Here is a 57,671-nt window from a genome sequence, read left to right on the forward strand (position 1 = left end):
TGCATTGCCTGTGCGCTTCCATAACATCGCCAATCCGGGTGTCAGTGAGGACGAACTCAGGCGCGCATACCTCAATGAGGAAAGTGCAACTTCCTTGCGCGCCAGTATTCAGGCGCGGGCGGAGGAGGGGGTGCTGCGCTACCGCGCGTTCCTCGAAGCGCGAGACCGCATAAACCTTCTCGAGCGCTATGCCCCGCATGCGCTCGCCATGACCGTCTCGCCACGTCCGGGCAGGCTCGGTGTCCGGCCTCTTCCGGCACCTGCCGACGTGCTGCCATATCATGGCGTTCCTGTCTGGAATCCGCAACGGCAGATCCTGGAGATCGAGTATCTTTGGGACCTTACCCGCGGCAACGGGCGCTATGAGTGTATCTACCTTGATGGGGATTGTGAGAATAAGCCCTTCCTCTATGTTCGGAGCTGAGCAGTGAACGCCTCAACTCTCGCCTTCGACTTCGGAGGAACAAAGATCGATGTTTGCCGTATGGGGAAGGATGGCTCCATCCTTGTCCGCGATAAGGTGGCGACGGCAAGTCTTGAACCGGGTTCACCATCCTTCCTCCATCGCGCATTCAATCTCATGGCTGAGTACGTCACCGATGGCGACGACAAGATCGGGTTGAGCTGGAACGCGCCGGTCCATGAGGCAAGGCTCACGCAAAGTTCTCTGCTCGGAGGGCCGATCTCGGTAGATCTCGGCGGGATGCTGGTCGAACGCTTCAAACGCTCGGTTCAGGTCGAGAGCGACGTCCACGCGATGGCGCTGGGTGAGTATCGGTTCGGTGCAGGCCGATCCGGGCTGCCATTCCTGCTCATCAACATGGGCTCAGGCGCGGGGCTCGCCTATCATAACGGAACGCTCATGCGCGGCTACAGTGGCGGTGCGGGGCTTGTTTGCAGCGAGCTCTTCGATGTTCCCGAAATCGGCGAGAAGGTGATCGTCGATCGTCTTCTTTCAGGTCGAGGAGTGGCCCATGTGTACCATCGGCTGACCGGTGCAACCCTTACGGCCGCCGAGGTGACAGAAAGAGTAATGGACGATCCCGCGGCTGTGAGAACGTTTGAGATCATTTCAACGTATCTGGGGCGCTACCTCGTCACGATGTGCCGTATCTTCAATCCGAAGACGATCGTCTTCGCCGGATCTGTCGCGCGGGCCTCACAGCACTTCCTTCCTGACGCAATCCGCTATGCGAATGATGTCCTCGAACCAGCCTGCCTTCCTGCGAGTATTGTGGCCTCAACGCTCGAGGCCCCGGCCTGCCGGGGATTGGTCTAGAGAATCCTTCGGTGAGGTGGACCCGGTTCACCGTCAAACAACGCGGTAACGCAAAGTAGAGAGTTAATTCCCCGCACGTGGAAGTGGCTCTAACCGCGCAGCCGTTTCGGCAGTCACTTTCGTCCTTAGCCCTTCCAGGAGTGTATCGCTATGGCTCAGGCAACCAGCCCCTATGTTTTTCCGTTTCGATTGTTCCGAAATCTCGACAAGACCGTGCCTCTCGCTGAACTTTCGGCAGACAGGACGGTTGATCGGACGTTCTTCGAGCCAATGCTCGACGTGCTTGCTCCAGCCTTGTCGGTTCCTGCAGGCGATACACTTGAGGATCGCCTTCTGTCCTTCTTCGCCCAGCCGTCAGTAGTGTTCGGCGATCCCGAGTGGATTCTCTCCCTGGCCGATCAATGGAAAGCCGACTTCCGGTCTTTCATCGAGCGGGGCCAACCCCTGCTCTTCACGATCCTGGGCTTCCCCTTCAAGGCTCCGGTGCCTCTGAAAACCCCGCGCATGCTCCCTGATTTCGGGGAAGTCGTCATGCTGAAGAGGCTTAACGAGATTGGGCGCGCCATCGCTGCCGTCTATGCGCCCGGCGTAAAGATCCATGTCTTTGCCGAAGGTGCCTTCGCTCGCCTGAACGACATTCCGCAATCCGATGCGGATCAGTACTTCCAGGCCCTCGAGAAGCTGGCACACGATTTTGGCTTCTCGGAGTACGTCGTGCTGCACGACCTTCAGAAGGCCGTTGAGGATTTGGATGGATTTGAGAAGGTTTGGTCCGAGGTCAGCGCTGAAATTCGTCAGCGTCGTGATCGTGGGGATGAGAAAACCGTGATCGCCTTGCGGGATGCACTTCCGGTGACGTTCCATCTCATGCGCAATGAGGGCGTCGACGATGACACCCTGCGCCGCGCCTACCTGAACGATGGAAGCGCGGAAACCGTTCGCGCTGACATTCAGCGCCGTGCGGAGGAAAGCGTGCTCGGCTATCGTGGCTTCCTCGAAGCCCGGGATCGGGTCAGCATGCTCGAGCGCTATGCCCCGCGCGGTGTGGCGCTGACTGTTTCCCCGCGCCCTGGCCGCATTGGGGTTCGCCCGCTTCCGGCTCCCTCGGACGTGCTGCCGTATCACGGCGTTCCTGTGTGGTCGCCTGAGAGCAAGGCGCTGCGTATCGAGTACTACTGGGATCTCATTCATGAAGCAGGCAGCTTCGAGCCGATCAAGCTGCAAGGCGACGCCGATCCGGCTCCGTTCCTGTATATCGAGCAGTGAACGCAGAGCCGACCCGAAGCCTATTCGCGGATCAGGCCGGACATCCCCAAGGGTGTCCGGCCGCTCGCCTGTCCGATCCCCCAAACACAAGTGGCTTACCCGTCGCAGATCCAACCTACGGGGAGCAATCTTTGCTGGATCCTAAGATTCCGGTTGAAAGCTACGATGATTTGTAGCAAATTCGTCAGACGGTGGCGACACCGTTTTCCTCCCTGACTGGACGGGCGCTGAGATCAGTCGCGGTGTCCGTCCCTTTTTGGATGAGGTGGCATGTATCAGCATTTGACGACGCTTCCTCTGCCTGAACGGACGCCCGTCCCCGTGTGCGATCTGGTGATTGCCGGCGCCAGCGGCGATTTGGCCATGCGCAAGCTCTTCCCGGCTCTCGTCCAGCGCATCTCCGAAGGGGTGATTCCCGAGGCGAGCCGCATCGTAGGCATCGTGCGCTCCGGGGAGACGGAGGACGGCCTGAAGGACGGCGCCGCCACGCGCCTCAAGGAGCAAGGCCTGAAGAGCCCCGACATCGACAGTTTCCTGCAGCGCCTCAGCTACGTGCGCGCCGATGTCTCGGATTCAGCCACCATGGGGGACCTGAACGCTCGCCTCGATGATCCAGGTCGCGTGCGCGCCTTCTATCTGGCCACTCCACCTGACTTGTTCATTCCGGCAGCCCGGGCACTCAAAGGCGCCGGGTTGCTCGAGCATGACAGCCGGTTAATCCTTGAGAAGCCATTGGGCCGTAATTTGTCTTCCGCCCGTGCAATCAATGATGCCGTCGCTGAAGTCTTGCCCGAGGGCCGGACCTATCGGATCGACCACTACCTGGGCAAGGAAACCGTCCAGAACCTCTTGGTCCTGCGCTTCGCCAACAGCCTGTTCGAGCGCTCCTGGTCGCAACGCGACATCGACCATGTCCAGATCACCGTGGCCGAGACGGTCGGACTAGAGAAACGGGCCGACTACTATGACCGCGTGGGGGCGTTGCGAGACATGGTGCAGAACCATGTTCTTCAGCTCCTGTGTCTCTTCGCCATGGAGCCGCCCAACACGCTCGACGCCGATGCCGTTCGAGACGAGAAGGTGAGGGTCCTGCGGGCGCTCCGGCCTATCGAAGGCCGCGACGTGCTCCGTTACACCGTGCGCGGGCAATACATGGCGGGCTCGATCGCGGGCCGGCCGGTGCCCGGCTATGCCGATGAACTCGGACGAGACAGCGGCACCGAAACCTTCACGGCCCTGCGCTGCGAGATCGACACCTGGCGCTGGGGTGGGGTCCCCATCTACCTGCGCACAGGCAAGCGCATGGGGGCGCGCTGCTCCGAGATCGCGGTCACGTTCAAGAGCGTGCCGCACTCGATCTTCCGCGACAATCCCGAACCCAACCGGCTCGTCATCCGCGTTCAACCGGACGACGGTGTGCAACTGCAATTCATGATGAAGGTCCCAGGCAGCGGGCGCCTCAAGCTGGTGCCCCGCACGCTCGACCTGCGTTACGACACCGCCTTTGGCGGGCGCACGCCCGATGCATACGAGCGTCTTCTGACCGACGTTATCCGGGGGGACCAAACCCTGTTCATGCGCCGCGACGAGGTCGAGGCAGCTTGGGGCTTCGTGGATCCCATCATCGAGGGATGGAACGAGTTCTACGCGACACCGCACCGCTATGCAGCCGGATCGTTCGGACCGTCGCAGGCGGTGGGCATGATCGAGCGCGATGGGCGTAGTTGGGCCGAGCCGGAGGTACAAGGGTGATCGAGGCGGCGGTCGATTTCATCCGCGCGCCTGGCCTGCGGCGGGTTTCGCAGCTTCTGGCGGACGACGTGACTCGCATCCTGCGGCAGGCGATCGGCGGTCGAGGTCGGGCGTTCCTCGCCGTTCCCGGTGGAACAACACCGCGGGAGTTCCTGACATTGCTGGGACAGCGCAATCTGCCGTGGGAGAGCATTGCCGTGATCCCAACGGACGAGCGGGACGTTCCACCGGACGATCCCCGCTCCAACGAGCACATGATACGGCAGTGCCTGCCCTTGACTTCGGGAAGCCTGGTGCCGCTCCGTGCGGTCGGCGCGTCCCTCGAAGCGAGCGCCACGGCCTTGTCGACGCAAATTAGTGCCATGGGCCCCCTCGACGTCCTGGTCATCGGCATGGGAGCGGATGCCCACATTGCCTCGCTCTTTCCAGGCGACCGGAGACTCGACCGAGCCGGGCGAGCAACGTCTCCGGTGGTGCTCGCTTCCCGTCCAGCCGATTTGGAGCCGAGATTGTCCCTCGGGCCAGCTCCCCTAATGGCGGCGCGATGGAAGGCGCTGTTGATCTCTGGTCAGGACAAGCTGGCGGCACTGAATCGGGCGTTCGTGTCGAATGATCCGGTTACCGCACCAGTCCGCCTCCTGTTCGAGGACGGTATTCCACCCCGCGTCTATTATACTGAATGAAGGTTGCCATGAGGTCGTTTGCGCCCACCGTACAAGTCCTTGAGGACGTCGCTGCCCGCATCACCCTTCGCTCGCGCGAACTCCGGCGCGAGTACCTCGCGCGGATCGAAGAGGTTCGCCGCAGCCATCCACCCCGGCGCAAACTCTCCTGCGGAAATCTTGCTCATGCGGCGGCAGCCTGCTCGGCTCACGAGAAGATGCCGGTTGCCACGGGCAGTGCGCCGAACCTAGGCATCGTCACCGCCTATAACGACATGCTCTCGGCGCATCAGCCCTTCGCTGCCTATCCAGACCTGATTAAGGAGGCGGCGAGCGGGCTCGGTGCCACTGCCCAGGTGGCCGGCGGCGTGCCTGCCATGTGCGACGGCGTCACCCAAGGCCAGCCGGGCATGGAACTGTCCCTCTTCTCTCGCGACGTGATTGCGATGTCAGCGGCGATCTCGCTCTCGCACAACGTGTTCGATGCCGCGCTCATGCTCGGCGTCTGCGACAAAATCGTGCCGGGCCTCGTCATGGGAGCGCTCTCCTTCGGTCATCTGCCGACGATTTTCGTGCCGGCGGGCCCCATGCCGACGGGGCTCTCGAACGACGAGAAGACGCGCGTGCGCCAGGCCTATGCCACCGGTGAAGTCGGGCGCGATGCGCTGCTCGCCTCGGAGATGAAGAGCTATCACGCGCCCGGGACCTGTACGTTCTACGGCACGGCCAACTCGAACCAGATGATGATGGAGATCATGGGCTTGCACGTGCCCGGATCGGCCTTCGTCCCACCCGGAACGCCACTGCGCGAGGCGCTCACCCGCGAAGCCGTGCGCCTGTCCGTGGAGGCGGCTCGGGCGCCCGAGGGCGTGCGCGGCATCGGTGAGCGTCTGGGTCCGAAAGCGTTCGTAAACGCCATTGTGGGCCTGCACGCCACCGGCGGTTCCACGAACCACCTGCTTCATCTCGTGGCTATGGCGCGCGCAGCCGGGCTCGTGATCACCTGGGAGGACTTCTCCGATCTCGCGACGGTTGTGCCACTCCTCACCCGGATCTACCCCAATGGTCCGGCGGACGTGAACCAGTTCCACGCGGCCGGCGGCATCGCCTTCGTGATCCGCGAATTGCTGCGCGGCGGGCTTCTGTTCCGCGATATCGAGACCGTGGCCGGCAATGACCTTGCGGTCTATGCCCGCGAGCCTTGGCTCGACGATGGTCGGCTCGCCTATAGGGATGTGACGGATGAGTCGCCCGAGCCGTCGATCCTGCGACCTATCGACGAGCCGTTTCAGGTCACAGGGGGGCTGGCTCTCATCTCTGGCAATCTCGGTCGGGCAGTGGTCAAGACCTCCGCAGTGCAGCCGGAGCGGCGGTCGCTGACGGCGCCTGCGCGCGTCTTCGAGAGCCAGGAGGAGTTCCTCGACGCGTTCAAAGCCAACCAGTTCGACAATGATACCGTCGTGGTGGTGCGCCAGCAGGGCCCGAAGGCAAATGGTATGCCGGAACTCCATGGGCTCATGCCTGCCTTGAGCGTGCTGGAAAGCCGCGGCATCCGAGTGGCGCTGCTGACGGACGGCCGTCTATCGGGTGCATCAGGCAAGATCCTGAGCGCGCTCCACGTGACGCCGGAGGCGCAGAGCGGTGGCGTGATCGGCCTGATCCGCAATGGAGACGTGATCACCATCGACGCCTCGGCAGGCCGCCTCGAGGTGGCGGCGGATACAGAGACATTGGCCACGCGCCTGCCGGTGCGCTCAAACGCGGCGGGCGGGCTGTCGCTGGGGCGCGATCTGTTCTCGACGTTCCGCGTAACGGTCGGCCCGGCCGACCTCGGCGCCGCCAGCCTGTGGTCGGACGCCGCTTGAGCCCGCACCATCAACCCCAACGCTTGCCGAACGAGAGACCCACGATGTCGAAGGCCGGTCCGCTTGCAACAATCCTGAGCCAGGCGCCTGTAATTCCGGTGATCCAGATCGAGGACGTCGCCAATGCCGTGCCGCTCGCCAGAGCCCTTTTGGCCGGTGGCGTGCGGGTGCTGGAGGTGACGCTCCGAACCGAGGCTGCCTTTGAAGCCATCCGCCGCATCCAGGCCGAGGTGCCGGAAGCCATCGTGGGCGCGGGAACCGTGCTGACTCCGGACCAACTGGATGCGGTTGCGAATCTCGAGGCCGCCTTTGCGGTCAGCCCGGGAGCCACACCGGCTCTCCTCGACGCAGCAGCGGGCTCACCCGTGCCGCTGCTGCCGGGGACAACCACCGCCAGCGACGTCATGGCGGTCCTGGAGCGCGGCTACACCCACATGAAGCTGTTTCCAGCGGAGGCCGTGGGTGGTGCGGCCCTGTTGAGCTCCCTGGCTGCGCCGCTGCCGACCGCCCGCTTTTGTCCGACCGGTGGGATCGATCAAGAAAAAGCCAAGCGCTATCTTGCCTTGCCGAATGTGGTCTGCGTGGGCGGATCGTGGCTGACGCCGCGTGACGCCATCCGTCAGAGTGACTGGAACCGGATCACCGAGTTGGCTAGGACGACACTGAGCCTCAGAGAGCAGAATCCACAGTGACACCATGCCTTGAAGCAGCTTCCCTGCGACAATCGCTCATGCGGTTCGTCACTCGACCTGCGGAATGTTGCCCGACCACAGTTCACAGAGGAGCATGATTGATGTTGAGCATCACCAAGATGGCCACCCAGGACGGGACATTTACGATCTACGTTGATGCCAAGGCCGTGGCGTGGGGGCTCACAACGTCCGCGGCTGATGATCTAATTGCGACATTGCTGCGCGCTCCGGATTTTGCTGATGTTATGCTTTGAGCACGCGTTCCATATCGTACCTCCTCATTCCCTTGAGCAGGTCAAAAGGCTTTGCCGCAGGGGCGTCGTGATGGAGGTGCACTGGGAGCATCGCGAGTATACCGCCGACAGTCACTTGGTCGCCCGTTACGAGAGCTATCAAGCCTTAGACTCTGAGAAGCCCATTCAACAGAATGGCTGGTCCAAGTTCGTTCACGATGGCCGTCTGATCGATCGCGGGCACTTCATCGTATCAGGGTCCAGCACCAATATGCTGGATGAGGCATAACGGTATGTTAGGTGGCGGAGCGCTTTTCCCGCACGCTCTTCTTGCCTCGCTCGAGCGACCGGATTTGCTCCGGCCCCCGCTCGAGGGCCACCAGCACAGCCAGGATGTCAATGATAGCCAGATGGGTCAGGCGGGAGGTCATCGATGCGTACATCGTCTCGTCGTCGTGAACGTCGGTGGACAAGGTTACACCGCAATGGCGCGTCAGAGGCGACCCGCCGGTTGTGATACCGATGACCTGAGCGCCCGCCGCACGTGCAATCTCGACCGACCTGATAAGGTCGAGCGTTCGCCCTCCCGCCGAAATGGCGACAACCACGTCCGAAGGACCCAGGAGCGCGGCCGACATGGCATGAACATGGGGATCCGAATATGCGACGGTCGGGATCCCGAGCCGAAAAAACTTATGCTGGGCGTCAAGCGCTACAATTCCCGAACTGCCCTGACCATAGAATTCGATGCGAGCCGCGCGGGTCAGGATGCCGACCGCGGATTTCAGGATGCCACTGTCGAGGCGATCGCGCAGGGCGATCAGGGCACTGACAGACCGGTCTACGACCTTCGCGGCGGCGACCCCGATCGGGTCATCGGCCCTGACGTCCTGATGAACAATAGGTATGCCTCCGCCCAGGCTGCGCGCCATCTGGATCTTGAAGTCTTTCCACCCAGAAAACCCAACCGACTTGCAAAACCGCGCCACCGTCGGCTCGCTAACCCCGGCAGCTGTGCTCAGAGCCTCGATCGAGAGCTCCAGCACGCTCTGCGGAGCGCTCAATACGTAGTCGGCGACGCGAGCTTCCGACCGGCTCAGGTTGTTGCGGGCAGCCTCGAGCTGAGCAAGAAGGCCAAGAGGGCTTTGATCCATTGTGGCATCCAGTTGACCGATGGCGGCTTACCAGAGGGCAGGGGCCATCAGTCAGATATATTCATCATCCTAGGAGCCAGCCAGTCAAAGTTACACTTACTGCAGGCACTTAGCGGGGTTGTACCCGACAATGATGAGCCGAGCCCCAGGATTGCGGTCACATGCTCAAGACAATTATCGTTGAGGACGCAATGGTGATACTGCGAACAGCCCTACCAGCAGTCCATCCAGCCAACCAATGGACCAAGCTTCGAGAGTAACACTGGCTCATTCAGGACAAATTTAGGGATATGGGAAACAAGCCTCGAGGATCTTCAGCCAGCGTCACAGCCACGGTGGCTATGACCGTCGCCCGCGGGTTCTATCGCTCCCCGGCTCGACCTGAGGAAGTAGCAGAATGATAACGAACTAGGGAGGGGAGTCCCATGACGGCACTGACCGCGTCACCGGCTTGGCAAGCGCTCAAGGCGCATTCCAGAAGTACTGGACGGCACCACCTGCGTGAGCTGTTTGCCCGGGAGCCGGAACGCTTCAGCCGTTTTTCGCTTCGCCTCGGCGATCTTCTGCTCGATTACTCCAAGCATCGGATCACAGCCGAGACAATGGAGCTCCTGCTCGAACTGGCCCGATCCGCGGATGTAGAGGGCTGGCGTGACCGGATGTTCACAGGTAGCAAAATCAATGCCACCGAGAAGCGCGCTGTTCTGCATGTGGCCCTGCGCAATCGCTCCGGCCGTCCGATCCTCGTCGACGGCTCCGATGTCATGCCAAGCATTGACGCTGTACTGGCGAAGATGCACCTCTTTTCGGAGCAGGTCAGAAACGGTGCCTGGCGCGGCTCCACAGGCGAGACAATCACAGATGTAGTCAACATCGGCATCGGGGGATCCGACCTTGGGCCGGTCATGGTCTGCGAAGCCCTGAAGCCGTATCAGCGGCCGGACCTGCGGCCGTACTTCGTCTCCAATGTGGATGGTGCACATCTCACTCACACTCTCGCGGGCCTTAATCCAGCCCGCACCCTCTTCATTGTCGCCTCTAAAACTTTCACGACCCAGGAGACGATGACCAACGCTGCGAGTGCGCGGGGCTGGCTGACCGAAGCCCTCGGTGAGGACGCGGTGGCCAAGCACTTCGTGGCGGTCTCGACCAATGCTCCCGAGGTGGCACGGTTTGGCATTGACCCGGCCAACATGTTCGAGTTCTGGGACTGGGTCGGTGGCCGCTATAGCTTGTGGTCTGCGGTCGGCCTGCCGATCGTGCTCGCCGTTGGGTTTGAACGCTTTCGTGAGCTGCTCGAAGGCGCCCACGAGATGGATGAGCATTTCCAGAGCGCTCCGCTCAACCAGAACATGCCTGTTATCATGGGTCTCCTTGGGGTCTGGTACCGCAACTTCCTGGGTGCCTCGACCCTGGCCCTGCTCCCGTACGATCAGCATTTGAGCCGGTTTGCTGCCTACTTCCAGCAGGGTGACATGGAGAGCAACGGCAAGTCCGTGCGCCGTGACGGCAACCGGGTAGATTATGCCACAGGCCCGGTAATCTGGGGCGAGCCGGGCACCAACGGACAACACGCGTTCTTTCAGCTTCTGCACCAAGGCACGGAGCTAATCCCGGCGGATTTTCTGGCCGCGGTCGAGAGCCAAACGCCGCTGAGCGACCACCATGACAAACTGCTAGCCAATTTTCTGGCGCAGACGGAGGCTCTCGCCTTCGGCAAGGCCAAGGATGAGGTGAGGGACGAACTCGCGAAGGAAGGGTTGTCGGAGGAAGCCCTTAGGACACTCATGCCCCACAAGGTTTTTGAAGGGAACCGGCCGACGACGTCGCTGCTGTATCGGAAGCTCACACCGCATCGGCTTGGCTCTTTGATTGCTCTCTATGAACACAAGATCTTCGTCCAGGGCATCATCTGGGAGATCAACAGTTACGACCAGTGGGGAGTCGAGCTCGGCAAGGAGCTGGCTTCACGAATCCTGCCGGAGCTTCAAACCGATGCGACGGTGCTAGATCACGACAGCTCGACAAACGGTCTGATCAAGTACGTGAAATGGCTGCGGCAAGGGCACTCCCTTTAGGCGAGGCGCATCGTAGCTAGCAATCTGAGCCACAGCTCAGCGAGGACTGGCCTTATGACGAACGAGCCCACAGACGAATGCGGACGCAGACAACATCGGCTCGGGCTGTCCTGTGGGGCATCGATGGCACTCTGCTATTGAGTGAATCTATAAACTTTCGCGTTCTGCGTCTTGCCCTGTATACAGAAGGCGTCGAGGCGTCCAATGAGTTTCATCAAGAGATCGTTGGCCAGTCGGCTACGGTCGTATACAAGAAATGCCGCCAGAGTTTCGGCATTTCCGTGAGTTTGAATGAATGGCGCCGGCTGAAATACAGCTATTGCACCGCCCATGCGGCGGAAATCGCGGCACGGCCCGGTGCACTGGGGCCGGTTTGTACCACATTTTTTGCGCCTGCATCCGTCTTGTCCCATTGACCTTTGTGCATGAGTTTTGCATCAGTGCACCGAGAGTTCTTACTGCAGGAGAGTTCAGATGATTGGTATTGGACAGAAGCTGCCCGCGTTCTCGGTGACCGGCGTGAAGCCGAAGTTCAACGTTCATGCTGAAAACGGCGAGAGTGCTTTCGAGACGATCACCGAAGCAAGCTTCCCCGGAAAGTGGAAAGTCATCTTCTTCTATCCGAAGGACTTCACGTTCGTATGCCCCACCGAGATCGCCGAGTTCGCTCGCCTGTCGAGCGAATTCGCTGATCGCGATGCCGTTGTCCTCGGCGGCTCCACCGACAACGAGTTCGTCAAGCTCGCCTGGCGTCGTGACCACAAGGACCTCGATCGGCTTGCCATTTGGCAGTTCGCCGACACCAACGGCTCGCTGGTCGACGGCCTGGGCGTGCGCTCGCCGGACGGAGTGGCTTATCGCTACACCTTCGTCGTGGATCCGGACAACACGATCCAGCACGTCTATGCGACCAATCTAAACGTGGGCCGCAATCCCAAGGACACCCTGCGCGTCCTCGACGCCTTGCAGACCGATGAGCTCTGCCCGTGCAACCGCGAGGTCGGCGGTGACACGCTGAAAGCCGCCTGAGGCACGCCATGTCCATCGAGAGCCTCAAGGAAAAACTGCCGGCATTCGCGAAAGACGTGCGTCTGAACCTGTCTTCGCTAGCGTCCGACGAGACGATGTCGGACCAGCGGAAGTACGGTCTCCTCATTGCCTGCGGGCTTGCGACCCGCAACCCGGTCGTCGCAAGTGCATTGGAAGTGGAGGCGAGAGCCCGCCTTTCGTCCGAGGCGCTCGATGCGGCGCGCGCCGCTGCATCGATCATGGCGATGAACAATGTCTATTATCGTTTCGTGCATCTGGCCTCGAACAAGGAATACGGTTCGATGCCGGCGCGGTTGCGGATGAATGTCATCGCCAATCCCGGCGTCGACAAGATCGATTTCGAGCTTTGGTCGCTTGCTGTCTCGGCCATTAATGGCTGCGGCCTGTGCATAGACAGCCACGAGAAGGTCTTGCGAGAAGCCGGCGTCGGTGCGGCCGAGGTCCACACAGCCGTTCGCTTCGCAGCCGTTATCCAGTCAGCTGCAGTTGCCCTGGAAGCTGCAGGGCTATCGCGTCTGGTCGCAGCGTAGTAGATCGCTTCATCGAGGAGGCCTCAGGACGGCTCACTCGAAAGCGTGCTATGTGATCCTTCTAGGACAGAGAGCGTGCACTCAGCGCGAGCCCTTCAGGAGGCCTATTACATTGCAAATAGGTCGAATGCAGCCAATATGAGCATTGGCCGATTTCAAGGTGGCAGCGCTTTTTTCCTCCCTGCGCTGTCGTGTCGGGCCGTTCCCTCTGGAAGGTTTTGACGATTTTTGCCGGACCTCAACTTTATGCCGGGCCTATGGCCCGGCTTTTTCGTGCATAGCCTAAGCAGGGCTGCTGACGGCCGAGTACGCCGAGCGACTGAAAACGTCGCCGTCTTCGGCTTCAAGTTACCCGCCGATGAAATGGCCAGGTGGCATCCCGCGTTCATGGTATCCAGAGCAGGGCGGGAGCTCCGGCCCTGCGATCAGAAGCTTAATGAGATTACGCGAGTGGTTGGTATTGCATCGCTCACGCGGAAGAGGAGCGACACCGACCGTGTGGCCATCACGCAGCGGCGATGAAACGATTGACTGAGCGTTTCAGCTCATGCTCGGCTTCAGCAAGTTTCTTGCGCCTGTCATCTAGCCAGGCATTTCCGGCAAGCAGAGAGTTAGCCTCGTCCTCTTGCAGAGCCGAAACTTGGCCCGGGTGGACGCTCCCGGTCGAAACACGGCTTCGTACGAAGGTATCTACGTCGAACGCGCGAAAGACAGTTTCGTCATCGAGTCTCGGCGGCCGCAACTTCAGTTCATCGGCAGCTTCGTCCAGCAAGGAGCCCGTGAGATCGGCCGGTTGAAGGTTTGTCATCGTTGCTATCCGAACGAGCCGAGCAACGATGTTGTGCGCCTCGCGGAAGGAAATATCGCGCCGCCTGACAATCTCATCAGCCAGGTCGGTAGCTGTCGACCAATTTGCGGCCGCCAACCGCTTCATGCGAGCTTCATCGACACGAAGCGTCTGGATCACAGCCGACATCAGTGCCAGAGATCCCGAGGCGGCGACGAATGCCCGATCCAGGAGAGGAAGCTCGCGCATCACGACATCGCCCGTGCCCTCTGCCCGGAAAGTGGCGAGCGCCGTGGAAAGCCAAGTCACGGCTTCTCCGGCCGCAAACTTCACCGCCTCAAGGGCTGTGGGGTTCTTCTTCTGGGGAAAAATGCTGCTCGTGCCGCATAATTCATCCGCGGTTTCGATGAAGCCGAACTCATAGCTGGACCAGAGGTGGAGATCGGTTGCCAGATCGTTGAGGGTCGACATCAGGAACGAGAGACTCGAAGCAACTTCGGCCGCATAATAGGCCTCGCGCGCCAGCCTGGAATTCTTGACCAAACCGTCGAACCCGAGAAGTTCGGTCGTCCGGCTGCGATCGATCGGCCAGGAGGTCCCCGATAGGCCTGCACCGCCGAGAGGATTGAGGTTCAAGCGTCCGTACGAGGCCGCCAATCTGTCGAAATCGTCCCCGAGCTTGTTGCAGAAACCGAGGAGATATTGCCCGAAGACTCCGGGATGAGCATGCTGGAGACAGGTATATCCCGGCATGATGGTTTCATGGTGCTTGCCAGCCAAGTCCAGCAGATTGGCCCGGAGCTTGCCAATACCGTCCATCACCAGGAGGAGCTCCGAACGCTTGTACAGACGCCGGGCCGTCGGGCCCTGATCCAATCTGCTCCGGCCGATGTGCATCCGTCCCCCGGTATGCTCGCCGACCCGCGAGATCAGGTAACGCTCGATCTGAAACAACAAACTACCATGCGTAGGATCCATCGGGATTCCCTCCGGACCGACAGTTTCGATCTCCTTTAAGGTCTCTAGGATGCTGCGGGTCTGAGCGCCTGTCAGGATCTCCCGCTCGCCTAGCATGACCGTATGAGCGAGGTCGACCCTGATGAAATACTGAAACTGGCGCTTTTCCCGCTCAAGATGAGGGGCCTCAAAGAAGGACAGCAGCTCCTTCGCGGGCAAGGAGTCGAGGCGTGCCTCTGGGCGGTCTCCCGCGGAAACGTGAAAGTTCTGCATATGGTGATCCGATTGCATGTGAGAGTGGCTCGACCAGATCACGACCAAGGCTCGATCGCGAGACGCTCAACCGCCTCCGGATTGAGGATCAAGCCAAGGCCTGGCCTGTCGGGAACCGTGATGAAGCCGTTCTTAGGTTCCGGGCGGTCAATGTAGAGTTCCGCCCAGAGTGGGTCCCGATGCGGGTCGGGGTAACATTCCACATAGGTGGGATTCGAGATCCCTGCCATCATGTGCATGCTGATGTGGGGCTCGCCGACCTGACCCATTCGGATGTCCGAGAAGGACGCGGCACCTGCGAGCTTCACCCAGCCCGTGATGCCGCCGCCGCGGTTGTAGGTCACGTTGATGACATCGACAGCTTCCGACTGGATCAGATGATAGGCATCGAAGACCGATACCTCGGATTGCCCGGCTCCGATCCGCATCCCTGTCTTCCACCTCACCTCTCGCAACGCTCTTACGAAGTTGCGCGGACGGGTCGGCTCCTCGAGCCATGCGATATCATGGGGTTCAATAAGCCTGGCGAACCGCACGGCTTCATCCGGCGTCCAGGCCATGTTGGAATCCGCGACGATCGCGAACCTGGGCCCTGCCTCATCCCGAGCGATCCGAACCCGCTCGGCGTCTTCCTCGATGGACAAGGCGCCGACCTTGAACTTGATCCCTGCGAGGCCCTGCTCCCGATAGCTGCGGATCTCGCGTCTGATGCCGTCCTCGTCGCGACTTGTCTCGTAGTAGCCCCCGATGCCGATCACCGGCACCTTTGCACTCACGCCACCGAGGAGACGCCAGACAGGCAGACCCGTGATCTGACCCTTGAGATCCCAAAGAGCGGCGTCAACGGTGGCGACCGCCATCATGAGCGATGCGCGGTCGATGTATGCCTTGTCATGATCAAGCATCCGCTGCCACAGCCACTCGCCGCGAAGGGGATCTGCGCCGACCAGAAGGTCTTTGAACGCACCCCGGACAAGAGATTTCAGATAAGAGCTGTATCCGGACTCATTGCCGACGCAGACAACGCTTCCCAAGCCTTGGTCCGTCGTGATGCGGCACAGCAAGGCGGTGCGCGCCGCAAGAGTGTAGGTCCCTCCGCTGAACGTGGAGGGCAGGTCGGCTTTGATCTGGCGTAACTCGACATTTGTGATTCTCACGTCCGAAACTCCTTCATCCCCGCAGAACCCACTCGTTAAACTTCTTGTCGGACAGCGCCTTGTTCTTGCCCCAGAAGGTGTCGTCGACCCGAGTGGTCTGCTTGAGGTTTTCAGGGAAGGTCGGCAGTTGGACTGCGATCTTCTGATCGATGAACTTGTACGCCTCCGGATTGGACGGGCCGTTGGGTAGCTTGGTCGTGAAGGCCGCCTGCCGATCCGGGCGGGCGCAGAACTTGATGAACTGGCGCGCAAGGTCGGCCTTGGGCGCCCTCTTTGGGATGCACCAGCCAGTGGCGCTATAAAAGCCGCCGTTCCATGTGACCGCGACCGGTGCACCAGCCTCCGCGGCGGATTGCGCTCTTGCGTTGAAGGTTGGGCAGATGTCGACCTCACCGTTTTGCAGGAGCTGGGCACTCTGCGCGGCCGAGTCCCACCAGACCTTCACTTGAGGCTTGATCTCGTCCAGTTTCTTGAACGCCCGGTCCCAGCCACCGGGTGCTTCAAGGACCTTGTAGATCTCCGCACCGCCCGGGACACCATCTGCCCGCAAGGCGATCTCGATCATGTCGCGGGCGAGCTTTCGCATGGCCCTGCGTCCGGCGAATTTGTTCACGTCCCAGAGATCGGCGAAAGAGGTCAGGGACTCCTTAAACCTGTCCGTGCGATAAGCCAGCACGAACGTCACTACACTGTCCGCAAAGTAGAATTCATTCTTCATGTCGGCTGGGATCGCCGTCATGTCCGGGCCCGTTAGGTCGAGCGGATCCACCAGTTTTGAGGCGACGAGCAGGTCGGCAACGTCCGAATTGATACCTCCGCTCACGTCCCAGTTGTAATTGTTCGTCTCAACCTGCGCCTTGAACTCGGCGGATGGATTCGATCGCCGCACCACCGGAATGATGGTGATGCCCGTCTCCTTCTTGAAGGGCTCGTAGTAAGCTTCGGTCCAGGCGGTCGTATACACGCCACCGGGGTCGGATACGGTCAACGTCTGTGCCGCTTCGCTGCGTTGCCAGATGGCCGGCATCATGATGCCGGCCGTGCCCACGGATAGCGACTTGAGCATCGTCCGGCGGGTGATGCGATCCTTGACGAACATTCTATTCCCTCTCTGGTTCTGGGGTGGAACTCAAACTGATCAGTAGCTCTTCTTCCTGCGCCCGATCGCTTCGCCGCAGATGATGACGACTGTCACGAGGGCCAGGATCAGTGTCGAAACGGCCGCAAGGGTCGGGCTGACGTTCATGAGGGCATCGGCCCACATCTGCCGCGGCAGGGTCGTGGACGTACCACCGCTGATGAACAGCGCGACAGTCAGCTCATCGAAGGATTTGACGAAGGAAAACAGGAAGGCTGTGATCATGCCTGTCCGGATGATCGGCAGAGTCACTCGCCTGAAGGTCGTGAGCCGGGTCGCTCCAAGGGTCCACGCCGCGTGGTCGAGGCGAATGTCGTAGTTCCTTAGCACCGCCATGATCGTCACGATGGCATAGGGGAGGGAAAAGATTGTGTGACCGAGGATCAAGCCGAATGAGGTTCCGACCAATCCGACCCTCGCGAAGGCATAGAAGAGCGCGAGGGCGACGATGATGTGCGGCATCACCATTGGCATGAGGATGAAGGCCATCACCAGGGACTTGGCGGGGATCTTCTGCCGGGACAGCGCGAATGCGGCTGGCGTTCCGATGATGACCGACAAGACCGCAGTGCATAGGCCGACCCATACGGACCGGATCATGGCCTGCTGCCAGAGTGGTGATGCGAAGAGAGCTTCATACCATCGCAGGGAAAACCCCCGTGGCGGCCACTCGAAGAACGAGCTCCCCGAGAAGGAAATCGGTACGAGGAAGAATGACGGGGCGGCCAGGAAGATGACGACGGCCATGACTGTCGCCCAGAGAACGACACGGGGCCGCTCGGGGGCCTGGACCTTGCCCCGTCCGGGGAGCCGGTCGTACAGCTCCCCTGCATAGGCGCCGATCCAACCGAGGGCCGCCGTGATGAGGTATCCGAACCTGGCGCCAGCGCGGTTCAGAGACCCGCCTCTCCTTGAATTCGTGGCCTTGATGTCCCCTGTCAGAGCCGTCATTCCCAGAACGAGATCGAAGACGTAGAAAACCGCGATCGACGCAACAAGCAGTAGGACGGCAACAGCACCGGCAAACCCCCAGTCAAGCATCTCGTCGATCTGCACCACGATGACCTGGGCCAGCATCGTCTCCCTCGGGCTCCCCAGCAAGGTCGGGGTTACGAAGAAGCCAAGCGAAGTGATGAAGACGAGAAGACCTGCTGCCGCAACGCCCGGAAGGGACAGCGGGAAGTATATCCTCCAGAAGATGTGGGATCCGCGGGCGCCCAATGTCGCGGCAGCCCGGTGCAGGTTCCTGTCGATGTTCTGCATCACGGCAAGCATCGTCAGAATGGCAAGTGGCATCATGGCATGAGACATGCCTACGATTACGCTCGCAAAATTGTAGATCAGCTCCAAGGGAGCATCCGTCAACCCGAGGGTTGTCAGGATCTGGTTGAGAAGGCCTTGTCGCCCGAGGATGACGATCCATGCGAAGCTGCGGACCAGCACGCTTGTCCAGAAGGGCATGAGGACCCATAGGACCAGGCTGCTCCGGGCCCGCCCGGTGGTCGTCGCAAGGAGGTAGGCAACAGGATAGCCCGCAATGAGACAGACGACGGCTGTCCATAGGGAGATGTTGAACGTACTACCCAGAACCCGAAAATAAAGGCCGCTCTCGAAGAGCCTAAGATAGTGTTCGGAGGATAGCTGCCCGGTGTCGTCTATGAGGCTGAGCCTGAGCAGTTGCGATACGGGAATGAGGAAGACCGTCACGAGAAGGACGAGAGCCGGGAGGACGCCCCAGCCGCGTACCCATTGGTGCAGGCGTTGGGTTAGGCCTGTCGCAGTTCCTTTCATAGCGACACCGCTGCCGCGTGTTGGATGACCACGGTGTGCTCCTGGGACCAGCCGAAGCGGACCGCATCTCCGGGCTGGGCCGCGCGGTGGGGGCTCCGGGTCAGGTGCATCGCCCCTATGGAAGTTCCGTCTGACAACCGACCATAGTACCGCGTGACCGGCCCGACCATGATGCTTTGCTCCAGGATGCCCGAAACCGCGTTGTCGCTGGTGTCGCCGTTGGCAAGCAGCCGGATATGCTCTGGACGTACCATCACGTCCACGGCTTGGCCCACCGTCAGCGAGCCCAGGGCATCGGCCTTGACGCTAGAGTCGCCTGGCCCTCTTAGGCAGACGTTCACTCCGACATCAGAGACCGTGGCCTTGAAGATGTTGGAGCCTCCCAGAAAGTCTGCCGCGAAGACGCTGATTGGGCGGAAATACAGGTCGGCGGGAGTGCCCAGTTGCTCGATGCGACCATTATTCATCAGGCATATGCGATCAGACATCGCCATCGCCTCTTCCTGGTCGTGGGTCACGTATAGGATCGTTGCGCCCAGCTCGGTATGAAGGCGCTTGATCTCAAGCTGCATGTGATCACGGAGCTTCTTGTCAAGAGCCCCGAGGGGTTCGTCCATGAGAATGATGGAGGGCTCGTAGACAGCGCAGCGGGCCAAGGCGATCCGCTGCTGTTGACCGCCGGACAGCTCACGTGGCAGGCGCTGGGCCACTTGAGGCAGGCGCACTATCTCGAGGATACGCTCAACCTTCTCGCGGATGCCGGCTTCGGACATGCGCCGCATGCGAAGGGGAAATGCTATGTTCTCGTACACCGTCAGATGCGGGAACAAGGCGTAGTTCTGGAACACCATCCCGATGTCGCGCTTGAAGACGGGTTCGAATGTGGCGTCCTTCCCGTCAATCCAGACCTCTCCGGCATCTGGGACGATGAGGCCGGCCAGCATCATGAGAAGGGTGGTCTTACCTGAGCCCGAAGGTCCGAGAAGAGTCAGGAATTCCCCTGCCGGCACCGTGAGTGAGGTATCGCGAAGCGCATGAACCTCACCATAGCTTTTTCTCAACCCAGTTAGTCTGACCTTCATGCGGTCTGGATGCCGTGGCGCCAATTTCATGTTCCCGTATTTTCGTTTCTTACGAAGCCTTTCGAAGGAAATTATTGAAGGTTGCCGTTATTTGTCCAATTGATTTAACTTTGATGGGTTGATTAAAATTACAAATGAGAGGCTGACATGGAGCTCAAGCAGCTCGAGGCGTTCGTATCCATTGCAACATTGCGAAACTTCAGTGCAGCGGCGAACAGGCTCAACATCACCCAGCCGGCGATCTCGCTCAGGCTGAATGCTCTTGAACAGGAGCTCGGCACGCCACTATTTGATCGGTCAGGAAGCAAGATCCAGTTGACGGGCCCAGGCCTTGAGCTGTTGCATTACGCGGAACAAATCATCGACATGTCCTATCGCCTGAAGGCGACGGCTCTTGGTGAAACCCGCTCTCACCAGAAGGTCCGCATCGGCACGACCGATACGATCGCCAACTCGTGGCTGTCGGAGCTGGTCGCAGAAATCATCAACGGGCTCCAGCACCTGACCTTCGAGATCATCACGGACACCACGCGCAATCTGAGGGAGCGGCTCCTCTCCGGTGAGATTGACGTGGCCTTCCTCATGGGGCCGGTTCACGAGAAAGGTATAAGGAACCTACCCTTGAAGACCTATGAGAGTGCTTGGGTTGCTGGTGAGAGGACCAAGCTTCCGAAAGGCATTCTCACCCTCGACCAAATCGCACCATTCCCGATCATCACATATGCGCGGGACTCTGCAACCTATACCACGATCGAGGAGCTTTTCCGGATGAGTGGCCTTTGGCCCGTGAGGCTCAATTCATGCAGTTCGACGGAGGTGATGATCCGTACCTTGGTAGCAAGTAATGCGATCGGAGTGATTAGCACGGCCTGTCTCGTGTCGGATCGAGGCCTGAGACGGCTCAGGTGCGAGGTGAAGCTTCCCGACTATGAATTCTGCGCCGCGTATCACTTGGACTCGGTAGGCCGGGTTGGAATGGCAGTTGCGGAACGTGCGCAGAAACTATGCCAGAGCTTCTGAGGTGGGGAACTCAGCTCTGGAATGATAGGGTTGACCCACCTTGAACCTTTGATAGGGCCCTTCTTTCAGACACGTCATCAGATTTCCGAAACAGCATCCTCTCACGATTTTGGGATAGACCGATTCTCGCACAGTTCAGCAAACCGGTCGGGGATCGCATCATCGGTTGGCTAGGCGTTTGGGATGAAGCGAAGGGTTCCTGCACGGCGGGTTGGCTTGCCAGTGTCGTTTGTATGATTGACACCATCCATGACAGACACCTCCGAGAAATCGAATGGGCTTATCCCTTCCAGACAAGCCACGTTCACAGCATACAGGTTCTGGTCAGACCGTCGTTGATGATGAGTGTAAATCCCGCAACGCGAACAGAAGAAGTGCTGGGCTGATCCGGTATGGAAGCGGTAGGTTGTCAGTGCATCCTCCCCTTCCAGGATCCTGACGCCACCCATCTCGGCCATGACCACTACGGCGCCTCGCATTCGGCAGTAAGAACAATTGCAGCGGCGGATCGAATTGAAGCCGTCGCTCAGCGTTGCTTCGAAACGCACCGCGCCGCAATGGCATTGGCCAGTATGAACATTCGGGTCGCCTGCCATGCGCCTTGTATCTCCTATTCCGATCACACTTGCGCTTGATCATGGTCAGCGGATCGAGCCAGCGCTAGACGCAACGCAAGAACAAGGGGAATGATCATGGCTGCCGTGAGGGCCGATGCCCATATCCCGTTGGCTGTACTCGTCCGATCGGCAATCAGCCCGTAGGCGATCGGCGCGACAGCGCCCATGATGACGACACCTGTGTAGAACAGGGCAAACGCCCGTCCTATGTCACCCTTTGGAGCCAAGTCGGGAACGGTTCCATAGAGCACCGACGACGTGCCATTCAGGACGATGCCAAGCAACGGCAGCAGGACAAGCGTCGCATCGAGAGGAAGAAGCAGTGTCGTGATCATCAACAGGGTGGTGGCCGCTTCGGTTACCACCACGCTCACCACAACGCCGAGGCGCTGTCCGAGCCAGCCGCAGACCGCCTTGCCCAATGCTCCGCCGATGAAGATCAGAGCCAGGGCGAGGCCGACCGTCGCCTCGGCTCCGCCCTTGTCATGGATGAGGAACGGCAGGAACAACAGATAGCCCATGCGGGGAGCTGAATCGAGAGCCCCGATCGTCAGGAGCAAGGTGAATCCCTTGCCACTCCCACCATGCTTCCTGGCTTTCGCATCGTAGAAGCCAGGAGCCTGAGCCTGCCGCGGGATCAGCAACAGCAGCGCCCCCGCCACCAATAGTCCGAGGAGTGCCACCAGTGCCACGACCGACCGCCATGCCAGGATCGGAAGCAGGAGAGCGACAAGAGCCGGAAGGATGGCCTTCCCCAGGTCTCCTGCGAAATTGTAGATCCCCAGCGGGCCTTTCGCCTTATCGCCATAGGCGTCGGTTACGAGCACGGACGCCCGCGGGTGCTGGATGCTGGACCCGATGCCTGCGAGGGCAAGTCCGATCCCTAAGACACTCAGCCCGCCCGGGACGGCGGCAACCAGATATCCGAGTGCCGCGACGAGAGTGGCAAGTGCCAAGGCCACGCGTGCGCTGGTCACCCCAAGCCATCTGTCGCCGGGCACCTGGAGGGCGCCCATCGTACCGAAGTACAGCACCCGCATGATCGCCATGCCTGCATAGGAGAGGCCGAACTCCCTCTGCCAGATGGGAAGCAGGGCGTAGATCAGGTCCGAATAGCCGTCATGGAGCGTATGGGCGAGGCAAGCACCGGCGAGATCGCGTCGCTGACGCATGGTACATGTTGTCCGTGCTTCCTGCCGGCCCAGGGCCGAATCCGTCTTGAGCATCCTGGCGCCGCGCTCCACTCGTAGCAGGCACTCATTCGATCGAGGGCCCGTCTCGGTTCGGAATAAAGGGGGCTCGGATCCTCCGTCAAACAAAGGATCCTCATTCCTTCATGAGCGAACACTCATGATCACTGCTCATGGTCATAAATGGCCTGCGCTTGCTGTGCCATCCGGACGATCCATTGCCGGAACGACGAGATGGCCGGGAGTTGCTCCCGTCCCTTCGGGCAGACGAAGTAGTATGCAAGGGGTGATGGGTAGCGCACGCTGAGAAGGCGGATGAGCCGCCCATCCTTAAGCTCCGTTTCGACGTGGGCACTCCGAACAAGGGCAACCCCATATCCAGCCAAGGCAGCCTCGATCGTCATGTTGGCGTCAGGGTAGAGTGTACCGCCCGGAGCAAGGGACATATTGACCCCGGCACGTTCGAACCAGGCTTGCCACTTCGGGATCAGGTCCGATCCTCCCCTGAACAGAAGCGGATAGCGCAGGAGGTCCGCGGGAATATCGGGCACTCCAAGTTTGGCCAGGAGGCTCGGGCTGGCAACCGGAAACAGGTATTCGCGTAGGAGCTGTTCGGTATAGAGTCCCCCGTACTGGCCAGTGCCATACCGGATGCCGACGTCCGCATCTTTTGGGCCGAAATCGATGAGGCGGTCCGTAGTCTCGTCGATGCAAAGCTGGAGTTCGGGGTGGCATACCTCGAAGTCCGGCAACCGCGGAAGAAGCCAGCGGGATGCGAAGGATTGGGTAAGACTAATTCGCAAGGGGGTTCGTTCGCGACGGAGACGCAAATCCGTCAGCGTGGCATCCAGGCTGACCAGGAACTGACGGATGATTGGCGCCAGCGCATCGCCTGCCGCAGTCAGCCTCAGGGCCTTTCCTCGCTCGAACAACCTCATGCCCCAGAACGCTTCGAGATACTGGATCTGATGGCTGACGGCACTTTGGGTGACATTCAGTTCGGCGGCCGCGGCCGTGAAGGTGTTATGGCGTGCCGCGGCCTCGAAGGCCCTTAGCGTAGGGGTAGGCGGCAGTTCCTTCATGGATCCCTCTGCTCCGTGGTCGCCGGGGATCATATGAGCCCCGGCTCATGATGCAATGGCGACATCCATCCTCAGAAGAGACTGAAGCCGCTGGCAGGTAAGATGACTGGCACCGGGTTCGAGAGGTCAAGGCGGACACGGCCCTGATGGGTGTCCGCAAGGACAGAGGTCCTTCTGCGTTCGCATCAGAGGGTCTCGTGAAGATCCTCCAGACTCGGTTCGCGGTGTCCGGCCACAAGCTTGGGTCGGGAAAGGTAAGACGACGGTCTCGAGCCATGCCCGTTTGACCGGCACCGGCGAACTTGGAATCCGGGAACTTCCGGAAATGGCACATCCGCGCGCATTGTCAACTTGACCGGATTTGCCCTGCTTTGAAGGATCCTGACCCAAGGTCCAGGACGTACTTTCAATAACTTAGGTTTCGTCGTTACGTCCTCAACCAGTCCTGATTTGCTCAAGTTGCTAGAGTGGACGCTCGCTGCTCACCGGCATCAAAGTGCCAAAGGGTGGTCGTCGTGGAGAGGGCCACAAGGAGAGGGAGCGTCCGCCATGCAGATTACCACAGTCGGCCTGGATCTCGTCAAACACATCTTCCAAGTGCATGCGGTTGATGAGACCTGTCAATTGGCTTCCAAGTTTGACCCTCGATCAGCGTCCACCGCCAGGTGCAGCTTGGAGCCCTTCTTGCGCTTGGCGCCATCATAGCTGGCCCGAGCGCCGCTCTCGGGCATGGAGCATAAGGTGGGCTGTCGAGCACGGCGGCCGAGCGCTCCTCGGTGCGTCCAGCCGCGAGGCGCAGCATGGCGCGAGGATCGTGCGCCTGCTCCTCAAAGCAGCCGGCGTTGAGCCAGCGTTGTGCCTGCTGATCAACGGCTACCTCTGGCATCCAGTGCCAAGTTCTCCCGTCTTGACGATGTAGTGTAGGCCATTGAACACCTCGTGCCGGGAGTGCTCCCGCTGGCCGGCATCTTTGGGCAGGAGTATCAGGTGCGGCACCGCCAGCGCCCATTCCTCATCAGAGACATCGGAGGGGCAGGTTTGAGAGCAGAGATCATCCCGCCCCAATTGCCGTGACCTTAAGCAGGGTTCATCCAGACAGTTAGACCTTTATTATAGAGTTAAGGGGCTTTGCTTTTTCGAGTCGGGCGGCCCATCCTCGAGGGAGGCGAGGCAAGTTTCGCACGGATTGGTTTGCTTGTCCGTTCCTTTGATGGCCCAACCTCCAGCCAAGGAAGGACCAGTGATGTAAACTCCTCAGCCCGACGGACAGAACTCGGCGCGGAGTGTGCCACAGCAGCCACCAGTGCCTCAATGATGGCCAAGGCGCTGGCATTGGAAACGGAGGAGAGTTGCCGCTCGGAGCAGGCGTAAAGGCTCGTATCAGCGATTGCTGCGAGAGGAGACTGATGACTATCAGTTACCGCCAGAATCGGAACGCGTCGCAACTTCGCGAGGCGCGCGAGCTCGATAGTATCCTTGATGTACCGAGGGAAGGCGATTGCGATGACAAGATCGGATGCATCGAAGTGAGACAGATGACGCGCCCCACCGAAAGCGCCTTCCGTGTTCGACACGCTGCGCACATCGTCTCTAAATTGCCCAAGACCATTCGCCAGCACGGATCCTAGGCTTGCGGCATTGTCAAACCCAAGCACGTAGATGCGCCTAGCCGAGAGAACGAGATCAACAGCCCGGGCACAGCTATCCGCATTCAAGGCCTCCAGAGTCCTTTGGACGTTACGAACATCTTCATTCAGAGAGGCCTGGAAGACCTCTAGGGTAGTCGATGTTTTTGAGATTTGCTGCTCAAGCCGGTTGACTGGTTCCAGTGCCGTTTCGAAGCCTTTGATCAGCTCATCCCTGAACTCGGCGTAGCCGCCGAAGCCGATGGCGCGGGCAAACCGGTTTGCTGTCGCAACTGAGACCCCCACTGCCTGAACAGCTGTGTGGATACTCATACGTGCCGCTTGTACGGGTTCGGCCAATACAAAGTCTGCGAATGTCCTGAGCGCTCCCGTCATATCAGGATAATGACGCCGAATTCGCTCCGACACCGGCAAGGTGGCCTGACTTTTAGCACTCATAAAGCGATCTTGCCCAAATTTTCACCGCTTGGTCAATTGTATCAATTGTAACATGTGCTAGCATCTGTTTGTAACAATTCTTTCCGACGCTTTGGCCTGAAGATTAGGAGGCTCGCCGTGAACCAGGATCGCCGGACCTTTTTGAAGATGATGGCGCTTTCCGGCGCTGTCCTACCCTACGCAAGCAGTCAAGCTTCGGCTCAGTCTGCTGCCAAGGTTCGGGTGCAAATCGGTTGGATTCCAAACGTCCAGTATGCGGGTGAATGGATCAGTCTCGAGCGCGACCTCTTCGCAAAGCATGGTGTCAGCGTCGAATGGTATCCAGGTGGGCCGAATGCACTCCCGGCCCCAGTGGTCCTGGCCGCTGGCAAGGCGGATCTCGGCTACAGCACGTGGTTCCCATTGCTTGACGCCGTCGCCAAGGGCAACGACCTCGTCATGATCGGGGCGGTCTTTCCCAAGAACCCACTCGGCATCATCTCGCTTGCCAAAAAGCCTATTCTCAAGCCTCGGGATCTGGCCGGTGCCAAAGTCCTTGCGCAAGGGCCGAACGAGAAGACGGCGATCGACGCAACCCTGTCGTTGGCGGGCCTCCCGGTCCAATGGACACAAGTGCCCGCTGGCTTCTCCCCGGAACCGCTCCTAGCCGGAGAAGGGGACGGATACACCGCCTTCGGCGTGAACCAGACGATCACTCTGGAGCAGATGGGGCTGAAGTGGGGGAAGGACTTCCATTTCGTCAGCTTTGACGACCTCGGGTTCCGCACCTATGGAGCGGTCCTGATGACGACACGCGCCTATCTCGACCGCAATCGGCCTGCCGTCGTCGGCTACTTACGTGGCATCATTCAGGGTTGGCAAGAAAACGAAAAGGATCCGGCTATAGCGGCCCATCTGGCCGCCGAGAAGTATGGAGCCGATTTCGGATTGGATTTGAAACAGCAGATCCGTCAGAATGAGTTGCAGATCCCCCTCACACGGTACGACGAGCAAGGTAAGCTCCGGCTGGCTCTTGATCGCGAGATCATGAGCGGGCCCATGTACGCCGCTGCACGTGCGACAGGGCGGACGAACCTGCCAGATGTCGACAAATTGGCTGACTTCACGATCGTCTCTGAAGCACATCAAAGCCTGTGAGGTTCACACAGTAATGACTATCTCGGCTGCAACTCACACAGGCGTACCGGACGCTGTCGATATTCTCGTCAAAGGATGTGATGCCGTTACAATGGACAAGGGCGGAGCTGTCCTAGCCAATGCGGCTATTGCCATTGCAGGCGGACGTATTGTCTGGATTGGGCCATCTGCTGAGGCAGGTATCCTGCCCAAAGCGGCTTCTGTTATCGACGGTTCCAGTCGGATTGCTCTTCCTGGCCTCATTGATGCCCATGTCCATACCGCCCAGCAACTCCTGCGCGGTAAACTTGCGGAGCTCAGCCGGTCGCGTCCGTTACGTAATCCGCCGTGGAAGAACTATTTTGTTCCGTTTGAGAGCCTCCTCGAACCCGAAGACGTTCATCTGAGCGGACTTGTCGCTTACACAAATATGATTTCGGTTGGTACCACCTGCTTCGCCGAGGCGGGCGGTCCGCATCCTGATGAGATGGCGCGGGCGGCCGTTGATGTTGGAATCCGGGGCTTTGTTGCCTTGTCAACAGTGGATCAAAACACAGGCTTTGCGGGACGTACCGTTCCTGGTTCGATGCTGATGACCACTGAGCAGGCCTATGATCGCAACGTCAGCTTGGTAAAGCGCTGGCGGAAGGAAGACCGGGTGAAGGCTTGGCTCTCTCTCCGACAAATCATCGTCTGCACGCCCGAGCTTATTACGGCCATGGCGAGCGCCGCCAAGGATCTCGACGTCAAGATCCATACGCATCTTGCAGAGGGCACCTATGAGGTGGATTACGCACTCGAGAACTTCGGGAAGCGCCCGACGGAATACCTCGATGATCTTGGTGTACTCAGCCGGCATCTCCACTGTGCCCACTCCGTACTCCTGTCGCCCGATGAAGTTGATCTTTACGCCAAGAACCGCGTCTCAGCCTGCCATTGCGCCTTCGGCAATTATGGAATTGGCATTCCCCGCCTGCAGGAGATGTGGCGTCGAGGAATTGATATCGGATTGGGGACAGATGGAGCAGCCTCGGCTGGAACGCTCGATATGTTTCAGGTCGCGCACGTGGCACGCGTCGGCCAGCAAGCCAGCATTGGTCATCAATTTCACACACGCATTCCTATGAGCGCGGAAGAGTTGCTTAAGGTTGCGACCCAGGGCGGCGCAAGGGCACTGGGCATTGAAGACGAGATCGGAAGTTTGGAGGTCGGTAAGCGTGCTGATCTCATCCTCGTTGATGTCACTGACGCTGATCAGATGGGCGCCAAGGACCCGCTCTTTATCGCCTCGACCGTGAGTGTTGGTCGCGACGTCAGGACCGTGATCGTTGACGGGAAACTTGTTATGAAGGATCGGGAAATCCTGACTGTGGACATGGAGGAGATTCAGCACCGTCTGGCTCGGCGGCGCCCCGAAATCATGGCCCGATTTGACGCACTGGTGGCCTGACTTCCATGCGGATCAGCACGTTGGCGCCCCACTCCTCGCGCAGTTCAGATACTGCGACCGCACCCTCGATCCGGGTATCAGAAGTTACCAAGCAGTTCCAGCTTGACGATGGTCGCGAGATCCAAGCGCTCAGGGATATGTCGCTTGAACTCGGGCAGAGCGAGTTTGTGGCGCTTCTTGGCCCAAGCGGATGCGGTAAGAGCACAATTCTAAGGCTTGTGGCGTCGCTCGAAAGTCCGACGAGTGGCGTGGTTGAGGTGAATGGCCGACCGCCCGCTGAACTCGCTCGACAGCATCGTCTCGGCGTCGCATTTCAGGACCATGCCCTTCTTCCCTGGCTGGATGTCGCAGCTAATGTGGCGCTTCCGTACAAGGTGGCGGGCTTACCTGTTGATGTAAAGCGGGTGTCGGAACTGATCCGCTTGGTTGGCCTCGCTGGTTTTGAGCGGGCACGTCCCAAGCAACTGTCCGGTGGAATGAGGCAGCGTGTGGCAATCGCGCGGGCGCTCATTTTGGCTCCGGATGTCCTCCTCCTGGATGAGCCATTCGGAGCCTTGGATGCGGTCACGCGACGGCAGATGAACATTGAACTGCAACGGATTTGGTCCGAGCAGCGGATCACGACGCTTCTGGTCACCCACGCCGTCGATGAGGCCCTTTTCTTGGCTGACCGCATCATCGTTCTAAGTGGCCGGCCGGGTCGTGTCATCCGCACGCTTGAGGTGCCGTTCGCCCGTCCTCGCCATGCCGACATTATGCGCAGTGAGGCGTTTCACCGGCTCTGTGACGAGCTGACAGACGCACTTGAAACACCTGTCGAGGAAACTTTATGAGCGTCGTCCTCTCAGAGCGCATTCGAACACTGTTGCTTGGCTCGCTTGGCGTTGGGATATTTCTTGGCCTCTGGGAAGTGGTTGGCCGGCTTAGGTTGCTTGGGCTGAGTTGGCCGCCGCTCACTGAGGTACTCGCGCTGTTAGGCACTCCAGCACGGTGGAGCCTATTTGCCCGCGCGCTCGCCGCGAGCCTCGAAGCTTTGACTGTTGGATACCTGATCGGACTGATCAGTGGCATCATTGCCGCTGCCCTGGCTCATCTCACCCCTTCACTGAAGCTAGGCTTGGATCGCACAAGTGCGGTCATTCATGCCATCCCGTCCATCGCACTCGCTCCTCTCTTCATCCTGTTCCTAGGTCGAAACGCTACCCCGGCAGCACTGGCTGCCCTGAGCGTCTTCTTCGTAAGCTATGTTGCGACCTCGTCCGGGTTAGGCTCCGTGCCGCGACCCTTGCAGGACCTCGTTCATGTACTTGGAGGCACGCGCCTAACTCAGTTTGTGAGGCTTGATCTTCCGGCGGCATTGCCAGTTCTCGCCAGTGGGATGCGGCTGGCTGCCCCCGCAGCGCTCATCGGAGTCATTGTTGGCGAGTGGTTTGGAGCACCTCGTGGCTTGGGTGTGCTTGTGATCAATGCAATGCAGAATTTCCAGATTCCCTTGCTCTGGAGCGCTGTTCTCCTGGCGGTCCTGGTGTCTCTGACCTTGTTTGGCCTGCTTGGTCTCTTACAGCACTATGTGGCGCGCCGCTTCCGATGAGTGAACTCCAGCCAATGGCAACCAAGGGTATCCGCGGCAAAGCTGTCGGGAAGCTTTTGACATCCCTGCAGAGCCTGTGGGGTGTTCTGGCAATTGTCCTCCTCTGGGAACTCTGGGTTAACCTCTCCCAGCTGAATACAATCGTGATGCCACGCCCGCTGGATGTAGTCTCGGACATCGCCTCGGCGCCTGGCGTCTACTTCGCAAGCACGGCGCAAACCCTGTTACTTGCAGTAGTAGGTTTAATCCTAGGTATGATCATTGGAACCGCCCTCGCAATACTGACGTGGCTATCCCGGATTCTGGCGGGGCTTTTAACACCATTGGGACTGATTTTTGCATCAGTCCCTGTAGTCGCCCTCATCCCGGTCCTTGCGCGCATCTTCGGCTATGATATCCGAACTGTGCTCGCGATTGTGGTGATCATCTCGTTCTTCCCCGCATTCGTGTTCACGACTGCAGGCCTGCGTGCACCGCCGCCAGGAAGTGATGATCTCTTTCGGGCTCTCGGAGCTCCTACCCTTCGACGTCTCTGGCTGCTGGCTATTCCAGCGGCTGTTCCGGAATGGGCGGTGGCGCTACGCCTTGCCGCAGCCAACAGCATCCTGGCTGCAATGGTTGCAGAGTTTCTGATGGGGACGAGTGGATTGGGACATCTTTTCCACGCTGCTCGAGCAGACCTCGACATGAGCCGTGCATTAGGCGCGAGTGCTATTGCAACCGTCATCTCGGTCATGTCCTTCCTCGCTGCTTCGAGATTTGAGAAGAAAGTACGCCAGCACTGGAGCTGAGCCTGACGATCAACACCTCCACTTTGGCACACCAAGGCCATTGGGGGGCGTCCACATGGGGTAATCGCGGGAGCGAGTCGCCCCGAACCAGTCACGCCCGGAAAGTTGCATAGCTCGTGGATCACATATGGGGGCAGGTCTAGACCAACGCTGAATTAACATCACACTCGGATCACCCGCATGGGGCAGGCCAGCTGAGGCCTTCATGCGCACGATCAAGCGCGATTATGCCCGTGTCGGCTCTTGCCCGGATGCCCGGTCCATGATGGCCGGGCTGGTTTGCTCATTACAACCAGCTTCACCTGAATCGGGCTCTCGGCTATCGTTCACCCCGCGAGTTCACCGCGGCCCGTCAAACGCTGGAAGCCATGTACGCTCTTTAAGGGGCAACAACAGTTCGACGGAACTGATGTGCACACTATCCTTACCAGCTTCGGCATACGGACGGCCGCGATATGCGGAATGCTCTCGGATATGTGCCTCGCTGCTACAGCGCGGGCAGTCATGGAGCATGGTTACGGTGTTTTGCTGCCGCACGACGCACATGCAACTTACGACATTCCGGCTGGCCTAGAGCGTCGGACTGAAAGACGGGTCCACAACACCCCAGCCCTCTCCGTTGGGCAGAGGTGGGATCCGGGCGGGTCCGACAAAGCGTCCGACGCTCTAGGATCAGAAGCGATTCCCGCAGCGATAGCGGCGCGAGCGGCAGAATGGTCGCTTGGCGACGAGATAAAGATATGTGCGGCGTCGCATGAAGTCCGTTTTGTAGCAGCGCGCTCCGACTCGCCGGCCATCTTTTGATGACTGTCTGAAAGCTAGACCGCCGTAGATGTCGAATTGACATTCAAACCGCAAGCCGCCCGTGTCATGTGGCACGGGCGGCTTGACGCCTAGCGCGTTTCTATCTTTCGAGCGGAGACTAGAAGCATCATCGGCCGTTCGAGTTCTTCAGCCAGTTCAGGCAACTGCTCGATCTGTTCGCGTGTCGGAGCAAATTCCTCGACCCGGCGCAGTTGGAATCCCGCATCGATCAGCGTATTGAGCGTCGTGCCGATGGTCCGGTGAAACTTCAACACGCCTTTGGCGAACCAGTCCGTGCGGCGCTCGCCCTCAAGTGAGTAGCCGTTGACCGGCCATGTCTTGCGGCCGTCTTTATCGATGATCCAATCCGGATGTGCCGCAGACATGAAGATCGGATGCTCAGCCGTAAAGACCAGATCTCCGCCGGGAACGAGCGTCTTATGAATCATACGCGTGAGGCGCCGGAAGTCTTTGACATAGTGGAACGTCAGAGCGCTGTAGACGACGTCGAAAGTGGCCTCAGGCAGTTCCAGCGTCTCGAGATCTGCGATCTGATATTCGATGGCGGGGTCCGAGGTATCGGCTTTAGCGCGGGCAATCATGTTCTGCGACAGATCGAGGCCAAGCACCGAGACCGCGCCTTGCGCGCGCATCCAGCGCGATGCCCAACCGAAGCCGCACCCTAAATCGGCCACGCGCTTGCCCGTGAGCGCAGGCAGCATCGCCCGGATTGCCGGCCATTCGGGCGCACCGTCAAGCCCGTGAACCTGTCGCGGCAACTGGCTGTAGCCAGCAAAGAAGTTGGGATTGTCGTAGATATTCTGTGCCATGTTTAGCTCCATAGGGAATGGAGGACGAGGCACGTTTCCAAGCCGAAAGACCTCGTCCACGAGGGGCGAGGCCAGGGTTGGCGATCCGCATGTTCAGCTTGCGTGGTCGACATCCCGGCACCCCGCCTTGGGGATGCCGGCCAACCGGGCGACAATATGGGTGTCCTTCTCGACCATGGCCGAGATCATGGTGGGATCTCAGGCAGTGTCAAGTCTGCGGCACAGCAGGAACTGTCGCAAACTCATCGGTAACTCAGTTCGATCGATGCCTCTGACAGGCGCCGGAGGTGTAGAATGCTCAAGGTCCGCCGTTTCGATCCCTCGGTGATCCTGCTCTACCTCGGCGCCGCTCTCGATTGGCTCAAGACCTAGTAGGCCGGAGTTTACGGCAAGCTTCCTGCGTCCTTGATCTGAAAAAAGAATCAGATATTCTCTTTTAGGGATCAAGTTCACGGAGCCGATATGTCAGTTTCAGCCACGTCAATTGCCAGTCTGGATGCTTGTGCCCAGGTCGAGTTGGTGCGCACAGGAGAAGTCTCGGCCTTGGAACTGACCGATGCCGCTATCGAACGTATCGAACGCCTAAACCCGCTTCTCAATGCGGTGGTATCGTTTGACTTCGACCAAGCCCGTCGCCGTGCCCGCGTGGTCTCCAAGGACGCATTGTTTGGTGGCGTGCCCACTCTGATCAAGGATGTCCTACCCTATCCAGGGCTTCCGCTCGGAATGGGTGGGAGATTCCTGCCGCAGTTTCCCATGCCGAGCGGCTCCCCCTATACGGACGCACTGGATGCGGCCGGTCTTGTCGTGCTGGGAAAAAGTGCAACCTCTGAATTCGCTCTCCTGGGCACAACCGAGCCCGTCGCCGGCAACCCCGTGCGCAATCCATGGAATTTGAGCCTCTCGTCAGGCGGGTCGTCTGGCGGCGCCGTTGCCGCGGTCGCATCTGGCATGGTGCCGATCGCGCATGCATCCGACGGGGGTGGCTCGATCCGTGGCCCATCCTCATTCTGCGGGCTCTTCGGCTTCAAACCAAGTCGCGGACGCACACAATCCAATGGGCTGCCCGAGAGTAGTCCGAGCGTGCAGTTCCTCAGCGAACATTGCGTCAGCCGGTCAGTGCGCGACAGTCTCGCTTGGCTTCAGGCAACGGAGCGACAAGACAACGATCAGCGCATGCCGTCACTTAATGAGCTTCGGGCCAATCGAAGGCCGTTCAGGATCGGCGCCTATCGCAACGATGGTTTCGGCAATGCCCCTGATCCTGATGCTGCGGCGGGCCTCGAGCTAGCCATGCGGGTGTGCGAAGCTTTGGGACATTCGGTCATCGAAATAAGTTCGCCCCCAATGGACACGAAGGCGGCCAGTGAAGCCTTCTTCACCCTTTCGGCAAACATGGTTGCAAGCGGGCTGGAATTCTTCCGCAACATGCTGGGCAGCGCCTATAACGAGGATAACCTCGAGCCCTACACACGGAGGTTGGCGGAGCAGGCTCGTGCCATGCCGCAGGAAGCTTGCATCAGGGCCCTCGAAACCCTTTCGTCCGCAGCGGCAGTCGCCAAAAGAACGATAGCGTGTTTTGATGTCCTGCTCTGCCCGACCGTCGGCTTTCCAGCATTCGAACTTGGCAGATATACGCCGGACAAAGACGTGGAAGAGCTCAACGCCTTTATTGCGAGAGTGGCAAGTTACACATTCCCGGCATCGCTCGCCGGATGGCCAGCGATGTCGATGCCGCTTTATTGGACGCCTGCCGGTTTGCCGCTGGGCAGCCACTTCAGCGCGGCTACTGGGAATGATGCCCTTCTGTTCTCCCTGGCCTTGCAACTGGAAGAAGCGCTGCCTTGGCAGTCCCGGTTCAATTCCCTTATGGATCGCTTGTATGCCGCAACGGCTTAAAGACGATGTCCGCCAGAACATCCTAAGGTCCGCCGCCCACGTTTTTGCCGAGAAGGGTTATGGGGCGGCCACGCTCGCCGAGGTGGCGCAAGGTGCGCATGTCACGACTAGCAATATCTACAAGTATTATCCTAACAAGGAGGGATTGCTAAACGCTCTTGTGACACCGGCCATTGCTTCCCGCCTACTGCGCCTTGTGCGCGCTCGCATCCGCGAACTGGAAATCCGCGAAAATTGGAGCTCGGGGCAAGCAGATCAGTCACAGCCTGCCCAAGAATTGCTCTCCTTCTGGATCGAGCATCGGCTGGCCGTCCTCATTCTTCTGCGCGGTGCCGATGGTACACGTTTTGACTACATCCGCGATCTCCTGATCCGTGAGATGGAGCGCCTTTCGTTGCGCTTCCTTGAACGGCAGAGCCATGGCGAGACGGCTTCTCCTGAGGTTCGCTTCGTGCTCGTTCGGCTCTTCACCAACACAATTGATATGATTGCCGATATCCTCGAAAACTTCGAGAACCGCGACGGGATCCAAGCGGCTTTCGCTGCCTTCTGGACTTACCAGCTCGCCGGGCTCCAGGCCGTGCTCGATCCTGAGAAACCCGGACGAACGCCTTCGAGTGCTGTGGACCGCCGCGGCTGGACAACCGACGACCGCACGGAATGAGCACACAAGACCGGAATGACCGCAAAAGATCGAAAGCTCTCTCTATGAGCATCCGTCTGGACGCCGGCCCTTCGCATTTCCTGACGCTTGGTCAACTTCAGCTTCATGCTATTCAGAGACGTTCCGGATCATCGATTTCACGAAAGCCTGTCTATGGGTGACGTCAAGGCTTGACTCCACCTGAAAAACTGGGCTGAAGCCCTTCGCTCAGCAAGCTCCAAGAGCAGCGTCACAGATATGGCAGACGTATCGAACAGCAGATCCAAGCATCATCCATGCGTCGATAAAGCGATTCGTCACGTTCGCAGCCGATCTGGAGGCTCTCCAGTTCCCGCTGGATTGCCGGTCACCCTGAACTTCCACCCCGATACCCCGCATCGGGGCCGGTTGATGATTGAGGCGCTCGCACAGGAGGGAATCTATCGCTCGCAGTTCGAAACCGGCACGAGCAACGGCGGCATCACAGCTCACCCTAGCGGCGACCGTTGGCGGTGGGAAAGCGAGATGTTCGGCACTGCCTATGATAACGTGGCCCCAGACCTGCGCCCAAAATACGGAGCTCTGAACTATCTCAGAAGCGTGACAGGCGGTTCGCCGCGTTTTGGCTCTTCACACCTGCGGCTGCGCCCCCACGTTCTGGCTCGCACCACGTTCTGCTATCCTGATAGCTACCTAGATCCGGTTGATTTCGGTGTATCCGACCGCATGAGCCTCATTGCCCTGGCAGAAAAGGGGCGAGCTGCGATGGACGTGCTGGACAGCTACATCGAAGCCCACGTGCATGGCCCGTTGATACTGGCCGAGGACGTGGAGGCCATAGTCCTGGATTCGTGCTACCGCAACACACCCATAGAAGCGGTGGCAGCGACACTGCCCTTTGCTCTCGAATGGCATCCCGGATTTCGGATGCCCGTCAGTCAGATTGAGGACTGCGCGGCGTATCGTGGGCTGGAGGTTGCCGAGCTAGCTGCCTCCATTGCAGTGGATGGTTCAGTGACACCCCGCGAGATCGGCTTGGCCCTACGATTTAAAAGGGCTGCTCCGCAGTCTCTCAAGCAGGTCTGGCATTGCGTTGCGAGGTTCGGTGGCCCCATCGCCGAGTTTCATGCAGACAGGATCTGAGGCAATTTCCAACCGCGAACAGAACGATCCTAAGTCGGCCTGTGTCTGTGACCTGATCGGCCAAGAGGAGAAGGGCACAGCGCTCTCGTTTATGCGGAGATCTAAATCCCGGCCAGTCTCGGAACGACAAAAACATCCTCGACGATATTTCATGCTTGCCAGATGAACCAGGGTTCGGCGCGGCTTAGGTTATGGCGCCGCACGTGCCGGGCTGGCGCAGGATACGTGGGCCGGCAACTTTGCCGTTGACAGTCACCTGATCCGTGCAAGAATAGAATACACTGTATTCTTTTAGAAGACAACTTCAGTGAGCGTTCGTCCGCTGTCCTCAGTCCTGAAGGCCTTCGCAGCCCTGGACATCATTGCCTCCTCCACCGAGCCGCTGCGGTTGGCCGATGTCTCTCGCATGCTTGGAGAGGCGCGCGCGACGACCCTCCAACGGCTCGTGACCCTCGTAGAAGCAGGATGGGTCGAGCAGTCAGATGACGGGCGATATCGGTTGACCCTGAAGGTTGTCCATCACGCGACAATCGCGATGGAGCAGGCAGGCATCGGCACCCGCCTGCTTGGTATCCTGCAGGAGACAGTGGCCGAAAGTGGCGAGACTGCTTCCCTGGCCGTTCTTGAAGGAACTGAGTCGGTCATCATCAACCGAGTTGAGTCCCGTGGCCTCCTACGTGCCGATCTGCGGATTGGAAGCCGCCTCCCGCTGTCTGGCTCGGCGACGGGACGCGTCCTTGTTGCTCACGCCTCACCTGACACCATCAGCCGCCTCGAGCGCGCTGGTATTGAACTCGGAGATCCAGCCATGCTTTCCGAGGTGCGCGAGCGTGGCTTTGCGGTTTCCGGACCGCTCGGGCCACGAACAGTAACCGCCGTTGCAGCGCCAGTGTTCGGTGTACGTGGAGAATGCATCGCCGCCCTTTCCATCTCTGGGCCGACAAACGGATTCGACATGGATCTGAGTTCCAGAATTGTCACGCAAGCCGCTTCCAAAGCCACTGCCCGCATCCGTGGAGCCAACGAGTGAACGTAGCCTTGAACCTTGATTTGCGGGAGAACCATCTTCTCCGCAAGCTGATGCGCCCCGCATCAGAACTCATGACACCCGATCGATTGGCGGCCATTCAGCCATCACGCATCAGTGCCTCTCGGGCTTTAATGAACCAAGCTATCCGAGAGCGCTGGAAGATCGAGTGCAGACGCTTCGAGATCGACGAGCGTGCCCGCGGAACCGCGCTGTATATAATCGATACCGGAAACTATCTTTTCTCATTTCCAGTCTACTCGTTCGAACCGTCACCTGAAGGGCGCACCGGTCGGATCATCGGACGGGCTTGGGACATGATGGGGGCACTAATCGAAGGCGAGATCACATCTGAGGATCTCGAGACGACCCGCCGAGAACTCCCGAAACTCTACGAGGGCCGCGCGACACCCGGTACCCTAACCTGGTGCCGCTCAAACCGGAGTGCACGGTTCTTTGATTTCGCGCTGGATGCATTGGCCTCAGGGCGCCAGCCGGATGTCGCCCCGTTGGGCAAGACCTGCTACCTCATGCGAAACACAGGTCTTGATGGCAACGGGACCTTCGGAACGCGCACATTCCTGACGCTTGAGGCTGACCACCCACTCCGGTGGTCACTGTCCGCGCAGATGTTATCTGCTTACATGATGCGGGTCTTTGCGGAGGACCTTCTGAATCATCTGGCGCGCCTTCGTTCCCCCGAGGCTGTTTCAATGGCTCCGGAGCTTGCCCGTTACCTCGGTGTCGGCAATGGCTCCGCCCTTGGTCTCATGCTCTTTGTCAACAATCATCCCCGGCTGATAGATCGATGGATCTTCATCAGGGAGGAGGCTCTCGCACACGCGAAAATGCTCGTGCCGCAACCCGACGGCAAGGAGGTTGACGACCTGATCGCCCTACTTCGGAAGGCAATTCGGTTCCGCCGAGAGGATCGCGTCGTCTACGAAGCATTTACCAAGAGCGACATCGTTGCAGATAATCTGGAGATCGCGTTGCGTGAGGCGGAAGATTTGCGCTCGCGCTATGCAAGGCGCGAGGCGGTCGCCGCCCTGCCGTTTGCTGAGCTTTGTGAGACGCTGCAGGGACGGATCCATGATGAGGCCCTTGAAACGCTTCACTCCCTGCTCATCGAACTCGTCCCGGTAGTCGCCGATAGACTGGTTCAAACCTTGATCGTGGATGAAGAGCCGACACTTCGTCCCGAAATGACCGTCCGGCGCCTGCGCGACATCGTCCAGAATGATTACGCTTGGGCCTTCAACCTGGATTTGGTGTCGGAACGTTCTCAGCGGTACGTCTGGTATAAATCACAGACAGCCGAGGAGCCGCGACGGGGGCCAAGGGAGGAAGTCGGCGACGTTGTCAACCTCGGGCTCGACTTGCCACGCCTGATCGTGCGGCTGGACGCTGATCTCAGTACGGCAGACCCTGCGATGAGCGTCGCGCGGTTCCTCCTTGCAAATCCATCACACCGCGCAATTGTGACCAGGGCCCAAGCGCTGGCAGGCCTCCCGTACCACTCCGTCCACTCCGATATTATGAGTGAGGACTTTGTGCCCGCACATATCACGCGGCTCCTTAACGTCGGAATCCATGGAATCGATAAGGCACGCGACTTCCTAAATCGGAACCTACGCGGAGTTCTCTTCCACGGCGCTCCGACCGCACACGATCTCGCTAACGGTGACGGGGACACGCAATGGTTTTACCCTGCGGAGCCAGCAATATGAGCAGCGAATTCGGATCCGATCACAATCTTCGTGTGAGCCTCAGGGAGTGCCGCATGGTCTTGGAACGGCTCATGCATGTTGCGAAGCTTGACCCTGGCCAAGTTGGGTCGACGCGAGACAGCGCTCTTTACTCGGCAATGCTGGGCCTCGGAGGCTTCGCCAGCCTCCGTAAGAACATTCAACTGCTCCGAGCCTCGGAACAGTGGCAGGTAACGCTGGACCACGATGTTCAGCCCATGCGGCTCGACTGTGCAGGGCAACATGCGTGGGTTATCGCGCCGCTTCTATCTGACCTGTTGGTGGATGATGTCCGCTGTGGCGGGCCTGGTGAGATAAGCATATCGGGCATGGTTGCACCGGGCGAGGTTCGCGTCGTTGAGCCCTTTCTGCAGAAGCAGGGTTTCACCGCGGAGATCTCGTGGGACCGCGTTCGTGAAGTAGCCCGAGTTTCCGTACGACCGATGCCAATAGGGTTCTCTCGAGATCCCCTCGACCCGGTTCGTCGGGAAGGACTGATGGTGCCGACGACGACTTGGTGGGACCTCTTCCGGCTATCGAGCGAGGCACTAGCGCCCGATTCGTTTGAATCGCGAAGGCACGCCGGTGCCATCATCGTGGAGGCTGATGGCCGGGTCATTGGCCGTCAGGACGAAGATGACACAGACCTCTCTCTGCTCGCCAAGCAGCTGAGAGGGTCAGCCCAAGATGCTTCACTCGACCACTAGGTGGATATACGAAAATGCTCATTGACGGCCTGCAGTGCGGACATTTCACCCGCGACGTATTCATTGATCTAAAGAGGGGCGGGTTCACCTGCGTGACCCCAACGCTTGGCTTCTGGGAAGGTACGATCGAGTCTCTGGACGCGATTACCCAGTGGCGTGAGCTCGAGCGCTCCTCGTCTGACCTCATGCTGATCGCGAAAAATGTCGCGGATATTCAGAGAGCCCACGAGACCGGACGGGTTGCTGTACTCCTCGGGTTTCAGAACACCAACCTCTTTGAGGACCGGATCGCCTTTGTGGAGTTGTTCGCCGACCTCGGCGTTCGGGTGGTCCAGCTAACCTACAACAATCAAAACGAGCTCGGTGGCAGCTGCTACGAGGAGAACGATAGCGGCCTTGCCCGGTTTGGGCGAGAAGTTGTTCGTGAAATGAACCGGACCGGCATTCTTATCGACCTCTCCCATGTGGGAGACCGGACAACTCTTGATGTCATCCGTTTCTCCGAACGACCAGTGGCGATCACTCACGCAAATGCCGCGAGCATCTTTCCCCATAAGCGCAACAAAAGTGACGCCGTTCTGAGAGCTCTGAAGGATAACGGCGGGGTTATTGGCTGCGCCACCTACCGCAACATCACTCCCGAGGAGGCATGCGCCTCAGTCAAGGGGTGGTGTGAGATGGTTGCCCGCACGGTCGATATCGCGGGGATAGACCACGTCGCCATCGGAACCGATGAAGGACACAATACCACACAAGCCGACCTCGACTGGATGCGGAAAGGTCGCTGGACCCGCGGGGTCCAATACGGTGCCGGCTCAGAGGCCCGACCTGGCAAAGTAGCAAAGCCACAGTGGCTTTCCTCTCCAGGTGAACTCGGCGTTCTTCACGATGGGCTTGCGGCAATCGGCTTTTCCGCTGAAGAAGTTCAAAAAATCACGTCAGGGAATTGGATGCGTGTCTACAGCGCGGTATTCGGCTGACGCCGATCGCGCTCAGTGGCGAAGAAGTTCAAACAACAGCCAGGGAGGATACCAGTGAAGATCGGCAAGGCAGCCAACAGAATTGACGGGATCTCTCGCAGAACCTTGCTAACAGCTGGAGCAAGCGCGCTTCTGGCCATGCCCTTCATCAAGCGCGCAGAGGCCTCCGAGAAGGTCCTGTATGTCAATACATGGGGTGGCCTGTGGGACGAAGTTGCGCGTGACGTTTGGTTCAAGCCATTCACAAAGGAAACCGGCATTGAGATCAAAACCGTCTCACCGGTATCGTTTGCGAAGCTAGCGGCACAGGCACGCACCGGTGTTTACGAATTCGATGTCACGACTCTTGGTGTGGCCGAGCTCGGTCGGGCTCACGCCGCGAAGATCATTGAACCCATCGAGGGCAGCGCCATCGATCGTTCGGCCCTTTGGGATGGCGCAGTGATTATGAATGGCGTGAAGTCTCATGCCTTCTCGAACGCCATCGTGTACCGAAAGGATCATTTCCCGAATGGCGGGCCGCAAAACTGGCGGGACTTCTGGGATGTTCAGAGGTTCAAAGGTTCACGATCGCTCCAACGCTACGCTGCCCGGACGCTTGCCTTCGCCCTCCTTGCTGACGGCGTCGCACCGGAGCAGCTGTTCCCGTACGATCTCGACCGAGGTTTCGCGGCCTTGGACAGGCTCAAGCCTCATCTTCGGGTCCTGTGGACTCAAGGCCCCCAGTCGGCCCAGTTGGTTCGAGACGGGGAAGTCGAAATGATTGGAATGTGGACCGGACAGGCCGGGAAGCTCGTGGAAGCGAATGTGCCTGTTGAAATTGTCTGGAACCAAGCGCTTCTGGATCAGGCGTTCTGGGTCGTGGCTAAGGGGACACCGCGAGCCGAAAACGCGTGGCGCTTCATTCAATCGGCCGTCAAGGCGGAACGGCTGGCCGAGTTCTGCTTGCGGGATAAGAATGGCCCGCTTAACCCAAAGGCGTTTGACTTCATTTCTCCCGAACAGGCGAAGTTGATGCCGACCTACCCGGAGAATTTCAAGCAGGCAATCGTCCTCGATCCAGAGAAGATCGCTCCACAATTGGATGAACTCAACCAGCGCTTCGACCGCTGGATCTCAAGTTAACGGTAGAGACTCCCCCGGGAAGCGAATGACGATGTCCAAGAAACGGCGGATTAAAACTGGGCCTATCTTTCTGGGCCTGCCGGCAGGCCTGTTCCTGTTGGTCTTTTTCTTAGTTCCTCTTGGGTATGTTACCGTCCTGAGCTTCAGTGATCCTTCATGGGGAATAGCGAACTATCGCGAGTTGTTTAACTCGCGATTGTTCCTGATGACCCTCGGCAATACATTTTGGATGGCCGTGGTCGTGACTGGGCTAAGCCTGTTGCTGGCTTATCCGCTGGCTTATGTTGCTGCGACATCGAAAGGAACGTTAGGAAAGACGATCCTCATGGTCGTCGCGCTCAGTTTCTGGACCAGTTATCTCGTCCGTACCTATGCCTGGATGGTAATCCTCGGAGTTCAGGGGCCGGTTCCTGCGCTCGTTGCGCTCTTCGGCCACTCTCCACCACCCCGTCTCCTCTTTACGAGCTTTGCGGCAACCCTCGGAATGACCCACGGGCTCATCCCGTTCATGACGATGGCGCTGTTCGCGGTGATGAAGCGGATCGACCCAAAGCTCATGGACGCTGCAGGCAGCTTGGGTGCAAGGCCATGGCGCGTCTTTTGGCACATCTATCTTCCACTGAGTGCGCCCGGCATCATCAATGGGATCACACTTGTGTTCATAACCTGCCTTGGGTTCTACGTAATGCCCGTTCTCCTGGGTAGCCCTCGCGAACAGACCATCGCTGGTCTCATCGGCGATCGAATGGAGCAGGTTCTCGATTTCGGCGGGGCCGCAGCGATGTCGCTTGTCCTCCTTGCCGCCTCCCTTGGTCTCTTCAGTGTCTATAGCCGATACTTCGGCATGGATCGTCTTTGGGGAGGCCGGATATGACTCTGGTCCGGCTCGGCGCAATCGCGATTACCATATTCCTGGCGGCGCCCCTCCTGGTTGTGGTGCCGATGTCATTCAGCACCGCACCATCGCTTCAATTCCCGCCACATGGTCTTTGGGTAGGATACTACGCGAAGTTCTTTGCGGACCCCAACTGGACTGGACCGCTGGTCAATAGCATCATCATTGGGGTTGCGACGGCTGTCCTGACCATGGCGCTTGCCGTTCCTGCCTCATTCGCTCTCGTGCGGCATCGGTTCCCGGGTCGGAGTGCCTTTAACCTTCTCCTGATGACCCCACTCATTGTGCCTCATATCGTGATGGCTCTCGGATACTATGTATATTTTGGAGAACTGCGCCTCCTCCAGACCTATCTCGGTGTCGTTCTCGCTCACACCTGTTTCTCGATCCCTGTTGCGATGCTGATTATCACGGCGGCACTCAAAGGGTTTGATTTGTCACTAGAGCGGGCCGCAATGAGCCTTGGTGCCCGCCCTCTGACGATCTTCCGACTGGTCACGATGCCAATCCTCGCGCCGGCCTTCGTCATCGCCGGGTTGTTTGCCTTCGTCCATTCGTTCGACGAGACTGTGGTCTCGCTCTTTATCTCCGGACGTGACGTCGCGACCCTCCCGCGTCAGATGTTCAATAGCTTTAGGATGGAAGCCGACCCTGTCATTTCGGTAGCCTCATCCTTGCTGTTCGCGGCAGCTCTCGCCGGCGTTCTAGTCCCAGCCGCGGTACGGTCTGTTCGCCGTACTCTGGATCGGCGGAACTCTCCACTTGCTTCCTGAATACCGACCAGAGGCTCCAACATCATGCCTGCTCGCTCCCTTTCCCTAAGAAACCTCGTGAAGCACTACGGCGGGCTCCAGCGGGCCGTGGACGATGTCTCGCTCGACGTCGCTCCTGGAGAGTTCATCACATTCCTCGGTCCGTCGGGATCCGGAAAGACGACGACATTGATGATGATTGCTGGCTTCCAAGAGCCCTCGGGAGGCTCGATCAATATCGATGGTAGGGCGATCGGGCATGTCCCACCCTACGAGCGCAACATCGGCGTCGTGTTCCAGAATTATGCTCTATTTCCTCACATGAGCGTGGCCAACAATGTAGCGTTTCCGCTCAAGATGCGAGGTGAGGCCAAGAAGGAGAGGCACGTAAAATCATTGGAGGCCTTGGAGAGAGTTGGGTTAGGCGGCTTCGGTGATCGTTACCCTGGTGAGTTGTCCGGCGGCCAGCAGCAGCGTGTGGCGCTCGCCCGCGCTCTGGTCTTTCAACCGGATCTGATCCTCCTGGACGAGCCACTCGGTGCGTTGGACAAAAACCTTCGAGAGCACATGCAAATCGAGCTCAAGCGGATCCATCGCGAGGTGGGTGTGACGATGATCTATGTCACGCATGACCAGACCGAAGCTATGACGATGTCGGACCGAATTGCAGTCTTCAACTCCGGCAAGATCGAGCAGGTGGGCACTCCGCTGGAGGTTTATTTTAGGCCAAAGACGAGGTTTGTCGCTTCCTTTGTCGGAGACAGCAACCTGATTGATGCCGAATTCGTCAAGGACGACCGAACTGTTCGTGTACTTGGGTTCGGCGAGTTCGCGGTTAATCCTGGACATTCTAAACGCGGCGACAGGGTCAATCTTCTCATCCGCCCCGAGATGATCCGTCTGCGCCCAGGTAAACGCCAAAATCCAAGCGCACACGCCTGCGATGTTACGGTCGAGTCGATCGTCAATTATGGCGACAACCTTCTGGTGATTGGAAGGGCAGGAGAGCGGAGCCTTCGGATCCGAGTTCCTAGCCTAGACGGGAAACCGCTGCAGGAGGGGATGCGCTGTGTTGCCGAGTGGGATCAAGATAGCATCCACGTCATGGCCGAACGCTGACGCAGGGCAAATCGCGGATTGCCAGCTGGCTTGTTACAAAGGGGCCTCAGCCCCGGATTGCATTTGAGGAGGCAGATTCACCAAGAGACCCAAAGATCATACAAATCCCGGTCGAAAGATAATGCTTGCTCGAATATCCGCCTTGAAATGCGAAATTGCTGACCTCAAGCACGCGGAATATCTACTTGGAAAAGAACGCGAGTCCGCTTTCGACCGAGTTCCGTTGCAACTACTGAGGTAGGTCAAGCGAAGGCCGGGTGAGGACGCTGGTTATGCGGCTGTGCCGAATAGGGTAGCGATGAAGTCGCGCTGAGTGCCCATGTCATTCGCGGGTGCACGGACAACCTGTCCCTTGCGGATCATCGCCATGCCCTCGTAGCCCGAAATCGTCCATGAGGCCGTCGTGAGGCTCTTGAAGCCCGGCCCAGGACGGACCAGCCGTTTGATGCGCCGGTGATCCTGCTCGACGATGTTGTTGAGAAATTTCACCTGCCGGAGTTTGGCAAAGCGCCAGAGTCCTCCATCCCGCTTCATCGCTTTCTTTGCGCTTGGATAAGCGGCATTCTTGTCGACCGGGATGGTCCGTGGATGACCGTGTGTGGCTGCCCTAAGGCTTTCTGGAAGAAGTGTCGGGCGGCAGCCGCATCCCGCTTGGGTGAGAGCAGAAAGTCAATTGTCTGCCCGGTCGCATCAACGGCACGGTAGAGATACACCCATTCCCCCTTCACCCGAATGTATGTCTCGTCCACCCGCCAGGAGCCGTTGGTCATGCGAAGATGCGGACGGACGCGCTTGTCCAGTGCGGGCGCGTAAGCCTGGATCCACCGAAAGAGGGTGGTATGGTCCACGTACACGCCTCGATCGGAGAGCATGCACGCGAGGTCCACGGTAGCTGATCGGGAACTGCAGGTACCAGCGGACCGCCCACAGGATGATCTCCGCCGTGAACTGGCGACCCTTGAACGGGCTCATATTACCTTGCATCACCGCCAGCCCCTCTCAGCCTCCTCCTGACACAGCTCAGGCCGAGCAAGCTTCAAAGCTGCAACAGAATCGCCTAACGGGTGCCCGCCGCCTGCGACCAGACGAAGTTTCAAGAATAGCTCGACTTTATCCACGCGCCGGTGGTGCGCCTGGATGTGATTGGCCGGTCACGCACAGTCGCGGCAATGCATATGGATGAATAAAATGCCCATCATTTAGCCTTGTGAGATGTCACAAAGCACCTTGTGCGATGTTACAAATCGTGCTGACCTAGGGGCATGTATGATCGGTCCTCGCCCTTCGCGTCGCCTCAGCCCCCTGGGCCAACCGCCAAAAGTGCGGTGGCTCTCCAAGTGCTTCGCCATGCCGTCCTGGCCTGCGAAATCGCCCCTGGAGCGGCATTCTCTGAAGTAGAGGTCGAAACCCGATATAGCCTTGGGCGCGCCGGGGTCCGGGCTGCATTGCAGATCCTCGTAGCGGAAGGTTTGGTTGCTCCGCTCCCGCGGCAGGGATGGCAGGCCAAGCCGATTACCGGCGCCTTCATTGGCGACGTGATCACGGCGCGACGCCAAGCTGAGAAGGCAATTGCGTATGTAGGGCTGGCCGCTTCCGAACGCGAGCGCGTCCAAACGCTCGTCACGCTTGCCGCGGCGCTTGCAGGCCGGCAAGACCCGCAAGCCCTTGTCACCGCGCGCATGACCGACCGGCAAATCCTCGATCTTCTCGCGGCGCGCACAAACTGGTTCCAAAGGAAATGGCTTCGCGAGCTCTGGGATCATTCCCAACGCGTCGTGAGCTTTCTCGAGTCGGGAGAGGTACAATACCGCCCCCTCAGTCGGGAGGGCCTTTTCGAGGCGCTGGCCGCATCGGACCACGCCGGCGCGACCGTGGAGATATTGCGGGACGTCGATCATTTTGAGACCTTCGCCTCACGGGCCCTCCTGCGCCATCCGGAAGCCGTTTTAGGCCAATCACACAAGCGTAGCGCCCGCCGATCTCGCGTACAGAAGCCGACACATTCGGCAGGAAAGGGAGCACAGGACGAGCCGCGCTCTACGTCCAAATCATGATTGCTCAGGCAACGCACCAGAAGGAGATCTGACATGGTGAGACGGGGAAGAGGGTTGGCGGCTGCCCTTCTGGGGCTGTGCCTGGCAGTGGCGCCCGGCGCGCTGCTGGCCAAAGAGAAGCTGACGGTCGATCTGGTCAACGAGCCGTCGTCGCTGGACCCGCACGTGCAGTGGAACCCGGACAGCTACTACGTCTATCGCAACATCTTCGACAATCTCATCACGCGCGACGACAAAGGCGACATCGTCCCGCAGATCGCCACATCCTGGAAGTACCTGTCAGATACGGAAATCGAGTTCACGCTCCGGGACGACGTGACGTTCCATGACGGCCAGAAGCTGACGGCGGAGGACGTGGCCTTCAGTGTGCAGCGGATCACCGACCCGAAGTTCGCCAGCCCCCAGCTGGGTCAATTTAACAAGATCGTGAAGGCCGAGGTGACAGGCCCGACCACGGTGAAGCTGACGACCGACGGACCTTACCCGGCGCTGCTGGGCCAGCTCGTGAAGCTGTCGATCGTGCCCAAGCACGTGGTGGACGCGGTGGGCAAGGACGCCTTCAACCTGAAGCCGGTGGGCAGCGGTCCGTACAAGTTCGAGGGCTGGCAGCGCGGCGTGCAGGTGACCTTGGCGGCTAATGACAAGTACTGGGGCGCCAAGGGTCCGTTTGCCAGCGTGGCGTTCCGGGCGGTGCCGGATGCGGCAACCCGGGTGGCGAACCTGCAGGCCGGCACGAGCGATCTGGCGGTCACCCTCGACTCCGACCTCGCGGCGCAGCTCAAGAACTCACCCAAGGCCAAGGTGCTCTCCGTCCTCACCGAACGCGTGGCGTATCTCGCCATGAACATTCAAAAGCCACCAGTGAACGATCCGAAGGTGCGCGAGGCTGTTGCCTACGCCATCGACAAGGATGGACTCGTTGAGGGAATCCTTGGCGGCTACGACAAGGCCGTCCCGGAGATGCTCTCGCCAGCCCATGTCGGGTGGGTCGAGGGGATCGAGGCGCGGAGCTATGATCTTGCCAAGGCGAAGGCGCTGATCACTGAAGCGGGTTCGAAGGCCAAACAGCCGATTTCGCTCCTGACCTCTCCCGTTTACGACCAGCGTGTCGTCCAGGCGATCCAGCAGATGCTGAGCGAGGCAGGCCTCACGGTGAACATCGAAATGACCGATATGGCCAACTGGCTCAAGCAGATGCAGAGCGGACCGGGTTCGATCCCCCAAATGGCCTTCAGCCGCTGGTCCTGTGCGTGCCAGGATGCCGACGGCGTGCTCTTCCCGTTGCTTCATTCTTCCAGTGGTTGGGCCAATGCGCAGGATCCGGAGGTTGAACGCCTTCTCATTGAGGCCCGTCAAACTCTCGACGAAAAGAAGAGACTTTCGCTCTACCGCGCGGTTCATGAGCGCGTTGCAAAGGAGCTTTTCCTCGTCCCGCTCTATCAAGTTGGCATCATCTACGGCGCGGCGAAAGGCCTTCAGTGGCAACCCACGCCGAACGAGAGCATGTTCCTGAACCGCATGACCTGGAAAGATTGAACGAGCCCTCGGATCATCCATGCGACGCTTTCTTCTTCGGCGGGTCGGCCAAGTTATCGGCACAATCTTCGGTGTCGTAACGCTGATCTTCTTCCTTCAACGGCTGACCGGTGATCCGACCTACCTGCTCGTCCCCGAAACGGCGACCCAGGCCGATATCGAAGCGATGCGCGCGGCGCTCGGTTTCGACCGTCCGCTCATCGTTCAATACCTGGCATTCCTGAAACAGATCGCCAGCTTTGACCTGGGTCGCTCCGTCATCCAGAACGTGCCGGTCTGGGATATCATCGCCTCGCGCCTGCCATATACCCTGCAACTGGCGGGAGGCGCTCTGCTGGTCGCTTGCGGTCTGGGGATCCCGGTGGGGATCATTCTTGCCCTTTATCGCGATCATCCAGCGTCCCGGTTGCTGGCGAGCGTCGTTCTGGCGGCGCAGAGCATGCCGACCTTCTGGAGCGGGATTATCCTGATATTGATCTTCGCCGTGACGCTGGGCTGGCTCCCGCCGTCGTCAACCGGTGGCATTGAGCACCTGATCATGCCGTCGATCGCGCTCGGGCTCCTGAGTATGGCAACCTTTGCCCGCATTACCCGCACCTCGCTGTTGGATGAACTCTCCAAGGAATACGTCCGCACGGCTCGATCCCGTGGCGTACCTATGGGGCTGCTTCTTCGACGGCATCTCGCCCGCAACGCCTCCATTCCCGTGATCACCGTCGCGGCGCTGGAGATTTCCAACCTTCTCGCCGGCGCCGTCATCGTCGAGACGGTTTTTGCCTGGCCCGGCCTCGGGCAGGTCACCGTGCAGTCGATCCTCGCTCGCGATTTCCTCGTCGTGCAGGGAATTGTCCTGCTGGGTGCATTCGTCACGGTGGCTCTCAACCTCGCCGCCGATCTTCTCTACAGCGCGGTTGATCCCCGCATTCGCCTCGATGGGAGCCGCCGATGACTTCCGTACCCGCATCGGTCCCGTTGCGACAAGCCGGCAAGTCGCGCCGTTCGATCATGCGATGGGTGCCCGTCATCCTCATCGCCTCCTTTGTTTTGGCGGCCGTTTTTTCGTCCCTGTTGGCACCCTACGATCCGAACAGCCAAAATCTCCTGGGTCGGATGAAGCCGCCAGGAACCATGTCTCGCAGCTTCCACTATCTGCTTGGTAGCGATGAGCTCGGCCGCGACCTGCTCTCGCGATTGATCTATGGGGCCCGGGTATCGCTTTTCGTCGCCTTTGCCTCAGTCATCCTGTCCGGCGTTGTCGGTGTTCTGCTCGGGATGCTGGCGGGATATCTTCGCGGCTGGGTTGAACTGATCGTCATGCGCCTTGTTGACGTTTTCCTGTCGATCCCGGCGATCCTGCTCGCTATCATCACGGTCGCGGTCCTCGGCACGGGACTCGTCAACGTGATCGTCGTCCTGGCACTGACCCGCTGGCCGCGGTATGCTCGTATCGCTTACGGCCAGACGCTGAGCGTCGCCAACATGCCTTATGTGCGGCTCGCCGCCTTCATGGGGGCCTCCACGCCGCGCGTCCTCCTCCGACATATCCTGCCCAACATCATCGGGGCGGTTACTGTGGTGGCAACGCTGGAATTTGGCCTCATGGTCCTGTTCGAGGCGGGTTTGTCGTTTCTCGGCCTGGGCGTACAGCCACCGACGGCAAGTTGGGGTGCCATGCTCAGCTCAGGGCGAAACTATCTCGCCACCGCGTGGTGGATTGCCACCTTCCCGGGTCTCTGCCTGTTCCTGCTGATTCTCGCCGTTAATCTCATCGGCGATGACCTGCGCGATCGCTTCGATCCCCGTTCGCAATGAGGCTGTCATGGATTTTTTCTCCGATCTTTCCGGTAAGCGCGTCGTCGTTACGGGCGCCTGTGGGGTTGTCGGTCGTTGGATCGTCGATGCTTTCGTAGCGGCCGACGCCGAATTGTGTCTCACCGATGCGCAGGAGGCCGAGCTTAGCGCCTATGCCGGAGAAGTCTCGCTCGGCACCGGCGGTTTCGCGCATCCGGCGGACCTGACCGACGAGGCATCGATCGAAGCACTGATCACCGAAATCGGCCGACGCTGGGGCGCCGCCGATGTACTGGTCAACAACGCCGGGATCTATCCGAGCGGCTTCCTGCTCGACATCTCGACAGCCGAGTTCGATCGGATCTTCTCGGTGAACTTGCGGGCACCCTTCATCCTGACCCGTGGTATTGCACGCCAGATGATCGAGAAGGGCATCAAGGGTTCTGTCATCAACATTTCGTCCGGCGCAGCGCGCAAGATGCGACGCACGGTCGTGCCCTATTGCACCTCCAAGACCGCTCTGGACCGACTGACAAAGGGGTTCGCCATCGAACTCGCCGAGTTCGGCATCCGGGTGAATGCCCTAGAGCCCGGCTTCGCCGCTGGCAGTTCGGTGAGCAGCCTCACGGACGAACACATCAACAACACCATCGCGGCTATCCCGCTCGGCCGACCCTCGTCGCCGTCCGACGTGGCGAACGGCCTGCTTTATCTCGCGAGCGACGCCTCCTCTTATGTGACCGGGGCCACCCTTACCATCGATGGCGGCAACTCGATCGGCTCGCTCGCCGTCCACCAAGCAAAGAAGCATCCGCTGTGAGGGATATCACCATGACCCAGTTCTCCCGGACTCCGTACGAGTGGCCCACCGGCAAGACAAGCGCATTCTGCTTTACTGTCGACGTGGATGCGGAATCCCCGCTCCTTTGGAATATGAAGAGCGAAACTACCGCTCGCGTCATCGGCCAGATGGAGCAGCGGCTCTTTGGGCCGCGAGTTGGGATCTGGCGCATCCTCGACCTCCTGGATCGGTTTGGGATCAAAGGAAGCTTCTTCGTGCCCGGCGTGGTGGCGAAGAACCATCCCGACCTTCTTCCGGCCTTTGTAGAGCGTGGCCATGAGATTGGCCTGCATGGATACTTCCACGAGATTGTTTCCCAAGTTAGCGACGAGGAGTTTACAGGAGCCCTGGAGGCCTCGCTCGAGGTTTTCCGCGCGCAGGTCGGGATTGTTCCGAAGGGCTTCCGCTCGCCGGCCTGGGAAATGACGCCGCATATGCTCAGCGAACTGACGAGGCGCGGCCTGTACGACAGCTCGCTCTCAGGTTTCGATCATCCCTACACTATCGGTGACGTCACCGAAGTACCGGTCCAATGGGCCATCGACGATGCCGTCTATTTCAAGTTCGTGGGCGGCGGGGCGGATTCCTGGCCGCCCTCAGCTACGGGCCCGATCCTCGACAGCTGGGTCGACGAGTGGTCCATGCTACACAAGGAGGGTGGCCTCCTGATGCTGACGATCCATGATTGGATTTCGGGCCGGGCCCATCGCATCCTCATGCTTGAGCGCTTGCTCGAGAGAGTCACGACAGAGCAGGGGGCGTGGATCGCGACCGTGGGCGAGGTTGCAGCCCACCATGGGGCGTCCGCCAACGCAGAGCGTTACAAGGTGCCGGTGCGGGCCCCGGAGCTGATCGCCGAGGCACGCTTCGGAAGGGAACGTTGATGCAGACGTTCACTCTTCGCAAGCCGGAAGTGCGTACCCCTCACGGTTTGGTTGCCGCGCAGAACCGCTACGCCGCAGAAGCGGGAGCCGCGGTCTTGGCGAACGGCGGCAATGCCATGGATGCCGCCGTCGTGACGGCTCTCGTTTTGAGCGTCGTGGAGCCTTGGCTCTCCGGCATCGGAGGTGGAGGGTTTCTCCTCCACGCTGATGGGGCAACTGGCACCGTTCATACTCTCGACTTCAACGTGATGTCCCCGCAGAACCTCGATCCTGCAGACTATCCGCTTGCGGGAGCCAAGACTGGGAACTGGTTTGACTGGCCGTCGGTTGAGGGTGACCGGAATATTGCGGGCTACGGCTCGATTTGCGTCCCGGGCGCGGTCGCCGGGTTTGCGGAAGCGCTGTCACGGTTCGGGACGCTCTCCTGGTGCGATGCACTTCAACCCGCGATTGAGCATGCAGAGCGTGGGTTGGAGGTAGACTGGTTCACGTCCCTTTCCCTTGCGGTCGAAGCCGCGGCCTTGGCAAAGTATCCTGCGACTGCGGAGATCTTCCTCGATAATGGCCGGGCCCCTCGGGCCAGCGAACGCGAGGCCATGCATTATCGACCGATGCCCAACAAGGCAAAACTCCTCAAGCGACTTGCTACGGCGGGTGCGCGCGACTTCTACGAGGGCGAAACAGCGCAATTGCTGGTCAAGGACCTCAGGGCGGGAGGCTCCCGGATCGAAGCGGCTGATCTGGCCGCTTATCGGACTCACTGGCGCGACCCTCTCGTCTCGGAGTACCGAAACCTGGAGGTCAATGCGATCCCAGGCCTGAGCGGAGGTCCCACTTTCCTTGATGCCTGCGGACGGCTCGCAGCCTACGATCTTTCGTCCGCAACATCAATGGCGGATGCTGCTCTGGCCTACGCGACCGTCATCCGTGACGCCTACGAGAAGCGCCTCACGACGATGGGCCATGCAGCCACGCCTGAGGCCGGATGTACCAGTCACCTCAGCGTCGTGGACTCCAGCGGCACGATGGTTTCACTCACTAACACATTGTTGTCGAGGTTCGGTTCCAAGGTTGTGCTGCCCGGGGCCGGAATTCTGATGAACAATGGCGTCATGTGGTTCGATCCGCGTCCGCAGCAGCCGAACTCGATCAAGGGCGGCGTACGGCCGCTTGCCAACATGTGCCCGCTGATCGTGAAGAGAGACGGCCGCCCCGCACTCGCCATCGGCGCAGCCGGCGGGCGTACGATCTTTCCCACAGTTCTTCAGATCCTCTCCTATATGGTCGACCGCGGTCTTTCCTTGGAAGACGCGTTTCACGCGCCGCGCGTCGACGCCAGCACACCGACGATCCGCATCAATGCCAAGGCGGATCCGGCCGTTGCTGCGACCGTCGGTACGCGGTACCCGGTTGAGATTGTCGAGGACACCCTGTACCCGGTGAACTTCGCAGTTCCATCCGCTGTGATGCGGGCCGGATCAGAAAACGTAGGCATGGCCCATCCAACCAGCCCCTGGGCTGCCGTCGCCATTGGAAGCGCAGCCGATGATGACTGAAACCGCGCAACGCGACGAGACTCCAGTCCTCGCGATCAAGGATCTCCGGATCCAGATCGCCGGCCTCGACGTGGTTGACGGGGTCTCGCTCATGGCGGGCAAGGGGCGTATTCTTGCCATTGTCGGCGAAAGCGGCTGTGGAAAGAGCCTGACAGCCCTCTCGATCCTGCGGCTTCTGCCGAAAGCCGCCAGGATTGCCGAGGGCCGGATCGAGTTGGAAGGCACGAACCTCGCGCTTCTGTCCGAAAAGAACTTGGAGAATATCCGAGGCAATCAAGCGTCGATCATCTTCCAGGAACCGGTTGCTTCGCTGAACCCATTGATGCGGGTTGGGGCGCAGGTGGAGGAGGCGCTGCGCCTGCATCGCGGCCTCTCTCACGCGGAAGCGCAGGAAGAGGCGATTGCAATGCTCGCAAGCGTTGGCATCCCCGATCCGCAGAGACGGGCAAGGCAGTATCCATTTGAACTCTCCGGTGGCATGTGCCAGCGCGTGATGATTGCAGCGGCACTGATCTGCCGTCCGCGTCTGCTCATCGCAGACGAGCCAACGACCGCCCTCGACGTGACGATCCAGGCACAGATCCTCGACCTGATGAAACGCCTGCGCGACGAAGTCGGCACCTCCATCATCGTCATCACGCACGACATGGGCGTCGTGGCCGAAATGGCGGACGATGTTGCCGTCATGTATGGGGGCAGGGTGGTTGAGCGCGGGCCCGTAGACACTATCTTCTCGGCTCCCGCTCACCCCTATACTCATCTCCTGCTCGCGACGGTTCCTCGTCTCGACGGCCACCGCAAGAGTGCTTTGCGAACAATTGAGGGCATCGTACCCGGCGTCGATCAGTGGCCGAGAGGTTGCCGGTTTCGCAGCCGCTGTCCCCTGGCGACAGACGCTTGCGAGCGCCGCCCGCCTCTTGATCTCGTCGACACAGTTGGGCATGCCGCTGCCTGTTGGCACACCACCCGTCTGAGGGAACTCGCATGATTGAACCAGATTCACCTCTCCTCAGCGTGCGCAATCTAAAGGTTCACTTCCCTGTCCGTGGATCAGACGGCGGAGTAGTCAAAGCGGTTGACGGCATTTCCTTCGACATTTCATCTGGACGCACGGTCGCGCTGGTAGGCGAGAGTGGCTGTGGCAAGTCCACGACTGCTTACGCCATTATTGGGCTTGAGCCGGTTAGCTCTGGGTCTATTCGGTTTGAGGGCAGGGAAATCGCACATCTGGACAGGCAGGCCAGGCGCGATCTCGCCACCGAGATCCAGATCGTATTCCAGGACCCGAGTGCGGCGCTGAATCCGAAGATGACCATTGGCGACAGTATCAGCGAACCGCTCATCATACAGGGCTGGCGTAGGGACAAGCGCATGCAGCGCGTCCGTGAGCTTCTCGATCTCGTGGGGTTGCCTGCCGCCTACGCAGAGCGGACGCCCAACGCCCTTTCCGGCGGACAGCGCCAGCGTGTGGTGATCGCGAGGGCTCTCGCCTTATCGCCAAAGCTGCTCGTCCTGGATGAACCCGTCTCTGCACTCGACGTTTCAATCCGCTCGCAGATCCTCAACCTTCTCATGGAACTGCAGAAAGAACTCGGACTATCCTATCTGTTCATCTCCCACGATCTGTCGGTGGTTCGTCACCTAGCCGATGATGTAATCGTCATGTATCTGGGTACAGTGGTGGAGGAAGGTGGGGCTGAGGCCTTGTTCGAAGCACCGCGGCATCCGTACACGCAGGCGCTGATCTCCGCGATTCCATTGCCCGATCCACGGACCCAGCGCTCGCGCGAACGTATCATCCTCAAAGGAGACCTGCCGAGCCCGCTCAATCCACCCACCGGCTGCCCCTTCGTTGGACGCTGCCCGATCCGGATCGAGGCATGCAGCAGTATCCGACCGTCGCTGCAATCGGTGCCGAGCGGCACTCGCGCTGCATGCCTTGTGCGCGCTCCCGCACCGCTGGCGGCTTGAGCCTTTATCTGCAGTTCAGGAGTTTGAGGTCATGATTGAACGAAAGAACCCTTCCAATCTCGCTCCGCCGGTTGGTCGCTACCATCATCTGACGGTCATTCCGGCTGGCAGCGACATCCTCGCAATCGCGGGTCAGGTAGGTTTGGATGAAAAGGGGCAACTGCCGGATACGGTCGAGGAGCAACTCGCCAACGCTTTCGCGAACATTACGCGCATCTTGCAGAGCGAGGGTCTGGATCACCGGGCCGTGTTCAAGATCAATATGTGGCTCACGCAGCCCGTTGAGCGTGAGCGCTATGTGGAGATCTGGCGTGGATTTCACGGTGATGAGCCGCCAGCATCGATGTTCGCCTATGTCTCCGCCATGATCCGTCCAGAGTATCTGGTGGAGGTGGAGGCCTGGGCCGCGCGGCCAGCACTAACGGTCACATGATCTTTACAAACAGCGTATGCTAAGCCCCGGATCGGGTTGGATTCGGGTGGTTAGCTAGATCCTGTCTGACGGCCCGTGAACCTGCATGAGAGTATGGCTGTTGCCTTGGTGGGGCTCACCAAGGCGGAGACGTGCGATGCGGCGGCATGAACTCAGCGATGCTCAATGGGTGTAAATCGGCGTGGAAATCCTGACCCCTTCCGGAACCGACGCAAACTCCTGAACACCCAGGGCAAATGGCCACGGTGAGAGGGTCCCGATCGGCGCCGTTCGTGACCCTCTCATACTCAGGGAAGAATGTAATTCGCTCAGGAGGTTGTGTCTCATTAGTGGCGGGGTTCCGGTTCAAAGCCGAATAACACAAGGCGCTGGCGCGTCTTGCCGCCGGGCTGTGGCGCGACCGTGAGGCGGTGCGCGGCGTGGTGACGATGCCCTGGTCAACGAGCCCGATAGAGGGCCAGATCAGCCGCCTAAAGATGATCAAGCGGCAGATGTATGGACGGGCCGGATTTGATCTGCTGCGTCAGTGGGTTCTCCACGCCCCCTAACAGCAGGCACCACACAGGTTGCGGGAGAACCACGATTCAAACGGCATTGACAGAGCTTGGACACCCGAAGTCCGTCCGCATCGCTTAAGCAAGGCTTGGGGCGTGCTCAGTGCGTATCACAACCGATCAGCGCAATACGGTCGCTGCGGATCATGCACGAGCAAGCCTCCTGTTGGCTGCGGCTTGCGCCGGGGATAACACGCAAAGGCAGCGACTGGGGGGAGCCAAGAGGCTGGTTCGTCTCCCCGATCTGCCCGCAATGTTCTGACTTGGAGAAGTACGTGACACAGGCTGCTGGGCGCCCATTCCCTCCTTCGTTCGACGATGAATTCCGCATTCGTTTCGAAGAGCTACTGGTCTGGCGCAGGGATGTTCGCCGGTTCCGGAACGATCCGGTTCCTCCGCACTTGGAGGAGCGCCTCCTCGATCTCGTGCAATTAGCGCCTTCCGTCGGCAACAGTCAGCCCTGGCGGTTCGTGCGGGTGAAAAGCGAGAATGCTCGGAAAGTCGTGCGCACCAGCTTTGAGCAATGCAACCGGAAGGCGCTCGCCGGTTTCGAGGGTGCGCGCGCCAAGGCCTATGCCGAACTCAAGCTGTCGGGCCTCGACCAGGCGCCCCTGCAACTCGCTGTCTTTTGTGAGGAGGCGACCAGCCAGGGGCATGGTCTCGGCCGCGCGACGATGCCCGAGACGCTCGCCTGGTCGGTCGTGGGCGCCATCCACCTCCTGTGGCTTTCAGCCCGTATCCATGGCCTCGGGCTCGGATGGGTGTCGATCCTCGACCCTGTCGAGGTAACGCGCGGATTGGACGTGCCTCCCTCATGGAAGCTTATCGCTTACCTCTGCCTCGGATGGCCAGAAGACATCAATGACGTGCCCGAACTCGAGCGCCTTCGTTGGCAGGCCAGGACAACCGAGGGGCGCATCGTCCTGGATCGCTGAGGAATGCGCATCGTTTCCGGCACGGTGTCAATGACCGGCAATGCCTGGCCATGCGAGCATCCCGACCGCACTGTGTGGGGCGCAGCCCACCTCACCACGTCTCAACGCGAGGGCAAATCCTCCACCTCCTCGCTCCGAAGGCGGCTGTAACGCTGCCACCCTGCTGCTCGCAACCGGCAGGCGTCGCATTCGCCGCAGCCAAAGCCCCAGTCGTGCCGGGTGCTACGATCCCCCTTGTAGCAGGTGTGGGTTTCCTGCACGATTATGTCGACAAGCGCGTTCCCGCCCAACGTCTCTGCCAAGGTCCAGGTTTCGGCCTTGTCGATCCACATCAACGGCGTCTCGAGCACCAGTCGGGCGTTCATGCCGAGGTTGAGCGCGGTCTGGAGCGCTTTGACGGTGTCGTCGCGGCAGTCAGGATAACCGCTGAAGTCCGTCTCGCAGACGCCTGTTACCACCCGCTTGAGGCCGCGCTGGAAAGCGACGATCGCCGCAAAGGTGAGAAATACCAAGTTGCGCCCGGGCACGAATGTGGCTGGCAGCCCATCCAAGCGGCTGCCGGCCACCGGCAGGTCCGCGGTCAGCGCACTCACGCTGACCTCCCCCAGCACATTGAGCGGGATCACCCGATCCGGTCCGAGGCGGCCAGCCCAGAGTGGCGACAGACGGGCAAGCGCCTGCCGGATCGGCTCCCGGCACTCCATCTCAACCGCATGCCGCTGGCCATACGAGAACCCGATCGTCTCGACCCGCTCGT

The 57,671-nt window shown here is 59.8% G+C and carries 52 protein-coding genes and 5 pseudogenes (2 of these 57 only partly in view); 43 read left to right on the top strand and 14 right to left on the bottom strand.

The features are described from left to right. The 8 genes from U0023_RS25345 to U0023_RS25380 form a co-directional block, all read left to right on the top strand. Positions 1-424 carry the 3' portion of an L-tyrosine/L-tryptophan isonitrile synthase family protein gene (locus tag U0023_RS25345; RefSeq protein ID WP_009762436.1) on the top strand. 689 nt of this gene lie to the left of the window's left edge, so 424 of the gene's 1,113 nt are visible here — the last part of the coding sequence; its start codon lies beyond the left edge, outside the window; it ends in the stop codon at positions 422-424. Positions 425-484: 60 nt separating this feature from the next. Continuing rightward, complete coding sequence (locus U0023_RS25350) at positions 485-1,279, top strand: ROK family protein (RefSeq protein ID WP_040638580.1); 795 nt, start codon at positions 485-487, stop codon at positions 1,277-1,279. Between the two features lie 150 nt (positions 1,280-1,429). After that, positions 1,430-2,545 carry an L-tyrosine/L-tryptophan isonitrile synthase family protein gene (locus tag U0023_RS25355; protein ID WP_009762438.1) on the top strand — a complete coding sequence of 372 codons (1,116 nt, stop codon included), beginning with the start codon at positions 1,430-1,432 and terminating at the stop codon, positions 2,543-2,545. Between the two features lie 270 nt (positions 2,546-2,815). Further along, the gene (zwf, locus tag U0023_RS25360; protein WP_009762439.1) at positions 2,816-4,297 is read left to right on the top strand and encodes a glucose-6-phosphate dehydrogenase; all 1,482 of its coding nucleotides are present in this window, start codon (positions 2,816-2,818) and stop codon (positions 4,295-4,297) included. Continuing rightward, on the top strand, positions 4,294-4,980 hold the full coding sequence (locus U0023_RS25365) for a 6-phosphogluconolactonase (protein WP_009762440.1): 687 nt from the start codon (positions 4,294-4,296) through the stop codon (positions 4,978-4,980). The genes zwf and U0023_RS25365 overlap by 4 nt, the downstream gene beginning before the upstream one ends. Before the next feature lie 8 nt (positions 4,981-4,988). Then, positions 4,989-6,824, top strand: a complete 1,836-nt coding sequence (gene edd, locus U0023_RS25370; RefSeq protein WP_009762441.1) for a phosphogluconate dehydratase — start codon at positions 4,989-4,991, stop codon at positions 6,822-6,824. Between the two features lie 44 nt (positions 6,825-6,868). Continuing rightward, positions 6,869-7,516, top strand: coding sequence for a bifunctional 4-hydroxy-2-oxoglutarate aldolase/2-dehydro-3-deoxy-phosphogluconate aldolase (locus U0023_RS25375; protein ID WP_009762442.1), 648 nt, complete (start codon positions 6,869-6,871; stop codon positions 7,514-7,516). 101 nt (positions 7,517-7,617) lie between these two features. Continuing rightward, positions 7,618-7,770, top strand: a complete 153-nt coding sequence (locus tag U0023_RS25380) for a hypothetical protein (protein WP_009762443.1) — start codon at positions 7,618-7,620, stop codon at positions 7,768-7,770. Between the two features lie 275 nt (positions 7,771-8,045). On the opposite strand, the gene U0023_RS25385 is transcribed toward U0023_RS25380, so the two are convergent. Continuing rightward, positions 8,046-8,903, bottom strand: a complete 858-nt coding sequence (locus tag U0023_RS25385) for an SIS domain-containing protein (RefSeq protein WP_009762445.1) — start codon at positions 8,901-8,903, stop codon at positions 8,046-8,048. A gap of 425 nt (positions 8,904-9,328) precedes the next feature. On the opposite strand from U0023_RS25385, the gene pgi reads away from it, so the two are divergent. The 4 genes from pgi (at position 9,329) to U0023_RS25405 (ending at position 12,561) form a co-directional block, all read left to right on the top strand. Further along, positions 9,329-10,981, top strand: coding sequence for a glucose-6-phosphate isomerase (gene pgi, locus U0023_RS25390; protein ID WP_009762446.1), 1,653 nt, complete (start codon positions 9,329-9,331; stop codon positions 10,979-10,981). A 77-nt stretch (positions 10,982-11,058) separates the two neighbouring features. Next, complete coding sequence (locus U0023_RS25395; RefSeq protein WP_009762447.1) at positions 11,059-11,397, top strand: HAD family hydrolase; 339 nt, start codon at positions 11,059-11,061, stop codon at positions 11,395-11,397. A gap of 58 nt (positions 11,398-11,455) precedes the next feature. Then, a complete protein-coding gene (locus U0023_RS25400; RefSeq protein ID WP_009762448.1) occupies positions 11,456-12,010 on the top strand; it encodes a peroxiredoxin in 555 nt (184 codons plus the stop codon). Positions 12,011-12,018: 8 nt separating this feature from the next. Next, positions 12,019-12,561 (top strand): carboxymuconolactone decarboxylase family protein, encoded by a 543-nt coding sequence (locus tag U0023_RS25405; RefSeq protein WP_009762449.1) that lies wholly within the window; start codon positions 12,019-12,021, stop codon positions 12,559-12,561. 505 nt (positions 12,562-13,066) lie between these two features. On the opposite strand, the gene argH is transcribed toward U0023_RS25405, so the two are convergent. From argH to U0023_RS25430, 5 genes are read right to left on the bottom strand one after another with little or no spacing between them, the layout of a single operon-like run. After that, on the bottom strand, positions 13,067-14,578 hold the full coding sequence (argH, locus tag U0023_RS25410; RefSeq protein ID WP_154661073.1) for an argininosuccinate lyase: 1,512 nt from the start codon (positions 14,576-14,578) through the stop codon (positions 13,067-13,069). A gap of 38 nt (positions 14,579-14,616) precedes the next feature. Next, positions 14,617-15,735: a mandelate racemase/muconate lactonizing enzyme family protein gene (locus U0023_RS25415; RefSeq protein ID WP_009762451.1), complete on the bottom strand. Its 1,119-nt coding sequence runs from the start codon at positions 15,733-15,735 to the stop codon at positions 14,617-14,619. Between the two features lie 13 nt (positions 15,736-15,748). After that, complete coding sequence (locus tag U0023_RS25420) at positions 15,749-16,834, bottom strand: ABC transporter substrate-binding protein (protein WP_009762452.1); 1,086 nt, start codon at positions 16,832-16,834, stop codon at positions 15,749-15,751. 39 nt (positions 16,835-16,873) lie between these two features. Continuing rightward, on the bottom strand, positions 16,874-18,664 hold the full coding sequence (locus tag U0023_RS25425) for an ABC transporter permease subunit (RefSeq protein ID WP_009762453.1): 1,791 nt from the start codon (positions 18,662-18,664) through the stop codon (positions 16,874-16,876). Further along, entirely contained in the window at positions 18,661-19,746 is a 1,086-nt protein-coding gene (locus tag U0023_RS25430; protein ID WP_009762454.1) for an ABC transporter ATP-binding protein, read from the bottom strand. Before U0023_RS25430 ends, U0023_RS25425 begins: the two co-directional genes overlap by 4 nt. Before the next feature lie 147 nt (positions 19,747-19,893). On the opposite strand from U0023_RS25430, the gene U0023_RS25435 reads away from it, so the two are divergent. After that, entirely contained in the window at positions 19,894-20,766 is an 873-nt protein-coding gene (locus U0023_RS25435; protein ID WP_009762455.1) for a LysR family transcriptional regulator, read from the top strand. Positions 20,767-20,936: 170 nt separating this feature from the next. Here U0023_RS25435 and U0023_RS25440 read toward each other — a convergent pair whose 3' ends face one another. The 5 genes and pseudogenes from U0023_RS25440 to U0023_RS25460 form a co-directional block, all read right to left on the bottom strand. Then, on the bottom strand, positions 20,937-21,362 hold the full coding sequence (locus U0023_RS25440) for a GFA family protein (RefSeq protein ID WP_083861412.1): 426 nt from the start codon (positions 21,360-21,362) through the stop codon (positions 20,937-20,939). A gap of 23 nt (positions 21,363-21,385) precedes the next feature. After that, positions 21,386-22,555: an MFS transporter gene (locus tag U0023_RS25445; RefSeq protein ID WP_245272952.1), complete on the bottom strand. Its 1,170-nt coding sequence runs from the start codon at positions 22,553-22,555 to the stop codon at positions 21,386-21,388. A gap of 182 nt (positions 22,556-22,737) precedes the next feature. Beyond that, on the bottom strand, positions 22,738-23,655 hold the full coding sequence (gene gcvA / locus U0023_RS25450; RefSeq protein ID WP_009762458.1) for a transcriptional regulator GcvA: 918 nt from the start codon (positions 23,653-23,655) through the stop codon (positions 22,738-22,740). A gap of 653 nt (positions 23,656-24,308) precedes the next feature. Further along, positions 24,309-24,720 (bottom strand): annotated as a pseudogene (locus U0023_RS25455) (transposase); the annotation flags it as partial. 53 nt (positions 24,721-24,773) lie between these two features. Then, positions 24,774-25,739, bottom strand: coding sequence for a MurR/RpiR family transcriptional regulator (locus U0023_RS25460; protein WP_040638582.1), 966 nt, complete (start codon positions 25,737-25,739; stop codon positions 24,774-24,776). A 117-nt stretch (positions 25,740-25,856) separates the two neighbouring features. Between U0023_RS25460 and U0023_RS25465 the strand changes: the two genes are divergently transcribed. From U0023_RS25465 to U0023_RS25495, 6 genes and pseudogenes are all read left to right on the top strand, one after another. Next, the gene (locus U0023_RS25465; RefSeq protein WP_009762460.1) at positions 25,857-26,876 is read left to right on the top strand and encodes an ABC transporter substrate-binding protein; all 1,020 of its coding nucleotides are present in this window, start codon (positions 25,857-25,859) and stop codon (positions 26,874-26,876) included. Between the two features lie 91 nt (positions 26,877-26,967). Next, positions 26,968-28,305: an amidohydrolase family protein gene (locus tag U0023_RS25470; protein ID WP_322883840.1), complete on the top strand. Its 1,338-nt coding sequence runs from the start codon at positions 26,968-26,970 to the stop codon at positions 28,303-28,305. A 5-nt stretch (positions 28,306-28,310) separates the two neighbouring features. Beyond that, positions 28,311-29,138 carry an ABC transporter ATP-binding protein gene (locus U0023_RS25475; protein WP_009762462.1) on the top strand — a complete coding sequence of 276 codons (828 nt, stop codon included), beginning with the start codon at positions 28,311-28,313 and terminating at the stop codon, positions 29,136-29,138. Continuing rightward, positions 29,135-29,896 carry an ABC transporter permease gene (locus U0023_RS25480; protein WP_009762463.1) on the top strand — a complete coding sequence of 254 codons (762 nt, stop codon included), beginning with the start codon at positions 29,135-29,137 and terminating at the stop codon, positions 29,894-29,896. The genes U0023_RS25475 and U0023_RS25480 overlap by 4 nt, the downstream gene beginning before the upstream one ends. Continuing rightward, positions 29,893-30,687: an ABC transporter permease gene (locus U0023_RS25485; RefSeq protein ID WP_009762464.1), complete on the top strand. Its 795-nt coding sequence runs from the start codon at positions 29,893-29,895 to the stop codon at positions 30,685-30,687. Before U0023_RS25480 ends, U0023_RS25485 begins: the two co-directional genes overlap by 4 nt. A gap of 396 nt (positions 30,688-31,083) precedes the next feature. Beyond that, positions 31,084-31,491: pseudogene (locus tag U0023_RS25495) on the top strand (isochorismatase family protein); the annotation flags it as partial. An 89-nt stretch (positions 31,492-31,580) separates the two neighbouring features. On the opposite strand, the gene U0023_RS25500 reads toward U0023_RS25495, so the two are convergent. After that, the gene (locus U0023_RS25500; protein ID WP_009762465.1) at positions 31,581-32,321 is read right to left on the bottom strand and encodes a class I SAM-dependent methyltransferase; all 741 of its coding nucleotides are present in this window, start codon (positions 32,319-32,321) and stop codon (positions 31,581-31,583) included. 462 nt (positions 32,322-32,783) lie between these two features. Between U0023_RS25500 and U0023_RS25505 the strand changes: the two genes are divergently transcribed. From U0023_RS25505 to U0023_RS25560, 12 genes and pseudogenes are all read left to right on the top strand, one after another. Beyond that, a complete protein-coding gene (locus tag U0023_RS25505) occupies positions 32,784-34,220 on the top strand; it encodes an amidase (RefSeq protein ID WP_009762467.1) in 1,437 nt (478 codons plus the stop codon). Next, on the top strand, positions 34,204-34,884 hold the full coding sequence (locus tag U0023_RS25510; RefSeq protein WP_009762468.1) for a TetR/AcrR family transcriptional regulator: 681 nt from the start codon (positions 34,204-34,206) through the stop codon (positions 34,882-34,884). Before U0023_RS25505 ends, U0023_RS25510 begins: the two co-directional genes overlap by 17 nt. Positions 34,885-35,274: 390 nt before the next feature. Then, positions 35,275-36,006, top strand: coding sequence for a DUF3626 domain-containing protein (locus U0023_RS25515; protein WP_009762469.1), 732 nt, complete (start codon positions 35,275-35,277; stop codon positions 36,004-36,006). Positions 36,007-36,313: 307 nt separating this feature from the next. Then, a pseudogene (locus tag U0023_RS25520) lies at positions 36,314-36,427 on the top strand (helix-turn-helix domain-containing protein); the annotation flags it as partial. 78 nt (positions 36,428-36,505) lie between these two features. Continuing rightward, positions 36,506-37,036, top strand: a complete 531-nt coding sequence (locus tag U0023_RS25525; RefSeq protein ID WP_245273010.1) for an IclR family transcriptional regulator — start codon at positions 36,506-36,508, stop codon at positions 37,034-37,036. 50 nt (positions 37,037-37,086) lie between these two features. Next, a complete protein-coding gene (locus U0023_RS25530) occupies positions 37,087-38,763 on the top strand; it encodes a hypothetical protein (protein WP_052600628.1) in 1,677 nt (558 codons plus the stop codon). Next, on the top strand, positions 38,760-39,488 hold the full coding sequence (locus U0023_RS25535; RefSeq protein ID WP_009762472.1) for a hypothetical protein: 729 nt from the start codon (positions 38,760-38,762) through the stop codon (positions 39,486-39,488). Before U0023_RS25530 ends, U0023_RS25535 begins: the two co-directional genes overlap by 4 nt. Positions 39,489-39,502: 14 nt before the next feature. After that, on the top strand, positions 39,503-40,468 hold the full coding sequence (locus U0023_RS25540; protein ID WP_009762473.1) for a membrane dipeptidase: 966 nt from the start codon (positions 39,503-39,505) through the stop codon (positions 40,466-40,468). A 54-nt stretch (positions 40,469-40,522) separates the two neighbouring features. After that, positions 40,523-41,593 (top strand): ABC transporter substrate-binding protein, encoded by a 1,071-nt coding sequence (locus U0023_RS25545; RefSeq protein WP_009762474.1) that lies wholly within the window; start codon positions 40,523-40,525, stop codon positions 41,591-41,593. A 25-nt stretch (positions 41,594-41,618) separates the two neighbouring features. Then, the gene (locus tag U0023_RS25550) at positions 41,619-42,467 is read left to right on the top strand and encodes an ABC transporter permease (RefSeq protein WP_009762475.1); all 849 of its coding nucleotides are present in this window, start codon (positions 41,619-41,621) and stop codon (positions 42,465-42,467) included. Continuing rightward, entirely contained in the window at positions 42,464-43,261 is a 798-nt protein-coding gene (locus U0023_RS25555) for an ABC transporter permease (RefSeq protein ID WP_009762476.1), read from the top strand. Before U0023_RS25550 ends, U0023_RS25555 begins: the two co-directional genes overlap by 4 nt. A 24-nt stretch (positions 43,262-43,285) precedes the next feature. Continuing rightward, positions 43,286-44,359 (top strand): ABC transporter ATP-binding protein, encoded by a 1,074-nt coding sequence (locus tag U0023_RS25560; RefSeq protein WP_009762477.1) that lies wholly within the window; start codon positions 43,286-43,288, stop codon positions 44,357-44,359. A gap of 270 nt (positions 44,360-44,629) precedes the next feature. Here U0023_RS25560 and U0023_RS25565 read toward each other — a convergent pair. Next, positions 44,630-45,331 (bottom strand): annotated as a pseudogene (locus U0023_RS25565) (IS6 family transposase). 290 nt (positions 45,332-45,621) lie between these two features. Here U0023_RS25565 and U0023_RS25570 point away from each other — a divergent pair. The 12 genes and pseudogenes from U0023_RS25570 (at position 45,622) to bluB (ending at position 56,914) form a co-directional block, all read left to right on the top strand. After that, the gene (locus U0023_RS25570) at positions 45,622-46,413 is read left to right on the top strand and encodes a GntR family transcriptional regulator (protein ID WP_009762480.1); all 792 of its coding nucleotides are present in this window, start codon (positions 45,622-45,624) and stop codon (positions 46,411-46,413) included. Between the two features lie 33 nt (positions 46,414-46,446). Further along, a complete protein-coding gene (locus U0023_RS25575; RefSeq protein WP_009762481.1) occupies positions 46,447-47,949 on the top strand; it encodes an ABC transporter substrate-binding protein in 1,503 nt (500 codons plus the stop codon). 19 nt (positions 47,950-47,968) lie between these two features. Beyond that, positions 47,969-48,898, top strand: coding sequence for an ABC transporter permease (locus tag U0023_RS25580; RefSeq protein ID WP_009762482.1), 930 nt, complete (start codon positions 47,969-47,971; stop codon positions 48,896-48,898). Then, entirely contained in the window at positions 48,895-49,761 is an 867-nt protein-coding gene (locus U0023_RS25585) for an ABC transporter permease (RefSeq protein ID WP_009762483.1), read from the top strand. Before U0023_RS25580 ends, U0023_RS25585 begins: the two co-directional genes overlap by 4 nt. A 7-nt stretch (positions 49,762-49,768) precedes the next feature. After that, a complete protein-coding gene (locus U0023_RS25590; RefSeq protein ID WP_009762484.1) occupies positions 49,769-50,560 on the top strand; it encodes an SDR family NAD(P)-dependent oxidoreductase in 792 nt (263 codons plus the stop codon). Positions 50,561-50,571: 11 nt separating this feature from the next. Next, positions 50,572-51,465, top strand: a complete 894-nt coding sequence (locus U0023_RS25595) for a polysaccharide deacetylase family protein (protein WP_009762485.1) — start codon at positions 50,572-50,574, stop codon at positions 51,463-51,465. Continuing rightward, entirely contained in the window at positions 51,465-53,021 is a 1,557-nt protein-coding gene (locus U0023_RS25600; protein ID WP_009762486.1) for a gamma-glutamyltransferase family protein, read from the top strand. Before U0023_RS25595 ends, U0023_RS25600 begins: the two co-directional genes overlap by 1 nt. Beyond that, positions 53,011-54,009 carry an ABC transporter ATP-binding protein gene (locus tag U0023_RS25605; protein WP_009762487.1) on the top strand — a complete coding sequence of 333 codons (999 nt, stop codon included), beginning with the start codon at positions 53,011-53,013 and terminating at the stop codon, positions 54,007-54,009. The genes U0023_RS25600 and U0023_RS25605 overlap by 11 nt, the downstream gene beginning before the upstream one ends. Further along, positions 54,006-54,992, top strand: a complete 987-nt coding sequence (locus U0023_RS25610; protein WP_009762488.1) for an ABC transporter ATP-binding protein — start codon at positions 54,006-54,008, stop codon at positions 54,990-54,992. The genes U0023_RS25605 and U0023_RS25610 overlap by 4 nt, the downstream gene beginning before the upstream one ends. 31 nt (positions 54,993-55,023) lie before the next feature. After that, entirely contained in the window at positions 55,024-55,425 is a 402-nt protein-coding gene (locus tag U0023_RS25615; RefSeq protein ID WP_009762489.1) for a RidA family protein, read from the top strand. A 368-nt stretch (positions 55,426-55,793) separates the two neighbouring features. Further along, positions 55,794-55,973 (top strand): annotated as a pseudogene (locus tag U0023_RS25620) (ISL3-like element ISMdi2 family transposase); the annotation flags it as partial. Between the two features lie 152 nt (positions 55,974-56,125). Then, on the top strand, positions 56,126-56,914 hold the full coding sequence (gene bluB / locus U0023_RS25625) for a 5,6-dimethylbenzimidazole synthase (protein WP_009762490.1): 789 nt from the start codon (positions 56,126-56,128) through the stop codon (positions 56,912-56,914). Between the two features lie 101 nt (positions 56,915-57,015). Here bluB and queC read toward each other — a convergent pair whose 3' ends face one another. Further along, positions 57,016-57,671, bottom strand: partial view of a 7-cyano-7-deazaguanine synthase QueC gene (gene queC, locus U0023_RS25630; RefSeq protein WP_009762491.1) — the 3' portion only. 85 nt of this gene lie beyond the right edge of the window; the window shows 656 of its 741 coding nt (coding positions 86-741); its start codon lies off the right edge, out of view — the gene reads right to left on this strand; the stop codon is at positions 57,016-57,018.

The organism is Microvirga lotononidis, assembly GCF_034627025.1.
In the GTDB taxonomy this organism is placed as follows: Bacteria; Pseudomonadota; Alphaproteobacteria; order Rhizobiales; family Beijerinckiaceae; genus Microvirga; species Microvirga lotononidis.

Bases quoted from the DNA above. Each gene is read 5' to 3' on its own strand.
- U0023_RS25350 (WP_040638580.1), top strand. From the start codon at position 485: ATGGGGAAGGATGGCTCCATCCTTGTCCGCGATAAGGTGGCGACGGCA.
- U0023_RS25355 (WP_009762438.1), top strand. From the start codon at position 1,430: ATGGCTCAGGCAACCAGCCCCTATGTTTTTCCGTTTCGATTGTTCCGA.
- zwf (WP_009762439.1), top strand. From the start codon at position 2,816: ATGTATCAGCATTTGACGACGCTTCCTCTGCCTGAACGGACGCCCGTC.
- edd (WP_009762441.1), top strand. From the start codon at position 4,989: ATGAGGTCGTTTGCGCCCACCGTACAAGTCCTTGAGGACGTCGCTGCC.
- U0023_RS25375 (WP_009762442.1), top strand. From the start codon at position 6,869: ATGTCGAAGGCCGGTCCGCTTGCAACAATCCTGAGCCAGGCGCCTGTA.
- U0023_RS25380 (WP_009762443.1), top strand. From the start codon at position 7,618: ATGTTGAGCATCACCAAGATGGCCACCCAGGACGGGACATTTACGATC.
- U0023_RS25385 (WP_009762445.1), bottom strand. From the start codon at position 8,903: ATGGATCAAAGCCCTCTTGGCCTTCTTGCTCAGCTCGAGGCTGCCCGC.
- pgi (WP_009762446.1), top strand. From the start codon at position 9,329: ATGACGGCACTGACCGCGTCACCGGCTTGGCAAGCGCTCAAGGCGCAT.
- U0023_RS25395 (WP_009762447.1), top strand. From the start codon at position 11,059: ATGCGGACGCAGACAACATCGGCTCGGGCTGTCCTGTGGGGCATCGAT.
- U0023_RS25400 (WP_009762448.1), top strand. From the start codon at position 11,456: ATGATTGGTATTGGACAGAAGCTGCCCGCGTTCTCGGTGACCGGCGTG.
- U0023_RS25405 (WP_009762449.1), top strand. From the start codon at position 12,019: ATGTCCATCGAGAGCCTCAAGGAAAAACTGCCGGCATTCGCGAAAGAC.
- argH (WP_154661073.1), bottom strand. From the start codon at position 14,578: ATGCAGAACTTTCACGTTTCCGCGGGAGACCGCCCAGAGGCACGCCTC.
- U0023_RS25420 (WP_009762452.1), bottom strand. From the start codon at position 16,834: ATGTTCGTCAAGGATCGCATCACCCGCCGGACGATGCTCAAGTCGCTA.
- U0023_RS25425 (WP_009762453.1), bottom strand. From the start codon at position 18,664: ATGAAAGGAACTGCGACAGGCCTAACCCAACGCCTGCACCAATGGGTA.
- U0023_RS25430 (WP_009762454.1), bottom strand. From the start codon at position 19,746: ATGAAGGTCAGACTAACTGGGTTGAGAAAAAGCTATGGTGAGGTTCAT.
- U0023_RS25435 (WP_009762455.1), top strand. From the start codon at position 19,894: ATGGAGCTCAAGCAGCTCGAGGCGTTCGTATCCATTGCAACATTGCGA.
- U0023_RS25440 (WP_083861412.1), bottom strand. From the start codon at position 21,362: ATGGCAGGCGACCCGAATGTTCATACTGGCCAATGCCATTGCGGCGCG.
- U0023_RS25445 (WP_245272952.1), bottom strand. From the start codon at position 22,555: ATGCGTCAGCGACGCGATCTCGCCGGTGCTTGCCTCGCCCATACGCTC.
- gcvA (WP_009762458.1), bottom strand. From the start codon at position 23,655: ATGAAGGAACTGCCGCCTACCCCTACGCTAAGGGCCTTCGAGGCCGCG.
- U0023_RS25460 (WP_040638582.1), bottom strand. From the start codon at position 25,739: ATGAGTGCTAAAAGTCAGGCCACCTTGCCGGTGTCGGAGCGAATTCGG.
- U0023_RS25470 (WP_322883840.1), top strand. From the start codon at position 26,968: ATGGACAAGGGCGGAGCTGTCCTAGCCAATGCGGCTATTGCCATTGCA.
- U0023_RS25475 (WP_009762462.1), top strand. From the start codon at position 28,311: ATGCGGATCAGCACGTTGGCGCCCCACTCCTCGCGCAGTTCAGATACT.
- U0023_RS25480 (WP_009762463.1), top strand. From the start codon at position 29,135: ATGAGCGTCGTCCTCTCAGAGCGCATTCGAACACTGTTGCTTGGCTCG.
- U0023_RS25485 (WP_009762464.1), top strand. From the start codon at position 29,893: ATGAGTGAACTCCAGCCAATGGCAACCAAGGGTATCCGCGGCAAAGCT.
- U0023_RS25500 (WP_009762465.1), bottom strand. From the start codon at position 32,321: ATGGCACAGAATATCTACGACAATCCCAACTTCTTTGCTGGCTACAGC.
- U0023_RS25505 (WP_009762467.1), top strand. From the start codon at position 32,784: ATGTCAGTTTCAGCCACGTCAATTGCCAGTCTGGATGCTTGTGCCCAG.
- U0023_RS25510 (WP_009762468.1), top strand. From the start codon at position 34,204: ATGCCGCAACGGCTTAAAGACGATGTCCGCCAGAACATCCTAAGGTCC.
- U0023_RS25515 (WP_009762469.1), top strand. From the start codon at position 35,275: ATGATTGAGGCGCTCGCACAGGAGGGAATCTATCGCTCGCAGTTCGAA.
- U0023_RS25530 (WP_052600628.1), top strand. From the start codon at position 37,087: ATGCGCCCCGCATCAGAACTCATGACACCCGATCGATTGGCGGCCATT.
- U0023_RS25535 (WP_009762472.1), top strand. From the start codon at position 38,760: ATGAGCAGCGAATTCGGATCCGATCACAATCTTCGTGTGAGCCTCAGG.
- U0023_RS25540 (WP_009762473.1), top strand. From the start codon at position 39,503: ATGCTCATTGACGGCCTGCAGTGCGGACATTTCACCCGCGACGTATTC.
- U0023_RS25550 (WP_009762475.1), top strand. From the start codon at position 41,619: ATGACGATGTCCAAGAAACGGCGGATTAAAACTGGGCCTATCTTTCTG.
- U0023_RS25555 (WP_009762476.1), top strand. From the start codon at position 42,464: ATGACTCTGGTCCGGCTCGGCGCAATCGCGATTACCATATTCCTGGCG.
- U0023_RS25560 (WP_009762477.1), top strand. From the start codon at position 43,286: ATGCCTGCTCGCTCCCTTTCCCTAAGAAACCTCGTGAAGCACTACGGC.
- U0023_RS25570 (WP_009762480.1), top strand. From the start codon at position 45,622: ATGTATGATCGGTCCTCGCCCTTCGCGTCGCCTCAGCCCCCTGGGCCA.
- U0023_RS25575 (WP_009762481.1), top strand. From the start codon at position 46,447: ATGGTGAGACGGGGAAGAGGGTTGGCGGCTGCCCTTCTGGGGCTGTGC.
- U0023_RS25580 (WP_009762482.1), top strand. From the start codon at position 47,969: ATGCGACGCTTTCTTCTTCGGCGGGTCGGCCAAGTTATCGGCACAATC.
- U0023_RS25585 (WP_009762483.1), top strand. From the start codon at position 48,895: ATGACTTCCGTACCCGCATCGGTCCCGTTGCGACAAGCCGGCAAGTCG.
- U0023_RS25590 (WP_009762484.1), top strand. From the start codon at position 49,769: ATGGATTTTTTCTCCGATCTTTCCGGTAAGCGCGTCGTCGTTACGGGC.
- U0023_RS25595 (WP_009762485.1), top strand. From the start codon at position 50,572: ATGACCCAGTTCTCCCGGACTCCGTACGAGTGGCCCACCGGCAAGACA.
- U0023_RS25600 (WP_009762486.1), top strand. From the start codon at position 51,465: ATGCAGACGTTCACTCTTCGCAAGCCGGAAGTGCGTACCCCTCACGGT.
- U0023_RS25605 (WP_009762487.1), top strand. From the start codon at position 53,011: ATGATGACTGAAACCGCGCAACGCGACGAGACTCCAGTCCTCGCGATC.
- U0023_RS25610 (WP_009762488.1), top strand. From the start codon at position 54,006: ATGATTGAACCAGATTCACCTCTCCTCAGCGTGCGCAATCTAAAGGTT.
- U0023_RS25615 (WP_009762489.1), top strand. From the start codon at position 55,024: ATGATTGAACGAAAGAACCCTTCCAATCTCGCTCCGCCGGTTGGTCGC.
- bluB (WP_009762490.1), top strand. From the start codon at position 56,126: ATGCACGAGCAAGCCTCCTGTTGGCTGCGGCTTGCGCCGGGGATAACA.